The sequence below is a fragment of the Peribacillus sp. NPDC055009 genome, from assembly GCF_053608705.1.
Window position 1 is genome coordinate 1 of the sequence record NZ_JBSGVZ010000004.1, and the last position, 57,671, is coordinate 57,671.

Below are 57,671 nucleotides of genomic sequence, written 5' to 3' on the forward strand. Positions count from 1 at the left end.
CAGTTGCAATGGGTATTGTTAATGATAATAGATTTCTAAATTATGAAATTCAATTATATCCATTTTTAATTATTAAAATTTGTGCATTTATCGGATGGATAAAAACATTTAAGATTGGTATGAGTACACTAATTCATGGTTTCGTGCTAAGTTCCTTGTGCTATTCGATTTTCACTATACTACTTTATTTTTTTGGTCAAAATATATTAAATGATATTTATGGTAGTTTTTATGGTGACATTTGGAATTCATCTGGAAGAGTCGGTTTTAAAAATACTACGGTACTTTTGATTATTAACTTATTTAGTATCTATATGATTTATTCCCAAAAAAGAATAGTGCTAAATTTGGTAAATATTATTCTTGGAAGTACATCAATTTTAATTTCACAGACAAGAAGTATTATTATATTATATCTTCTTATTTTACTCGTACTTTTTGTATCATTTATCATTAAAAGTGCTTTATCAAATCTTAATCCTAGAACGTATTTAATATTTAGTATCGCGAGCTTTACAATACCATTTGTATTTATAATAGGTTTCATTGTTTTTAATACAGATACTTTATTAATTGATAGTGTGAAAAGTAGAATGTTTGAATCCAATGGTGGTTCTTTAGATTCAAGGAAGTATACTAACCAATATAATATTGGAATGATAGAAAATAACATAATTGGTGATGGTTTGGGAAAGGAGATGTATTTTTTAGGGTCTAATTCTCAATTAAATAGTATTGACACGTGGATAGATAATTTATTTATATATATCTTAGTAAAATTTGGATTAATTGGGTTAATTCTTTTCATTCTAATGGTGATAATTGGGTTATTTAAATACATAAAAGAAGCGTTAATTAAAAAAAATGTGCTTTCTTTTATAATATTAATTGCTTATGTTCCTTTTATAATTATAACAACCTTTATGACATCTCAATTACTTCATTCACAACAAGTATATATTACCTTTGCATTTTTGTATTTCATTTGTTGTAAAGAAAAGTATTTTAAAAATATTAATAAAAATGTAGTTTGAATTGCTTACCTATATAAATATTAAATCTAATTGAGGAAGAAAAAGATGAAACATTTACACTTATTTCAGAATGAGAAATTCACAGAGCCTTATATTGAATTTATAAACAAAAATTACAATCCCAATGATCATTTGTTTTTGATTATTGGAGGAATAAACGAAAAAATTACTCCCCGGGAAAATGTCATTAAACTAAATAGAAGTATTAAAAGTATATATATTCTTATAAAGAAAATGTATACAAGTGAAAAGATTTTATTGCACAGTATATTTATTAAACAACTAGTTTTGTTACTTTTCATACAACCATGGCTACTAAAAAAGAGTAATTGGATAGTGTGGGGCGGAGATTTATATTCATATAAAAAGAGAAAGCGAAGTTTAAAGAGTAAACTATATGAATTTTTAAGGAGCATAGTAATTAAACATATTGGTGAAATATCTACCCTTGTAAAGGGAGATTTCGAATTGGTGAAAAAATGGTATCTCACTAACGCGACATATTATAATGCGGTATATATGAATAATGAGCAAAATGAATATATGGATAAGATTTATAATAGAAAATGCGAATCAAAAAGTTCAATTTCAATTCAGATCGGAAACTCTGCAGATCCTAGTAACCATCATATAGAAGTCATTGAATTATTAAAGAAATATGATAATGAGAACATAAAAATATATTGCCCCCTTTCTTATGGAGATATGGAATATGCTAAGGATGTAATAGATATTGGTAAAAAGGTCTTCGGTGAAAAATTTATACCATTAGAACATTTTATGAAGATGAATGAATATATGAGTATTATGGAAAAAGTAGATATTGGAATTTTTAATAACGATAGACAACAGGCGCTTGGGAATATATTGCCTCTTTTATATTTAGGTAAAAAAGTTTATATGAGAAATAATACAACCATGTGGCATGAGTTCAATGGCGATTTAAAATTATTTGATATAAATAATATAAAAACTGAAAAATTTAATGATTTTATAAAGTTGGATAGAGAGTTAAAAGAATTAAATAGGAAAAGCCTTGAATCAAGATTTGATAATAATGCAATAAAGAAGATTTGGGATGATATTTTTAACTCCAGTAATCGCTCGCTGAATTAGGAGAATTTCTATGACACAACAAAGTTCACTAAAACGAAAAACATTATCTGGTTTAATTTGGAGCTTTGCTGATTTGATAGCAAATCAAGGTATTCAATTTATTATACAAATTATACTTGCTAGATTATTATTACCTGAACATTTCGGCCTGGTCGGTATGATTTTGGTGTTTATTGCTATTTCTAATTCTATTATTGACAGTGGATTTTCTCAAGCGTTAATTCGACAGAAGAATGTTAGCCAAGAGGATTATTCTACAGTCTTTTACTTTAATTTAGTAATGGGGTTGGTATTATACGGAATATTATTTATTATTGCTGATCCAATTAGCATATTTTTTGGGGAACCGCAACTTATCACAATACTTAGGGTGCTATCCTTAGTACTAATTATTAACTCGTTTGGAATTATTCAAAGAGTGTTCCTAGTAAAAAATGTTGATTTTAGAACCCAAACAAAAATCAATATGATTGCAGGTATTATATCTGGTATTTTAGCTGTTTTTTTTGCCGTAATGGGCTTTGGGGTTTGGGCTCTTGTTATTAAAACAGTATCTATGCAAATAATTCAAACTTTATTGTTATGGATACTTAATAAATGGGTACCTTCATTAGTATTTAATCGCCAATCATTTAAACGTTATTTTGGTTTTGGTTCTAAGCTACTAGTTTCAGGGCTAATTGATACTTTTTACAATAATATCTATTATGTAATTATAGGGCGTTTCTTTTCCGCTTCGCAATTAGGATATTATACAAACGCCATAAAATTGAGAGATATTGCTTCTCAGTCTATTACAACTTCTGTTCAGCGTGTTACATATCCTATTCTAAGTAACATACAGGAAGATGAGAAAAGACTGAAAAATGGATACAGGAAAGTTATTAAAACATCATCTTTTATTATTTTTCCTATTATGGTTGGTTTAGCAGCAGTGGCTGAGCCCCTTATTTATATATTATTTGGAGAAAAGTGGATGGATTCTGTAATATATCTTCAGTTACTCTGTTTTGCTGGTATGTTGTATCCACTTCATTCGATAAATTTAAATATTCTTCAAGTAAAAGGAAGATCTGATTTATTTTTACTATTAGAGATCATTAAGAAGTTTATTTTAACAGTATTAATAATAATATCTCTTTTGTTAAAATTAGGGATTATCGGATTGATTAGTGCAGCAGTTTTACATTCATATATAGCACTTTTTATTAACACATATTTTTCTGCTAGAGAGATATCCTATTCTGCTAAAGAACAAGTGAAAGATCTTTTACCTATATTTATAGTTGCAATGGTGATGGGAATAATTGTGTACTTCTGTGGAATGAAAATGAATGAAGGAAATATTACAAAATTAATAATTCAAATTTGTATTGGAATTGGAATATATATTCTACTTTGTCGTTTGGCCAAAATAAAAGAATTAACTACTATATATGGTTTAATGTTACCTTTAATTAAGAAAATAAAAAGCTAAAAGCGTATATTAGACAGAAGTAATACTTCAATTCTAATCTTATGAAAAAAATAACAAAGTAAGAATACGAAGTTTAAAAAAGAAAGTATTAAAGAAGGAATTTTGATATGGAAAAAGTTGTTGTTTTTGGATCTGGCGGTCACTCTAAAGTGGTAATTGATATAATAGAAAAGTCTAATGAATATTCTATTCTTGGATTAATCGACAGTCATAGAAAAAAAGGTAGTATAGTACATGGGTATAAGGTCTTGGGTGATGAATCAAAGTTAATAGAGTATGAAAATCAAATTCATGGTGGTATTGTAGCTATTGGTGATAATTTTGTTCGTAGTAAAGTCGTTTCAGCAATCATTAAAAAAAGCCCTGAATTTAATTTTATTATAGCCATCCACCCTAACTCTGTAATAGGTAATGGTGTGAAAATAGGGGCGGGTACTGTTATTATGGCAGGAACTGTAATTAATAGTGAGAGTTCAATAGGTAAACATTGTATTATTAATACAAAGTCTTCTATGGATCATGATTGTCAAATAGGTGATTTTGCATCTATAGCACCAGGAGTGACCATGGGGGGAACTGTTAAAGTAGGTAATTACTCTACTGTATCATTAGGTGCTAATGTATCTCATAAAAGAATAATTGGAGATCATACAGTTGTAGGTGCAGGGTCAACTGTAATTACTGATATAGACTCTTTTGTAATAGCATATGGAACACCTGCAAAGACAATTAGAAAAAGATCTATCGGAGAAAAATATCTTTAATATAATTAAAAAATATCTACTTGTATGGTAAAAAGATTATTAATATTTGAAAAGAGGAGAATACATGCTTAGCCCTTTTAAAGATCCTATTTACGTTACTAGACCACTCTTACCAGATGCTCAAAAAGTTAATCGGAAGATTAATGAGATATGGAAAAGTAAGTGGATAACTAACAATGGACAACAGCATAAAGAGTTAGAAATGCAATTGCAGGAATTTTTAAATGTTGATTATATCTCACTTTTTAATAACGGGACTTTAGCACTATTGTTAGGTTTAAAAGCATTAAATCTTAAAGGGGAAGTTATAACTACTCCTTTTACGTTCCCAGCAACAGTTCAAGCTCTTGACTGGAATGGATTAACTCCTGTTTTCTGTGATATTGATTCAAATACACTAAACATAGATGCTAATAAAATTGAGGCCCTGATTACTGAAAATACAAGTGCTATTCTCGGAGTGCATGTTTTCGGTAACCCGTGTGATGTTTATAAAATAAATGAGATTGCTGAAAAATATAATTTGAAAGTAATTTATGATGGTGCACACGTTTTTGGAGCAACTGTAGATGGTAAACCAATTGGTAGTTTTGGAGATATGACCATGTTCAGCTTCCACGCAACCAAACTTTTTAATACAGTAGAAGGTGGGGCTCTTACTGTTAATGATGAAAATTTGCATCAAAAATTAAATCTCTTAAAGAACTTTGGTCTTGCGAGTCCTGAGGAAGTAGTATTATCTGGACTAAATGCGAAAATGAATGAAGTTCAAGCAGGTATAGGATTAGAAGTATTAAAATTAGTGGACGAAGAAAGATTAAAGCGAGATAAGATTAAACAAACATATGAAAGAAAGCTAGCAGGTATTCCCGGTATTAGGGTATTAACAACTTTGCAAAACGAGTGTAGCAGTTATCAGTATTTTGTGATTGAAATTGAAAGGGAAAAGTATGGTAGGTCAAGAGATTGGGTACACGAAGAGCTTAAAAAATACAATGTGTTTACAAGAAAATACTTTTATCCATTATGTAGTGATTTTGAATGGTATAAACATCTTGAATCTGCCCGCCCTGAGAATCTGCCAAAAGCTCAAGTATCTGTTAAACAAGTTCTTTCAATTCCATTTTATGGCGAACTGGAGCTGGAGTCAGCAGAAAAAATTTGTGCAATTCTTAAGGAAATTCATGTAGGGTTTATAGAAGAGACAGAATATCAACTAGGTGGTGATATTTAATGAAAGGAATCATACTAGCAGGTGGGTCGGGTACTCGACTATATCCTTTGACTAAAGCAATTTCAAAGCAGATGCTACCAGTTTATGATAAACCAATGATTTATTATCCCTTATCTGTATTATTACTTGCAGGAATAAGAGAAATCTTAATCATTTCTACACCAAGGGATGTTGAAGGATTTAAAGAACTATTGGGGGATGGTGTAAAACTTGGTTTGAATATTCAATATGCAGTTCAAGAAAATCCTAATGGTCTTGCAGATGCTTTTATAATTGGTGAAGAGTTTATCGGTAATTCATCTGTTGCACTAGTTCTAGGAGACAATATTTTCTATGGTTCTGATTTTGGAAATCGATTAAAAAGAGCTGCATCTTTGACTAATGGAGGTATCATATTTGGTTGTTATGTTAATGATCCGAGAGCTTATGGTGTAGTAGAAGTCGATGAAAATATGAATGCAATTTCAATTGAAGAAAAACCGGAACAACCGAAATCATCCTATGCGGTCCCTGGATTATATTTCTTTGATAATAAAGTTGTTGGAATTGCAAAAAAAGTAAGACCTTCTGAGCGGGGAGAAGTGGAAATTACTTCAGTTATTGAGCAGTACCTTTTAAAAAATGAGTTAAAAGTAGAACTAACTGGTCGTGGATTAGCTTGGCTAGATACAGGTACACATGAATCTCTACTTGAAGCTTCAAATTTTGTTGAAGCTATTCAGAAGCGTCAAGGTTTATACATTGCATGTATTGAAGAAATTGCTTTTAGAATGGGCTATATTACAAAAAACGAGTTATTAGAGCTTGCTCAACCTTTGTTGAAGACAGCGTATGGTCGTTATTTGGTGGAAGTTTCAAATTCGAAAGAAAATATTTTAATAACTACTTTGTAAAGATGAAATATAGATAATTTAGAAAATAACGATTTAAATATTGGGGTGAATTTGTTGATTCGTAAGAAAGTACTTGTTACTGGTGGTGCAGGTTTTATTGGAGGAAATTTTGTTCAATATTTTGTTAATAAATATCCCGATTATGATATTTATAATTTAGATTTATTGACTTATGCTGGTGACTTAACCAAACATCGAGATATTGAAGCAAAGAATAATTACTTTTTTATCAAAGCAGATATTGCAGATCGTGCTGAAATTAATGCTCTTTTTGAAAGAGAGAAATTTGATTATGTTGTTCATTTTGCAGCAGAAAGCCATGTAGACCGCTCAATTTCCGATCCGGGAATTTTCGTTAGAACAAATGTATTGGGCACTCAAATTTTATTAGAAGCAGCAAAACAAATTAATATTACAAAATTTGTTCATGTTTCGACAGATGAGGTATATGGAGAATTAGACTTTGATTTAACAACATTCTTTACAGAGAAAACTCCATTACAACCAAATAGCCCTTATAGTGCGAGTAAAGCTTCGTCAGACTTGTTAGTTCGAGCTTATCATGAAACATTTGGATTGCCAGTGAATATTACTCGCTGTTCGAATAACTACGGACCATATCATTTTCCTGAAAAACTGATTCCGTTAACAATCTCTCGTGCCTTAAGCAATCAAAAGATACCAGTTTACGGTAATGGTAAGAATATTCGTGATTGGTTACATGTATTCGACCATTGTGCAGCAATTGATTTAGTATTTCATGAAGGATTAAATGGTGAAGTATATAATGTAGGGGGGCATAATGAACGGACTAACATAGAGGTTGTTAAGACGATTATTAATCTATTAGGGAAATCTGAGGATTTAATAGACTTTGTTACAGATCGACTAGGACATGATAAACGCTATGCCATCGATCCTACAAAACTAGAAAAATTGGGTTGGAAACCTACTTATACGTTTGAGACAGGAATATTTCAAACCGTTCAATGGTACCTAAATAATGAACAATGGTGGGAACAAATAATAACTGGAGAGTATAAAAAATATTTTGAACAGCAGTATGGTTTATAAAAATAGTAGGGTTTAAGAGAAATTAGGCTTGATAAATTAGTTCTATTTAATTTGAGAGATAATTCAACAAAACTCTAAATAGTTACTCTTGCCACATTTGAAAAAAAATTCAAATGTGGCATTTTGAAAAATGTTATAGATAAATTCTTAAATTCTGATTATTAAAGGTGAAAAATATTACTTAGGATGTGACATCTAATGAAAATTGCTGTAGCCGGTACTGGTTATGTGGGTCTAGTTACTGCCGTTTGTCTTGCGGAAAATGGTAATACAGTGACTTGTGTTGACATAAATGAAGAAAAAGTGGAACTGTTAAAAAATGGGGTATCTCCAATTTACGAACCAAAATTGGAAGAATTAATGTGGAAAAATAGTGATAAAATTACGTTTGTAACTGAATATAGTGAGGCTTATAAAGATGCAGATGTAATAATAATTGCTGTTGGGACTCCTGAAAGAAAAGATGGCTCAGCTAATCTACAGTATATTAATGAAGTTGCTAAACAGATTGCAAATACAGTAATTAAAGATTGTGTAGTAGCAATTAAATCTACAGTTCCTATAGGAACTAATGACAAAATTGAGAAAATAATAAAAGAAAATTTACAATATGACGTTAATATTGATGTAGTTTCTAATCCAGAATTTCTTGCTCAAGGATCTGCTGTAAAAGATACTCTAGAAGCAACAAGGATTGTACTTGGTGTAGAGTCAGAAAATGCAGAGAAGATAATGAGAGAAGTATATAAAAATTTCGATATTCCTTTTGTAGTTACTAACCGAAACAGCGCAGAAATGATAAAATATGCTGCTAATGATTTTTTAGCTTTAAAGGTATCTTATATTAATGAAATTGCAAATTTATGTGAGATTGTTGGAGCTAATATAGAAGATGTCTCTAAAGGAATGGGTATGGATCCTAGAATAGGGGACAAGTTTTTAAATGCAGGAATCGGTTATGGTGGGTCTTGCTTCCCAAAAGACACCAAAGCCTTACATTGGCTTGCCAATTATAATGATTATGAAATCAAAACAATTAAAGCAACAATTGACGTAAATGAAAACCAAAAAATAAAATTAATTAAAAAGGCAAGAAAGTATTTTAATAGTTTTAATGGACTGACGGTAGCTGTTCTAGGGTTAACGTTTAAACCAGGAACTGATGATTTAAGGGAAGCACCTTCCCTCACAAACATTCCAATACTGCTTGAAGACGGGGCAAAGATTAATGTTTGGGACCCAGTTGGAATGGATAATTTTAAAAAAGTATTTACGGATAGTGTAACCTACAGCTCTTCAATTGAAGAAGCTATAACAAATGCTGATGTTTGCTTTATTTTTACTGAATGGTCCGATATCAAAGAATTTGAAATTGAAAAATATGAGAAATTAATGAACAGGCCTTTAGTTATTGATGGTAGGAACTGTTATGATGTTGAAAAAGTAATGAATACAGAGATAATTTATGAGTCTATAGGTAGAAAAGCTACGATAGGTATTAAAGAAACTGAAAAGGTTCAACTGAAAATATAATATTTTTCCCAAACTAAGAAATGCTCTGTAGAAAATACGGAGCGTTTTTTTTACAATAAATTAATATTAAGTGTATTTTTAAAAGGTGTAACAGCAAATATGAAAACAACTATAGTTTAGAAGAGCAATTAATATAATATAAAAAAATAGGTGGATTACAAATCAGCGGGAAATTTTGAACAATAACCAATAAAATAGTTTAGCAAGACAATATACTCCTGTTAATATTCTTGTATGCTCCAATTGTAAAACTATAACGAAAAAAGGATGAATTTCATGAAAAAAATCATAGGTTTTTCCTTCTGTTTTTTGCTAATTATTTTCTTCATTTTTCAGCAGAAACATTCTCTATCTAACCATACAGAAAAAATATTCGTGGAAGATTTTAAAGGGGCCAATGATTCTGCGAAGATTCAGGCTGCCATTGATCATGCAAAGGCCAATAAGTTAAAGACGGTTATGCTGGATGATAGGGAGTATTCGATTTCATCACCTATCATCATTAAGAAAGGCGTTAAGCTGCTATTTGGATACGGAACGAAGTTCATTGTAGAGGGGAACTTCAGGGTGCTTGAGCTTGAGCAGAATGCTTCCCTTGAAGGTGCTTATGTAGTGATAAATGATGCAGAATATAATTCAGAGGTCATTTACTTAGATGGTAAGTATAAATATTATAATACCTGGAACAAAACGCAAGTGAAGGATGTAAATATTATTAATTGGTCCGAGAGTAATAAGGGTACAGGGTTATCTTTATATGCAGGCGGTAAGGAACATGAGATTTCTTTCGTGAACTTTGAAAATGTCAAGGTTGCAGGAATGGAGACTGGAGTAAAGCTAATAGCTGAAGAACCGTCTTCTGGCAAGACCTGGATCAATGCTAATCGTTTTTCGAATCTATCATTGGAAGATTGTGTGAATATGATTTACATAGATAGTAACTCTAGCGTACCGAATGAGGTTAGTGGTAATCAATTTACCAACTTACAGATACAGCCTTCAGGCAAAACAAAGAGCATTTTAAAGGTAAATGGGCAATACAATAAGTTTGAAGGGATGGCTTGGGATTTGGACAAAATCACACTTCAAAACGATGTTATTGAACTTAAGGATAATAGCATGGGCACTATCATTGATATCCCATCCCTGCCTATAAGTCGAATCGCTGACAGAGGTCAAGCCAATATCTTGAATCAATAATAAAAGCGAAAAGGGTGATTAGCTAATAGATAGGCACACACCCTGTAATATAAATTGGAGATAACATTTATGACGATTAATTAACTGGTACTATTGATCCTTATCCATGGGGAATAATCCTTTCCTCTTTGGATAAAGAGAATATAGTCCAGTTTTTTTAAATTTAATAGTCAAAGCTTTGTAGTGATAATTTGGCCTTGGTCATTAATAGTCACTTTCCACTTTGTTCCGTTTGGTGAAGCCATTGTCACAGCTTTCCCTTTTTGAAGTTCTAAATCTCCATATAGTGTTCCGCCTGTAGTCGGCAGCCAAGCTGCACCTTGCTGTAACGATGATCTTGCGAAGATCCGATTAATTCGGAATCGTTTGTGCTCTTGTGTATACCCGCTTAACGTCAGTCTAATTTTATACAGTGTTTCTGCTCTTGCTTCTGAGATTACAGTGTTACCGGCATTAAATGGGAGATTCTTAGCTGTAATCCATGGTCCATTTAAGTTTTGTTGATATTCAATCAATACTCGGCTGGGACTTTCATTCCATCCAAAATAAATACCAAAGCAATTTAGCATTTTAAGAGGCTGTTTGGTAAAATCCAATTCAATCACAACCGGTTGGGAACTAGGAACATCGAGGTAATTTACACTCTGCTCATCGAGTAAATTGAAGCAGTTATTGATATTTCCTCCATAAGGAGCCTTTCCAGAAAGCTGACGTACAGCGTAGCGGACGTTTGCATTTACTAGGACATCGTCTTGATTTCCGACCAGTTGGGCTTTTCCTAAGGCAAGAGGTGGATATACTTGGAGCGATTCTTCATGAGGAGATGTACATCGATTATATTGGCCGCGATCAAGGATGGATGTGGATACCTGATTCGAGCTTAGGTAGTTGTGATGGGAAGTGGAGGAGAATTCAATAACGAGCGGGGGATCATCCATACGGTAGGTATCCCATATGATGCCTTCAAATATATTATAAGCACCTGAGCATCGAATGACTTTTTTCGTTTGTTTTCGGCTTTGAACTTGAATTCCAGTAAAGGTGTTGCCGGAAATTTCGTAAGGTAAATCACTGCTTCCGACAATCTCGATTCCATACTGGCAGCCATCTATAAAGATGGACTCGAAGGAGTTGGCATTAATCCAGCATGGGGTATCTACATTTACTAGTTTTTCAGTTTTTAAATAGAGTGCTGTATGGAAGTTTGTGATTTGGAGGGAGCTTGCCTTAAAGAAACTGATGAAATCCCATGCTTTGTTGCAGTATAGATGGATGGCTATACCTTGATATGTTGTAGTACGGTTAATAATATTGATATTGGATATAGCTGTATGATTATGGATTTCTATTTGTTGCGCCCCGGAAAGAAAAATGACGGATGAATTGAAGCTACTATCGATTATTTCAATCGTCCCGCCGGAGAGGGAAGCATCTTTTTGTAGCTCAAAAACCTGGAAATTACCTTTAACGATTAATGTTATCGTCGGATCAATTTCAAGATGGACATTTTGCTTAATGACAATGGGGGAGGAGAGGGTATATTGTTTCTTCCCTGTAATGACAACTTTAGAGTAGTTATTATCTACACAATAATCAATCGCTGCTTGAATGGCTGGTGAATTGTCCGCTAGATTCGGATCGGCGCCAAAACAATCAATATTAGCGACATTCCTATTCTGGCAATCCTCAGGGAGGTTGAGTGGGTCTTCCATATATAACACTCCTTTTATGGTGATGTTATATAGCTTATGCTTGTCCAAAAAAGTATGTATAGGTATAAAAAACAAAAACAAACGAGGGCATCGTTTGTTTTTTGTTCATTGATAGGTTTTCAGTGTAGAATGAATCATATTTGAGAGGGAGAAGGATTCTTCTACTTTTTGTCTTGCTTTGCTTCCCAAGCGTTGCCTTAAATCCACATTATCTTGAAGCGTTTTAATTTGTTTGGCAAATTCCTGTTCTGAATGTTGTGATATGAGAATCCCTGTTTCATGGTCCACAATCGCTTCTTTAATGCCGCCTACATCGACTGACATAATTGGAGTTCCTGCGGCCATCGCTTCCAGGACGACCATTGGAAAAACTTCTCTAAGTGATGTTAAAAGAAGTAAGTCCATATTGCATATAAATTCATACGGATTGGAGGCATTGCCTAGTAGCATCACTTTATGGCGTAACTTTAAGTCTTTAATCATTTTTTCTACAAATTCCCGCTCCGGTCCATCTCCAGCAATATAAAACATCACATTAGGTACGTCTTTTAACTCATTAACGATTTTCAAGAAAAGTTCATGATTTTTCTCTTTTGATAAGCGGGCTAAAATTCCCACATTAAAGGTTTCTTTAGGCTGTAATTGTTTAAAAGAAAAGTGTTCAATATCCACGCCGTTGTAAATCGTTCTAATAAGCTCATTCCTTACACCCAGTTGAAGTAAGTTATCTTTTTCAAAATTACTGACCGCAATGATTTGCTCAACATGCTTATTCAGCACCCTTTTAAATAGAAAGGGCACCTTTTTTTCAAGGATGGTTACATTATGCTTGGTATACACCAGCTTGATATTTCTTCTGGTCAGTTTCTTGATTGCGATCGAGTATAGCAGCATTCGTAAACTATTGGCATGAATGACATCGATGTGTTTTAAGCTGACTTGTTTAGTCAGTATTTTAAGATTGGCAAGGTGATTCTTTAAGCTTAAAGGGATGAATTGTTGTTTATTATGAATTTGCTTGTACAATTCCCCTGTCGCAGCAGCAGAGTAAAACGTCATGTTTTCATCCTGAAGATGGTTTTCCAATTTGCAAAAATACATCTCAGCTCCGCCAATTATGAGTTTATCTGTAAGTAGCAGGACATTGTTCATAAACCTTATTTCCCTCCATTTAGTACAGAGGCAGGCTGTGAACCTCTGTTTTTGTTGTATGCGTTATAGGCGTATTTGCTAAAATAGAAGTTAGCTTTTACGAAATTTAATTTTTCCTGGCTTCGTAACAGCTTCCAATATCGGTAAGCAGCCTTAAATTTATTTCTTGAAGTGGAGTTACTTACAATCCGATATTTGGATAAGACTTTTGGTAAGCCATGCGCTTTATATCCTTGTCGTAAAAGTAACAGCCATAATGCAGTATCTTCAGGCTGAATATCGGGCATTTCGATATTCTTGATTTGCAGCCTATCCAGCATCACGGTTAAACAGCCAATTGTTGTATTTCCAATCAGATGCTTATAATCCACCTCTTTAGGTGCCTTTACTTCAACATCAAGAGACTTACCTTCTTCATCTATTAAAGAATAGGAGGTGAAAGAGAAAGCGAGATTTCCCTTTTGCATGAATGCGACTTGTTCTTCCAATTTAGTTGGGAGCCATAAATCATCACTATCAAGAAACGCGATATATTTTCCGTTGGCTTCTTTAATGGCTATATTCCTAGCCTGGGCAGCACCGACATTCTTAGATAAAGGAATAAGTCTGATCCGTGGATCATTCTCTGCATAGGATTTAATGATAGAAACCGAGTCATCCTTTGATTGATCATCTACAATGATCATCTCCCAGTTAAAATAGGTTTGATCTTGCACAGTTTTTATCGTTTCAGGGATAAAAGACGAGCAGTTATACGAGGGAGTTATCACGGAAACTAAAGGTCTGTCATCCTTTTTGCTGTAGGTCATTACATTCCACCTCTTTTTTCTCATATACCGAAATATATTTTAAAGTTAGTGCTAAAAAGGAAAAAAATGCTTCATTAATCATGAGTGAAAGGGACATCATCTGTATTAAGAAAGCAAAAAGAGTAAGCACAATGAAGGGTTTTTCTTTATGTAATTTAGTCTTGAATAAAGTGATGATAAGCATTAATAAAAAGGAAAGGTAAAAAAGAAAACCAATGATTCCAGACTCTACTAAAACCTCAAGATATGTATTGTGAACATATAGCTTTTCATTATGCTCAAAAGCGTAATAATCGGAAAAATTAAAAGCGCCAATCCCAAAAAGGGGATTTGACATAAAGTAGTTAATCGCCTGCCCCCATAATTCAAACCTTCCGCTTCCCCCGTCAGTTGAAAAGTCAGAAATGCGGCTCGTGACGATTTCATTGAGATCTATATTGATAAGAGATCCAGCAACATATATCACCGCTAAAAATAATAAGGAAACAGCTAACATTTTGATTTTTTTTGAGAAATTAGCTAACAGCATGTACAAAAAGACCACCAGTACAAGCGCTAAAACACCGCCTCTAGAAAATGTAAGAAGGGAAGTAATCATACATAGGAGGAATCCAATAGAATGCTTTAATCCCTTTAAATTGGTTAAATAATAGGAAAAAAAGATTGTGTTAAAAAAAATGAAGATGTTGGGGTCATCCAGCAAACCGATTAATCTTGGATAATCCCGGTCCAATAATAATCCATATGAAGTAATCTCAACACCTGTCGGAAATCTTCCTGTCACCTGTATGCCTATGATGTATAATACTAGGCTGCTAACGTTAAAGATGATTCCGACATTTGCAATCGATTTCTCAATCGCACTTAGCTTTGTAAGCTCCAATACATATCTCATGATGAAATAACAGCCAAGTACGAGTATCACTCCTAGAATGACCCGAATGCTCGATTCAGGATACTGAGAAAAAGCGCCGCTCAGACAATAGGTGAAATAAAATAAGAGCAAAAGGATTTCATAATGATAAAGGGTATGGAAATAAAAATCCCGAAAATGAATGCAAAAGAAAATGGCTAGAAATATCATATAAATTTTTAAAGAAAAACCGATGGAGATATTATATTTACTGAGCGTAATAAAAAATAACAAGAGAAAGACTGACCATATAGAGGTGTTTTTATTAATTAGCAATCTTTCCATTCTCTTTTTGTCTCCCATCTTGTAAATGTTCGGTAGCAGGTTTCTTTTTAATAAAGCCAACGATTAATTGCTTGATGCTCTTATCGAGCAGCAAAATTAGAGCAGTGACGAAAATGATGGTAGAAATCATGGCTATAAAAGGATACTTGGATAATAAGTTTTGCATCAGGATGAAACTAATGAAAAAGAAGGTACCATACGGCAGGATGACCTTGAAAAGTACCGCTCTTTTTTCTGGATTGGCAGCGACATAGCCAATGAATGAGACGATTTCCATGGTAAGGACGGCAAAAGCTGAGCCAGCCACTGCATAGTTAACGCTCATAAAATAGAAGGAAACCAAACCAACGGTGATTGTTATAAACTGGACAAATGTACGCCGGTTCTGTAATCCCCTTGTTGTGAGACCGTCAGCAATGGCAATGTTAAAGCCTTGCAGAACGATTATAAAAGCCAATATTTTTAAAGGCTGAACCGCAGATCCCCACTCGGGTCCAAATAAAATGGTGACGAGATAAGTGGCCAAGTAGAATAAGGTTATAGTCATGCACATGCCGATATAGGACATGATTTTCATTTGCAGGATATTCAATCTTGTATGTTCTGCAAGCTCACCTTGGTTGTATCGCTTAAATAAAAGCGGAAAAAAGGCTCCTGCAATGACTCCTGGTATTTGGTATAAAGCAGAAGGAATCCGATAGGCTACTGCAAAGAGACCGACAAGCGCTAAAGGCAGTGTTTTTTCCAGCACCAATGGACCCAATTGTGGGGTTAGCATGATAAATAACCCACTGATTAAAAACGGACTAAGATTCGTTAATAATTGTTTTTCAAAAGGAGACTTCCATTTTATTTCCGCTTTTTTCAGCAGTAAATAAAGGCTGTAAAATCCACCGGCTAAATAAGAGAATCCATATAAAAAGGCTGCCAGATGAACATCAACTTTCAAGCCCATACTCACCGTGGTTGAAAGTATCAACGCAAAAGAAGAGAAGATTTTTATCCACGCGATGAATTGCATTCTTTCAGTTAATTGAAAATAGGTTATTCCAATACTTTGCATCGCCAGGCCAATGACCATCGGGATCATTAAGCTATAGATCATATAAAGAATTTGTTGTTCTTGATAAAGAATATGAATGCCAGCAAAAAAAACAAAAAAGGTCAAAAGGGAGCAAACAATCCGAATCTTAATATAGGAAGAAAATGTTCTTCCTAAGTTTTCCTTTTTTGATCCTTCCCTTAGAAAAGTATTACTTGTCCCGAGGTCCGTAAGAAAATTCATGACCATGGCAAGAGCCAATGCCACACTGAAAATCCCGTAGTTCTTTGAGTTAAAATAATTTGCTAATAGAATGAGCGTGGCCGCATTAAGAACATTGGATAGAATGGTACTGTAAAATAAGTGGACAATATTTTTTAAAATAGAGTTTTTCTTTGTATTCACTTTATTCGCTCCCGATTTTATGACGATAAAGTCGTTGGGTTGAGTAGTGGTGCAGGTGATTGAATTGTCTTTCTGGTTAAAGAAGGCTGAGTTTGGTTTAAATAATATTCATATGTGCTGGCAAGACCCTGTTCAAGTGAATGAGCGGGATGCCAACCCAATTTTTGAAGTGTCGTTTTATTACAGAGTAAGCTGTCTTTGATATCCCCATTTTTAGCTGGCTGATAAATAGGAGATAAATCATGGTTGCCAAAGGATTGAATAATCGAGAATAATTGATTGATGCTTGTACTGGTGGTTGATGAGACATTGAAGGTGCCGCTTTCTTCATATTCCAACGCCTTCAGATTGGCATCGGCTACATCCTTTACATAGATGAAATCCCTTGTTTGAGTGCCGTCTCCATAAATGACGGGCCGCTCATTTTTTATGACAAGATTAGTGAAGATCGATATAACACCGCCTTCGCCGCTAGCTGTCTGTCTTGGCCCATATACATTACTGTATCGAAGATTCACATAATTTAAATCGTATAATTCTTTAGCGAGCTTTAGATAATCCTCTGCCGTTTTTTTTGATGCACCATAGGGTGATAATGGAGAGGTAAGATGTGATAATGTGATTGGCATGACATCAGCATCTCCATATACAGCCGCAGATGAAGCAAACACGATTTTTTTTACGGCATACTTGTGAGAAAGCTTAGCGATGTTTATCGTTCCCATGATATTGATTCGTGCATCATTCGTAATATCCGAAATGGATTGTTGGACACTTACTTGTGCAGCTTGATGAATGACATAGTCAGGCCTAAATGTCTCCATCGCATTTTCAAGCAGGACCTCATCTTCAACATTTCCAAAGAAGGGAGTGACTTTGGCCTGGACATTTCCGATAGATCCGGTAGAGAGGTTATCATATATAGCCACTTCATAATTATTACGGATTAATGTATCAACAATATGAGAACCAATAAATCCAAAGCCCCCAGTTACTAGTACTTTTTTCATTTTTCACTACCCCTTTTTTGATTATCTAGCTCCATTACCAGTAAAGACTATGGTCAAAGTTCGAAACAAAATCTTGATTTCCATAGCAAATGTGCGGTGTTGAATATAATATAGGTCGTAATGCAGCTTTTCTTTTGGTGATAAATCATAACCCCCATTTACTTGTGCCCATCCAGTAATTCCAGGTTTTACATATAAACGGTTTTTAAAGCCAGGCAAAAACTTTTCAAATTCTTTATAGAAATATTCCCTTTCAGGTCTTGGCCCGATGAGCGACATATCTCCTTTTAAAACATTAATAAGCTGAGGGATTTCATCAATCCGTGTTTTTCGTATAAAGGCTCCTATTCTAGTCACCCTGGAATCATTTGCACTTGCCCACTTAGGCCCATTTTTTTCGGCATCGATGCCCATGGAACGCAGTTTAATCATATTGAAGGGTTTCCCATCCAGACCTAGTCTTTGCTGATAAAAAAAAGGGGAGCCAGTTGAATCAATAGGGATAAGAATGCAGAATAAAAGTAAAATAGGTGCTGTAAGTATCAGCATAAAAAACGAGATGATTAAATCCATAGTGCGCTTTATATTAAAATAAGATGATGTCGATAGTGGTTTTGTCAGGTTTGCTTCCTGCCTATCGACTCTGACTTTCGAATCCACTGGTTATCCTCCCTGAATTAAGAAATGATCATTGATCCTGAAATTTCAAGATTTGCCCTTTCGAATTGCATTTTCACACCGGCAATTTTCTCTAACTTGTCTCTGCCTTCTTGTATCGCTAATATTATGCCATCACAATATTTAGCAATGATATTTGCATCAGGTTTATTTAAACTGTCTGATGTATGAAATAAAATGATGTCAAAATCCTTCTTCCATTCCTCAATCAGAGTTGGAAGGGTCTCTAATGTTAATAAAGTTGCTGGCTCATAAATGGCTTCGCTTGTAGGTATACAAAATAGATGACCCTTTATATGTATAGCATGTTCGTTAATATTGGGCTTCTCGTTTAAAAGCAAGTTGGTCAAACCGAATGAATTATCGATATTAAACACTTGATGCAGCGAAGGCTGGCGCAGATTAGCATCCACTACAAGGACTCGTTTACGCTGTTCAGAAAAGGCAAGTGCTAAGTACGCTGATGCATTTACAATATTCTGTGTTTGTGAAAGAGATGTAATCATTAATATTGGATCGTCTTTATGAAGGTTGGACTCGATATTGTTACATATCGAATAAAATTGCTCTTTATTGATTTCATTTAGGTAAAAGGATTGTTTCCTTGTGAATTTAATACTCACTATATTCACCCCGTTTTGTGGAAGGTAAGGTTTTATATGTTGTTTTACGTTTTCTGTTTATTCTTTTGGTATTCAAATCCAGCCTCCCTAATAATGGAATTCCAAGAAGTTCAAGCTCCCTATCGGAGTAGGTTGAATCATCAAAGTGCTCTCTAAGAAGTGCTAAGCCTATTCCAGCAAAAAAGCCTATTACGATCGAAATGGCTATGATGAATTTCGGCTTTGGGAAAAGCAGTTCTGCTTGTCCCATTTCATTATCATTGAGAATACTAATCTGTTTAACGTTTGTAATGTCTTTAAAATTAGATATCGAATGCCTCGCGACAGTTTGGGCGATGTCCTTAGCGGATTCAGGATTTGAATCCTTGACTGTAATCGTGATGATTTGTGAATTATCTCGATTAGTAATGGAAACTTGCTTAAGTAAGTCATAGCTAGAAGTCTTAAGATTCAATTCCTCTTTAACTCCTATCATGATTTGCGGACTTTTAATGATGTCCATATATGAAAGGGCAAGCTGTCTGTTCTCTTGAACCTTGTTTATCGAGGCTTCCTTTTCATCCATGCTTAATGATCCTGCCAGAACTTGCGTGGAATACTGATAGGTTGGTTTCATAAGGTACATGGACGAAAAAATAATAAAACCAGTAATACAAAGGGTAGATAGAATAATGATAAATATTCGCTTTTTTAAGATTCGTATAAAATCTTTAATTTTTACTTTTTCATTCATCGATTTCACCACTTTTTTAGAGATAGTAAGAATACGTTCACAACTTGCAAAGAATTTTTATATAATAGTAAGCAATTATCCTATTTTGCGTTTTAAAGCTATGTGGTCTTTGGAAATTACTTTTTCTTGTTTGTTTCTTGTGAAATACGATCCGAGCCTCATGCATGGTTTTTCCACGAGTAGATAGGACGCTGAAGAGAGTAAAAAAGATAAGAAAAAGGAAAATATCAATATTAAACCGGTAGGCAGCTTGTTATAAAATAGGTACATCAAAGAGAATAAGGATATAAGATGGTACAAATACAAGCTATATGAAATTTTCCCGAGAAGAGTTAGCAATCTAGACCTTAAGACCGCCGAAATTTTTTGGGAACATACGCTCATGATGATAAAAATGCAAACACCGAATGAGACAACGTAATCCCTAAAAATATAATTGTTTAAAAAATCCACTTCGCCAATGATGCCTTCGTACATAAAACAGGTAATTGCCCCCAACAACAATGCAATTTTTACAGTTTTTTTCTTTTTCAAGGTATAGGAAAAAAGTTCGTGTCGATATTTCGCTATTATTGCTCCCATCAAAAAAAGGGTACTGTAGTGGAAACTTAGAAGAATGCTGGTTATATCTCCACCAGAACCAAACAAAAACAAAAAAATAGTCGACGAAAAAATTAAAACAAAAAGCCATAATAAAGAGTATTTAAGCTTTTTTCGCACAAATAAAAAAATCAGAACAGGAAATATAATCGAAATTCTCATTTCGTGGACAAGGGACCATATAACGTTGTTATAGGCATCTGTATTGTACTGCCCTATAAACAAAAGATGTTCTATTAATAAGGAAGGAGTATCCGGGCCTGTCCAAGATTTATTAAACCAGTCAGTGATATAGGGAAAATCAATTTGGCTTAAAAGCATTTTAGCCAATATAGCTATGCCTATTGCTACTAGATATGGTATATAAATTCGAAACACTCGTTTTATTAAGTATGTAGAATAGTGGAATTTAGCACTATTAACTGATAAATACAAAACAAAACCACTTAATACAAAGAATAGAATGACAGACTCATTTCCACTACTGAAAAAAAGGCGTAAAGGAGTTTCCTTAAACAAATAAATCATGTAGGAGCTGTTTGAACCATACTGATAATTAGCATATGAAGGGTATACCATCAAATAATGCCCGAATAACACAATGAGAGCGGCTAACCCCCTTAATGAGTCGAATTCCTCATATCTAGTCATATCCTCCTCCATATGAACCTTTTTTTTTATAATATAGCACTTGTTCTTAATAAAGTATAGCTAGTTCTTTAAAACAGACAAAAATAGACAATTAAGTACAAAATTAACCATAATATACCAATTTATAAGCTCGATTAGGTAATGTTTAATCGACTAATAAATACTTCTGGAGAACAGTTGAAAGACCGAACACATCATGCTCTTATAAGAGATTTGTGGCCTTTGGCCAATGGATAAATCCTGTTCCCACTACCCTAAATTTCCTTAAGATATGGAAGTTTGGGGAACAGCTAGCCAGTTAAGGATTAGACATACAGGCGATGTTTATTATTCCTGTAATGAGGGAAACGAATTACAAGATATGCAAATAGAATTAAACCAATTGACATAATAATGTAAAGATGGTAAGTTCAATTTGGTTATTCTTTATAAAGAACAGTTTGTTCGTTAAGGGTGATGGTGTAAACTGTTAATTCTATCGAAAGATAAAAAATAAGTAAAAAAAAATAATAGATTTTACTATTTAATATAAACCTGTCATTTTTATTAAAAGCAAAAGATCCATTAATAAATTATATAAGAAAGGATGATTTTAATGCCTTTATACCAAATGAGAGAAATATGGACACCTCTAAAATTAGTTGGGGTTAAGTTTTTTAAAACAGAAGAAGGAAGTATTTTTATGAAAGTATTTAATAAACGTCGAAGAAAGTTAAAGTAAAATATTATTGTGCGTTAAGCTTTTTGTGATGAATCAAAAATCACCAATACCTAGTTGTTTTATTGAAGAATATTGTAGAATGATGGCGGAAAATAACGAAAAGTATTTTAATAAATTCGTCAGATTTTTAAGTATAATTAACATGAATATAGTATTAAATACTTAGTGAAAAAAAATTCATGGGCTATTACGATTTCTTAAAAAGATAGAATGACAAAATTAACTCCATGAACCAAAATAGGAAGATCATAATGTGAAATATTCTTGAGAAAGGCAAACCTATTGAAAAGTAGGGGCGCAAAATTACAGGTCTAAGGCTTTGCTAAGACGGCTGTGTTACCACAAGTTGGGTGGGATTTGTCATGGAAGCTAACAATGAACGGGAAGAATGGGTTTATCTAATTTTAGATGCTAAAAATGTAGGATTAACTATTGAAGAAGTGCGGGAGTTCATAATAGGAAAATGAACGGGAAAAAGAAGATATTAAGGGTTAAAAAAATTTCGTTAGGGAAGGCTGTTATACAGTCTTCTTTTTTTATTTCATTATCGGAAACCACCGTAAAAGGTATCCAGAATAAAGAACATGGGGACAATAATAAAAATGCAACCAGTGAGGGGGACTTTTTATTATGGATGTACCTATTGCCTTTTTGAAGGGATTAATATGGGGAACTTTATTCAGTGTACCGTTATGGTTATCATTTTGCGGTTGGATAAAAATAATAATGAATGCTTTAGAATAGAACCTTAATAAATTCAGATTATTTAAATGAATATAGCAGGATTTAATATATTGATAATTGAATTTAATTTATATACATAATGTGTTTTAATTTGTCTTACCCTTCAAAAAAATTGTTAATAATAACTTAATTATTTTTAGCCGTAAGCCGATACTACATATAGAGATCAAGCAAAGGGACTTCGCAACAGGCGATGTCAGATAGCTGCCATCGAAATATAAGGAGATTATTTGATGACAAAAAACAAATACATTACGTTCGAGGAAGTATATGAAAAGAAACAGAGAAGCAAGAAAATTTTTATTGGGACTTATATTACCATTACATTAATATTGATTTCTTTAATGACTTATTTAATGGGACAAGTATAATATGGAGTATCGAAGGGGCTGAGGAATCGGTCCTTTTTTGTTTTTATCCATATAATATTGACTAGTACTAAATATTAAGAAAATGTTAATATTCAGTCATTTTTCTGTTAGTAAACTAGTTTCCGCTTGCCAATCCCTATTATATATGTGATTATCAGATAAAAGAGCTATATTCCTTATTATTGAAAAAAGATTTGGGACAACTTATGAAATGGTGGAGTGGAAATTTCGCATGGATTTTTTTGATATTTTAAAAGACACTTTTGCCAAGGGTGAGTCTGGACAAAATGTTTCTGTAAATGAACTTGTGGAAGAGATTAAGGAGAAATTAAGCGGGATCATTGAACATCCTGATAGAATATGATTCGTAGATACTTCTTCCCGGGCTTATTGACGTTGGGTGTTATTTGGTGCAGTTTTGTATAGAACGTTATTCTATCGTTTTCAGTGGCTCTTATATGTATCCTTTTTAGTGCAGATGAACTGCATCAAAAACTAACCGGTGGCCGTGTCCCTTTGTGGATGTTATCACGGACACGTTTGGCGGTTTGCAAGGAATCTTCTGTTTTCTTTTATTTATCGATGGAGAAAGCGACATCGAATCTGAATAACTCATTTTGATACATATAATGTAGGAATGACGGAGCATGTCTTAAACATGCTTCTTTTTTTTGCGTTTATGGATGCTACGCTTTGAGGGTGAGGACTCTGGTGCATAAGCTTGTATCATTTTTCATTGGCCGCTCGGTTGAAAAAGCGTTTCGAAGCTGCGAATTAATCCGGCATATTATGTGCAACATCGTTGCCTTGTACTTTTACAATATGGAAGTAGAGACCTTTAAGTATGATGCAGGCCGATACTTAAGAAAGTGAAGAACTGGATTCTGGTTAGGGTTGGAGGGCAGTATAAAACGGCCTATGAAATTCCAGTTACACAGGTTCTTCAATTCTCACTATGGGTGCTTACTTTGGAACAAAATTGTTATGTCTTAAAAGAAAAAGGCGAATGCTGTTTGTTATGGGATTATCGGTTTAAATAGATTCCTCTCCTTTTTCAGGCTCGAGTTCGTTTTATTGAAAAGGGAGAGGCATGCTCTCATGTATTGCCGAAAAGAGCTACTTCTCATGAAACATATTTCATTCTTGAACGATCACTGATGGCTTTCAGAATAAACATTTTGTCCTGTTTGCTTAGCATAGCCCAGCTGCCTGCTTTGATTTTCATACAAATCCACTCCTTTGGTTTAGGATTATTTATTATAGTTGATGAATGACGGTTGATGGAATTCCGGGTCCAGTGAATGATAGAGTCAATTGATAATAGGGGCAAGGGGAAGATGGAATTGTCAGCTCATATTAGATTATACCGTCTTTTAGTGCCTAATAAACAACAAAAATTCCAACAAATCTCTACAATTGGTGTTCGTTTTTTGTCAGATTATTGGACGGGGAAAATGAAAAAGCTGTCGGGATGCGGGTCCGGACAGCTCTTTCATTTTTTCTTATTTGATGGATAATTGTTCTTTTAATTCGGATTGAACCTTTTCTTTTTCTTCATCCGACACGATATTATAGTAGACTCCGTCGATTTTCGTTCCATTTCCTGGAATGGTTGCTTGCGTTATGCTTTTGCTTGCGTCCCTGTAGTTCTTTTGGATGTCCATCATGTCATCAAACGTCAAATTCGTCTGGATATTTTTACTTAATGCATCGAATACATCATCGTATTTCGTCAGTGATGAAAGGCTAGCGCCTTCCTTGATGACAGCCTCGATGATGGAACGTTGTCTGGATTGTCGGCCATAATCACCATTCGGATCATCATATCTCATTCGCGAATATTTAAGCGCATCTTCTCCATTTAGATTAATGCTTCCCTTTGCGAAATGGACGCCTTCATAAGTGAAGTCCAGATCGTTTTGTACGGTCACGCCGCCGACTGCGTCAACGATATCCTTAAAGCCTTCCATATTGATTTTCATATAATAGTCGATTGGGATATCAAGGAAGTTTTCAACGGTATCCATGGACATTTTCGCGCCGCCGAAGGCAAATGCATGGTTGATTTTATCCTGTGTTCCATGACCGACGATTTCGGTCCGTGTATCACGTGGAATGCTTAGCATTTTGACCGATTTCTTTTGTGGATTGACCGTCAAGACGATCATAGTATCTGAACGGCCTTTGTCGCCATCACGTTCATCGACACCGAGCATGAGCATCGAAAATGGCTCCTGATCTGATAGTGCAAGGTCCTTAGTTCGTTTATCGGTGGTACGGTCTATTGGTGTATGCATCGTGTCAACGGTCTTTGTCAGTGAATTCCATACGGAGTAGGCAAAGGCTCCCCCAGCTAATATGAATAGCAGGACAATTACCCCGACTACCTTCAGCCATGTCCGCTTCTTTTTCTTCTTTTTTTCATGTCTCATATTTTACTTCCTTCCTCTTTTTGTAACCACTTCATCTATTATATTTAATTTCATAATAAAAGAATAGTATATTTTGCTACTTTATAATACCTTTGACATATTTGGAAGCTAATAAAAGGTTTTTGTTATGACTTGAAAGTTTAATAGCTTTTTATAATTAGTTAGAATTTTTTTGAATTGAATGCTGATATAGCAGCGGTTTTAAGCTATGACCTTGTAGGAGCACGCTTATAAAGCCTGGGTTTCATCTAGGTAAATAGTCGTGGGGTTTTTCAAGGCTTCAAGGGAAGCTCGTATTGAAAACGGGGCTTCCATCCAAAGGGTAACGAATTTCAAAAGGACGATATCTGCCGCTGATGATATTTATTGAAATCATACATAATAATATGCTTAGACAAGATAAAGATGTAGATGTATACACTATGGTAAACGGCTGGTGACACTAAAATTTAAAAAACTGGAAGTTTGGGTACTAATATAAGAAGGACGTTAATATTTAAAGCAATAGGGCTCATAGAAACGTCATATCTAATTAAAGGAGTGAAACTAACTGACCTAAGTATGGATTACTCAAACAACAGGATCAGGCGAGTTGTTGCATTGATTTAACAGGTGTTGTTCAGTTCCGTGGTCGGAAATAGGCGGTGTCTTAATATAGCGGATATGATAGCTGAAAGTATAGCTAATGAGGGCTAACAATAACGTCAAGAGAATACCGCGCAGTTGGCGGATATTGCGATAAACGTAAAAGATGAAAAGTTTGGTGTTAAAGGAGACTTTAACCCAATTACCAAAACAGGTACTGATGATTCGGATGCAATTTATAACGCTATTCTATACGCTAAACAAATCAAGGCGAGAAAGATTATTTTCCCAACAGGACACTATCAAGTCAAAATTAAATACGATATCGATTTTGGTAACTTAGAGATTGACCTTCAAGGGAGCACCATACTTTACACTGGCACAAATACATGGGTTGGCAATGGTGAAAACAGATTAGTCGGTATTTTCACACTTAAAGGAGATGCTACCACTTATCCAGTCCATAATATAAGTGGCTATACACCGATTAATTATCTTAACAGTAGGAGATATATCAAGTGTTCAGCAGTTCAATTAGGTGCTGGTGTTATTGCAAAAGATTTATATAATATTGGAGACTTTGTTTTTATTGACATCAATACAGGAATAGGTGCAACAGTTTACTCTGTTGCTAATCCCGAAGCAAGAGTATTGACAAGGGTAATAGAAAATGACGGTCCAGCTGCTAATGCAATTTACGTTGAATACTATAGTCCTTTTAATTGGACTGGGTTCACCCCTACAGGAACAGTACAAAAAATAGTACCACTTGAAAATATGTATATCCATAACGGATTTTTCAAAGAGGAAAATCCTGTATCTGCAGATAGTGTATCAGGAACTGCTAGGGATGGATTTTTAAGTTTTATTAATAACTTACATGTGGTAAACAGTCGATTTGAAGATCTTCGGGGTGAAGGTCAGAAATTCCCTTTAATACTAAGCAAAAGATGTTATGGACTTTCGTATGAGAATATAGACGCTAAAGACTCTAAGTATCGTGGTGATGGTGGAGGATATTGCATTCAAAATATTTATTCAATGAAAGTGTATTTAAATGAGATTACAGGTCATAGAGTTCGTCATATTATCGACTTTTCAGGAAGTTCGTTTTCAAGTGCTATTAACTGTTTTGGTACAGGAGATCAAGCTGAATGTTGGCACATATTTGGAATCTATGTTCGACTTGCATGGAATGTGCGAACATAACATCGTTTGGGAAAATTGTTACGGCGGTTTCTTACTTGGCAATAATATTTTGTATTTCCCTATGCTCATAACAGATATAGAATACAAAAAACTGTAAGGGAGCAATTAGAGGAACTGGCGAAAAAATCAAATTCAATAATTCCAATTTATTAGTTGGTTATCATAGTGGTGGAACACGAATAAACAAACTAGACGCCTTTCAATCTTATATTAGATTCGAAGCAGCCACAACAAGACCTATATATGCTCATGATAGGGGAGGGAAATATTTAAATAATTATCTAATTCACTGATTGTGAAGTGGAATGGGATGCAGGAACAGATTCAGACCATATTATACAAAATTACAGCTTAGTTAGTTTTGTAAACTGTAATTCAGGTAATTTTCAGCCGTCAATTAGGACAAACGTATATGTAAGAAATTGCGAATCTTTAGTTCATGAAGGTGGGACAAATAAAGATGTAGCTTTTATTTTGTCATCGGGTTCTCCTTTATCCACAGAAACTCCTTTAAGTTGAGACTTTGGAACGGTTCATATAAAAGCCAAAAAGTTATTGAATAAACAAGGATTATCTAATCTTACAGCCGTTTCAGCTGCTAATGATTTAGGTGCTGTTAAGGTATTTATCTATATGGATAAAGCAATTTTTGATTCACCAACAGGGAATATGAGGTGGTGGTGGAGAGAGGATACTATAGGAACAATGCAACATAAAATATATTTCTTTTTAACTAATAATGTTTTAGCGAGAAATATAGTTGATAATTTTACTACTGCTAATGCTCCAAACTACTTCATTAATGATTATGGAAATATACTATTAGGATATACCACATCGGCATTTAAACCATTTGCAGAGGGAATAACTATGTATGCGGACAGCACTGGTACGATGGTAACCAAACAAGTTTCTGTTAATTCAAGTAACGCTGTTATTATTAAAAATCCAACTTTACTTTAAAAATAACTAAAATGTGTAAATAATATGCTACAATATCCTCATATGATATATGGGGGAGTAGTAACAGTGAATAATAAAGTGTATTTATTAAAAATGATTTATTACAGGTTGAGAAAAAATAAAAATAAATCAATGCAATTGAAAATAAACCGGTTAAGAGGTCAAGGTGCTTCAATAGGAAATGATGTAAGAATATTTTCTAAAATTGACACCCCCGAACCATATTTATTGCAGATTGGTAATAATGTGACTATCTCAACCAGCGTGTCTTTTATAACTCATGACAACTCGATAACAAAAATATTGCCTAATAAATCTGATGTATTTGGCAAAATTATCATCGGTGATAACAGTTTCATTGGGTTAGGAAGTATTTTAATGCCAGGGGTAGAACTAGGTGCCAATACTATTGTCGGTTCAGGAAGTGTTGTGACAAAAAGCTTCAAAGAAGGAAATGTCATCATAGCCGGAAACCCAGCAAGAGTAGTTAAGGCTGTCTCTAGTTATGCAGAGAGTATTGCAGAAAATGCATTTGATTTTAAAGGAGTTAGCAACTCCCAAAGAAAAGAAGTTATTTTAAAAAATTCAGATAAGCTATTGGCTAAATAATTAATTTGGTATAAGTGTCGTTACTTTGACGACGCTTTTTTTGTATTGGTACTTTATTTAAAATTATGGTTTGTATTAAATCATAAAGAATGCAGGGACTCTCTTTCCGATTATAGAATTAACTTATAAAGGAATGGAGGACAAACTGAATGTTAGAAAATTTCCAACTGAATTATCCAGCTAGTAGATTAGATGAGAAAAAGTATTTAGATATGACATATTCTATTGGCACATTATTAAGGAGTATCGAAAGTGAGTTTTATTGTTTTTGCTATGGCATTCATTTTACATGAAAAATTGGAATACCCACATTCAAGTACAAATAAGCTTTCAAGTGAAGACCAGCTTGAGGAACTAAAAGTCAGAAAATAAAAAGAGATGAGTTTATTAAATCTCGTTTAATCTACAAAAAATCGTATCTACATTCTGCGATATGATTTTAAAATTAATTAACCAACTTAAAAAGTTAAAAATTAGCCAGGAACTAAAGGATCACATCACCAATATAAAAGAGCCCTTAAATGATTTCTTTCCATTTTTAAGAGATTTAAGAAATTCGCAAGCCCATTTAGATGAACGTGTATTAAAAATGCAACATGGTAAGGAAATCCTAACTCCGGTATTTGTGATATCAAGTACATTAGAGGAGGAATTCAAATACACTCTTGGAGACGGGTCACTGGGTAGTATTACTTTTTCTTACGAAAGGGTAAAGATTATCCAAAGTGTAATTCAAGCATTAATTAACACTCTAAGTTGGGTTAGTCCGATAGAAAACTTTAATAATAAATAACTTATAGAAATCCAAAGAAGTCTTTTTTTTTTTATGTGTCAAAGTAGGAACAAACTGCACGGTAAAATGTTACACATCCTTATTTCCTTAAGAAAATACCCGTATATATCATCTATCATTTGTATTAAATGGTATATTTAGTATGTTGATGATATATGAGATTAAGGGGATGTTGATTTTGTTAGAGGAAAAATTAGGAACAGCCATGCATTGGTGGAGATTTGAAAATAAGGTATCTGATTCAATGCTCATAAACGTTGATTGGGTTTTTAAAGCTGGAGTAGCGCTTTACCAGTCAATCGGAGTTTTGGCATCAGAAAAAAATGAAATAAGTAAAAGAATAATGCGGGGTACTTCCGGTGGAACTAAACAAGTAGTTATACAATTACCTCTCAATCCAGCTGAATATTTTCATTTAAGAGGTATATTGGCAATGACGGCTGACATGTATAGAATCACTTCAGCTATAGTTAAAAATTCAGAAACAGGTGACTTAAAGTCGCACCTTAATAAAATAAAACGAAGCTCTAATAAATTTAGAGACTTAAGAAACTTTTTTGAACATATTGATGATCGATTAACAGACTTTAATAAGCACGGTATATCTGGAGAAACAGAAACTAATTGTGGAATATCCTATACAGAAAGTGCAAAGGATTGTTTTCATTTAGTGTTTGATGGATTCAGTTTTCATTTCAGTGATGAAAAAAAGTCAAAAGAAAGATCTTTTACTGTAAATGATTTTATCCCCATCTTCGAAGGATTAGAGGGACTTTATGATGTTTTAACTAGCCACAAAATACAAGCTCAAAATTACCCTCATTTTAGCAGTTACTGTAATTATAAAGCGTTAATTAAGTAAAAGTATGGGGGATTTAGCTATCTAACACCTTCCTCAATAGAAAGAAGTTGGTTTGTAGCTTTTGTAGCGTAGTAGGAACCAACAGTGTACCTATTGAAAAAGTCATTATCAATAATAAACTCCTCCAATAAGGCAAGCAAATTAAACAAACTGTAACATAGAAAATTAATTCACAATAACAATATCGGTCAAACATTATAACTTCAGTTGATATATTTTGTTTGGATATTTAGTATGCAGTTAATGAGATTGAGGTTAATAAGGATACAAGGAAATGATTAAACTAACGGATACAATGATTGAAATTGAACATAAGGGTATTGGTTCAGGTTAGTGAAAAATAAAATACTAAAATTCGGGCATCGCAAATTGCGGTGCTTATTTTATTGGAGGAAAACACTTTGGTGATCCTTCAAGTAAACAACTTTCATAAATTATTTGAATGGCTTCCAATTTAAATGATATATGAAAGTTGTAAACAGCAACATCCATCCCTTAAATAAAAAGGAACTGCCTCAATTATTTTTCTGTCTGGAAATGCTAAGTCTAAAGTTTTAGTAGCTTTGCAAACGCTCCTCCAGGGAAACAATTCTAAACTTTAACTCTTGATAGAGGCTCTCATTAAGGGACTTTGTGAAGACGAATCTTGGAAAGAACTAGTCGGTGCAACATTTGGTAATACAGATATTCGTGATGTGGATCTGGAACAAGTCAATTCAAAACTCAAATGCTGAAATTTACTAACTGAGCATTCGAACGAATTGCTAGCTGTTTTAAGCGTTTTTGATCCCAATGTTTAATAGGTCAAATTTTAGATGACGTACTTAAACTTTACGATATGATTCTAGAGGAAAATGAAATCGATGGATTAATCAAACGTGTAAAAAAGTTTTTGGCTTGAACTCAAGGGGAAATGAAGTTCTTGGGTCTTGTCAAGAAGGCAACAGTAACACCAGCTCCAGAGACGTAAGGTAAATCGAAACCCTGTGTTGGCTCTTTCTATTCGTTTATGAGGGCGTACTAATTTTAAAAAGCTCCAGTTAGAGAAAGCCTCGGGTATTTGTTGATTTTCGTGAAAAGAACGATGCCAAATTCTAAAAGAAGATGGTGACAAATACATTTCTAACTTGTCAGCTGTTTTGGCCATTTCATTCTATATAGAAATATGTTGATGTAACTCAGGAAAAAATTCCCGAGTTTTTTTATTAAAAAGTAAGGCCCTTTATTAAAAGTTGAATAGAATGGAAAAAGTGATTTTTCAAAAGGGAATTTCTAGGCGTACGACGATTTCCCACAAAATGGGTGATAAGCAGAGTCCGTATTGGAAAGCAGGCGCATATATATGCAGTACGGATATCATTAAAGTATAAATAACTATTGGAGGCTAAAGGAAAAATGGCAGAGACTGTTGGTTTACCGTACCTTGATGCTTTAACAGGAAAATCGGTGAGGGTGTTTAAAGGCGGGCCTGATTCTAGAGAAGGCAGGCTTATAGGAGTATTAAGCGATTATATCGTTTTACAAACAGGGAAAGATGAACAAACTCAACTTGTGTATTACGCAAGGGATCATTTGAAAATAGTTGTCGCGAATTCGAAAAAGTCACAAGTCGATTTATTGGCCGAGGAAGAAGAAACAGTATATCCGACCAGTTTTTTAGGAGTGCTGTCAACACTTCAAACTAGCTGCATTCAAGTGAATGGCGGCGGTCCGGGATCTAAAGTTGGCCGGGTTGTAGATGTGAAAGATGAATTTTTAGTTTTATCCACGGAGAAGGATGGGCTTGTTTTATACCCGATTTCCCATATTAAAAGTGTAACAGTGATCGAACAATCAGACGAACAATTATTGCCTGAATTTGTTTATAACGGAACCGATACACTTAATGGCCTTCTGACTCGCGTAGTCCACAACTGGGTATCCGTTTTCGCTGGTGGACCTGAGAGGGTTGAGGGCATCCTGATGGAAGTGGCTGATACGTACCTTATCGTTGTGCATAATCAAGAATTATTTTATGTGCCAACTGATCATGTCCAATTCGTTGCCTTAACTGTGAGGGTAGAGGAAGAAGCTGAAGAGGAGACAGATGAAAATTCCGAAGATGGAGGTTCGTCGGACGGAGGTGCATCAAACGCGAATTCAGCAAATGGAAATTCAGCAAACGGAAGTAGAAAGGATGAAAGCAGTTCATTAGAAGAGAGCAGTTCTTCATATGAAAGCTCTTCAAGCTCAAGCTCATATGAAAGCTCTTCAAGCTCAAGCTCAAGCTCAGATGAAAGATTAGGAAGACGCAGAAGTCCTCGTGCAAATGCATTCAAGCAAATTTGGATTGAGAACTTAATCAAAGCTTCAAATCAAAATATTCGGTAAAGAAATACCACACAGGTACAGCAACCAAAATCGAGTTGTTGTGCCTTCTTATGGAAGGTGGACATGCCGTTATTGCCTAAGATGGATTCATTGGGATTCAATACACCTTTGATTTATTTTTTCATTTGCAAAAGTTTATGTTCAAATGCTTTTAAAATGGCCAAGCAACCATTTTGTTTGGTTGATCTTAATATAAAGGGGGAAGCGCCGCTTGTTAGCAAAACATATAGGCCAGTATATGGAACTGGAGCTCTCAGGGAATATACATGAAGCGGGGATTTTAATTGAAGTAAGTTCTGACATCATCGTTTTGTATACTGGAAAAGCCTACCGTTACGTTCCATTCCGGCACATTAAGAATTTTTCCTTTCCTATAATCGATGAGGAGATTGGTTCGGGAGGAGAGCCGGAGATTGACGAGACCTCGTTCCGAAAATTACTGATGAATGCGAAGGGGATGTTTGTTGAAATCCTGCTCACGAAAAAAAACTCGGTTCATGGTTATATCGTGGGCATCATGAATAACTATTTCGTCTTTTATTCGCCAGTATTTAAAACGATGTTCATTTCGATGGATCATTTAAAGTGGCTTTCGGTTTGTAATGATGAAAAGGGTCCATACGGTTTGAATAAAGGGGAACAATTGGCACAGGTTTCATCTTTAAGCTGGGCCAGGACATTGGAGGAACAGGTAAAAAAGTTAACCAATAAACTGGTGGTGCTCGACTTGGGGATGCATCCGCAGAATATCGGGATGATTAGTGCAGTGAAAGATGGCATCATTGAGATGGTGAATGCTCAAGGGGAGGCGATTTTTGTCAACATGAGGCATGTTAAAAGTTTTCATTTCCCACAATAAAGAAACTCCGGGTCTGAAGCGATCCGGAGTTATTTCTTTTTCTCGATATTTTCATAGACCGAGGCAAGGGCTTGTTCGAATTTCCCGCTCTTTTTCGGTTTGTAGTATTTTTTTCTGCGCAGTTTGTCGGGTAAGTATTGCTGCTTCACCCAGCCATTCTCGTAGTCATGCGGATAAAGGTAGCCGATGCCGCGTCCGAGTTCAGTGGCCCCTTTGTAATGGGCATCCTTAAGATGATCCGGTACATCTCCACTATGGCCGCTGCGAATATCGGAAAGAGCCGCATCAATTGCGGTAATGGCCGTATTCGATTTAGGTGATAGGCATAACTCGATCACGGAGTTGGCAAGTGGAATCCGGGCTTCGGGAAACCCGAGCCGTTCAGCGGCTTCGACTGCAGCGAGGGCCCTGGGACCAGCCTGCGGATTGGCGAGACCAATGTCTTCGTAGGCAATGACCACCATGCGGCGGGCAATGCTGACAAGATCGCCGGCTTCGACCAAGCGCCCCAAATAATGAAGGGCTGCATTCACATCACTGCCGCGAATAGATTTTTGGAAAGCCGACAGAACATCATAATGGGCATCTCCATCCTTGTCATGTGAGAAGCTTTTTTTCTGCATGCATTCCTCGGCAATTTGCAGATCTATATGTATCGTTCCGGACTCATCGGGTTCGGTGGAAATGACGGCGAGCTCAAGAGCGTTAAGCGCACTGCGGACATCTCCGTTCGAAGCCGTCGCGAAATGGGTAAGGGCATCAAGGCTGACATCCGTTATATACGCACCAAGCCCGCGCTCTTCATCATGAAGTGCCCGTTCCAGAGCTTTGGTAATATCATTGGTTTCCAATGATTTGAGCTCGAAAATCTGGCACCTGCTTCGGATAGCCGGATTGATTGCATGATAGGGATTGCTGGTCGTTGCACCAATCAAGGTGATCATCCCGTTTTCAAGATAAGGCAAAAGGAAATCCTGCTTCGCCTTATCGAGCCGGTGAACCTCATCAAGCAGCAGAATCACTTTCCCGGACATCTTAGCCTCTGCTGCCACGATTTCCATATCCTTTTTATTATTGGTCACCGCGTTCAGTGTCCTGAAAGCAAACTTCGTGCTTCCGGCAATCGCACTTGCAATCGAAGTCTTGCCAATTCCCGGCGGACCATACAGTATCATGGAAGAAAGCTGCTTGGCTTTCACCATCCTTGCGATAATTTTCCCTTCACCGACCAGATGCTCCTGCCCGATGATCTCATCTATCGACCGAGGCCGCATCCGGAAAGCAAGCGGTTTAATATTCATTGCGCACCTCTCCTTTTTATATAAGGTATCACAACTGATGGGGGAAATGCGCTGATTATGCTGTAAAAGAGGGTGAATTCCTATTATAGTAGTCGTTTCGGGATTTAATTTATGCTGTGAGATCGATAATTCGATCTAGCAGTGGACTAATTCGACCTACCAGCGGAAAAATCCGACCTAGCAGTGGATTAATCCGACCTATCAGCGGAAAAATCCGACCTAGCGGGGGATTAATTCGACCTACCGGCGGAAAAATCCGACCTAGCGGGGGATTAATTCGACCTACCGGCAGAAAAATCCGACCTAGCGGTTGACTAATTCGACCTACCAGCGGAAAATCCGACCTAGCAGTGGACTAATTCGACCTACCAGCGGAAAAATCCGACCTAGCGGTTGACTAATTCGACCTACCGGCAGAAAAATCCGACCTACTGACGTAATAATCCGACCTCTCCTTCTATGAGAGAATTTAATAGATAAAATCTGCCTCTAGTATGGCCGGAATGATTCAGTTTTAGTGAAAGTAATAGTTTTTTTGCACTGGATGGGGATTGGAGTTGTAGGAAGTTTCGAAATTCCCTGTTGGTAATGGTAGGTTTGACGAGGTATAGATAATCATATAGTGCCGAAATGTGTGCATCGAGGGAAATATCCAAACAGGTACGGCAAATCCACTTTCTTGATTTCCGCTCCATCGAAAATGCATGACACTTATCGCAGAATACTCCGGTTTGGAGGGCGGTAATCGGAATTCTATAATTCTCGAGCGGTTTAGGAATATAAGGGATGTGACTATCAAGCAATAAATTCGATAATCGTTTCATTGCTCTAGTAGAAAGGACCGCTTCGTTATACTTGTTTTTTAATTCCTCAATTTTAAGTAGAATCCGATCCTTACGTGTCACTATTCTATTAATATCCGTATTCCCGGCCCGAATGATCGTTGAAGAATTGGCACTGACTACGAGAGTTTCAACTGGAAGGTTGTTCGTTCTTTTTGTTTTTAACCAGTCTAACAAGTGCTGGCGCTGCCGGCTCACTTGCAATATGGGATCATCAAAAGCTTCGGTTTTTCCATCTGTATTTGTACGGATAAGTTGATTGAATGCATTATCGAAAAAAATTTCACCAGCCATGTTTTTGACTTCAAGGATTAAAAGGAAAGAGGATGTGAGAATGAGGATGTCCATTTGGAAGGGGAAAGGTGATCCAATAAGTCGGAGGTCATGAAAGAGTAGATACTCTTTTTCAGGAAGGGATTTAAGAGATTGAAAGACTCTGTTTTCACCGTTGTATCCAGCCTTGATTTTTTTAATATCTTCAATAATTGCCGGGTGCTTCGCATGCCCAGGAGGTAAGCGTCTCATCAGAGCTTCGAGCATGTCTATTTTTAAAGGCCTCTTGCAGTTTTTAATGATCATGATAACCACTCCTTATAGATTTAAGTGAAGTATTCTCGGTTAATAAAGTGATTTCCTGTATTTTAGTGAAATTAAATGTGGCATGGATGGACTTTTGTATTAATTCGACCTATCCCTGCAAAAATCCGACCGTTCGGTTGAAAGATTCGACCTATCCTCACAAAAATCCGACCGTTCGAGCGAAAAATCCGACCTATCTCTGCAATAATCCGACCGTTCGAGCGAAAAATCCGACCTAGCGTAAATAATCCAGCTTCTGATCGAAAAATTCGTTCTAGCACCCAATAATCCTGCCGTCCGGGCGAAAGATTCGACCTATCCCCACAAAAATCCGACCTGGCGTAAATAATCCAGCTTCCAAGCGAAAGATTTGTTCTAGCACCCAAAAATCCGACCGTCCAGGAAAAAATTCCGTCCTAACCCAACCTTTTTTTATCTTTTCCTACCTCTCCAATTAGGATAATTTGACAAATGAAGGGCGGGTGAATGCATTTCCGGCGGGAATATGCTATAATTTCAAAAGAATTTAGAAACGGATAAATAATTTGAGGTGTATATGTATGAAGATATCTACTAAAGGCCGTTATGGTTTGACGATTATGATCGAGCTTGCTAAACATTATGGAGAAGGCCCGAAGAGTTTGAAATCGATTGCCCAGACGCATAATCTGTCCGAGCATTATTTGGAGCAGTTGATTGCGCCGCTTCGTAATGCGGGATTGGTGAAGAGTGTGCGCGGTGCGTATGGCGGGTATGTCCTGTCTAAGGATCCTCAGGAGATTACTTCGGGTGATGTGATTCGTGTATTGGAAGGGCCGATTACCCCTGTTGAAGGAATTGAGGATGAGGAGCCGGTGAAGCGCCAGCTTTGGATCCGGATTCGCGATGCTGTGAAGGATGTATTGGATAATACGACGCTTATGGATTTGGCGAGCTACAAGGATACGGGTGAAATCGATTCTTATATGTACTATATTTAAGTGATTAGCAATGCGCCTATTATGTAGGCGCTTGCGTTTTTTAATGGAGGCGACAAAAAAGTGGACAGAATATATTTAGATCATGCTGCGACTTCACCGATGCATCCGAATGTGATCGATAGGATGATGACGGTCATGAGCAATGACTTCGGGAATCCGTCGAGCATTCATGCGTTCGGGCGGGAGGCGCGCCATGTTTTGGATGAGGCGCGTTCGAGTATTGCAGCGAGCATCGGTGCGGGGCGGAATGAAATCATTTTCACGAGCGGCGGAACCGAGGCGGATAATACGGCGATCATTGGTGTTGCGAATGCTTATAAAGAACAAGGAAAGCACATCATTACTACGGAGATTGAGCATCATGCGGTTTTGCATACATGCCAATACCTTGAGAAGTCTGGCTTTGAGGTCACATATTTACCTGTGAATGAAGCGGGGCTTATTTCAATTGCCGATTTAAAGGCCGCATTGCGGGATGACACGATTTTGGTTTCGGTCATGTTCGGCAATAATGAGGTTGGAACGGTCCAGCCGATTACTGAAATTGGGCAGCTGCTCAGGGGGCATCAAGCCATTTTCCATACGGATGCGGTTCAGGCATATGGTTTGATCTCTATCGACGTCCGTGAGTTGGGTGTGGATTTACTTAGCGTATCCGCACATAAAATCAACGGTCCAAAAGGAATCGGCTTTCTTTATATACGTGAAGGCTTGAAGCTGAATCCACATTTATATGGCGGGGAACAAGAACGCAAGCGCCGTGCTGGTACGGAGAGCGTGCCTGCAATTGCCGGTTTTGCAGAAGCTGTTTTAATTGCACAAAGCACGATGGAAAAGAAAAAGGAGCAATACAAGCGTTTTAAAGACGTATTGCTTGCCGTCTTTGATGAGGCGGATGTACAATATGAAATTAACGGATCTATGGAACAGTCGCTGCCGCATTTGCTGAATGTTAGTTTTCCTGGTACGAATGTGGAATCGATGCTCGTTAATATGGACTTGGCAGGTGTTGCTGTATCGAGCGGATCCGCTTGTACTGCTGGGTCAATCGATCCGTCGCATGTGCTTGTGGCGATGTTCGGGAAAGATTCGGAGCGGACGAAGAATTCGATTCGTTACAGCTTCGGTCTGAACAACACGGAAGAGGAAGTAAGGCAGGCGGCTGAAACTACCGTTAAAATCGTTAATAGATTAGTGAGAAGATAATTCTCACTTTAAATAAATGAGGTGACAGAATGAGAAAAGCACCACAGGACACCCGCGTCGTTGTGGGTATGTCAGGAGGCGTGGATTCTTCTGTGTCAGCCCTGCTATTGAAGAATCAAGGCTATGATGTGGTCGGGATTTTCATGAAGAACTGGGATGATACAGATGAAAACGGAGTCTGTACGGCAACGGAAGATTACAATGATGTAATTGCCGTTTGTAATCAAATCGGCATCCCTTATTATGCGGTCAATTTTGAAAAGCAGTATTGGGATAAAGTTTTCACTTATTTCTTGGATGAGTATAAAGCGGGGCGCACTCCGAATCCGGATGTAATGTGCAATAAGGAAATCAAGTTCAAGGCATTTCTTGAACATGCCGTAAGCCTTGGTGCCGATTATGTGGCTACAGGTCATTACGCACAGGTTGAATATCGGGATGGCGAATACAAAATGCTTCGCGGTGTCGATAATAATAAAGATCAAACGTACTTCTTGAACCAGCTTACTCAAGAACAGTTGGAAAAAGTCATGTTTCCGCTTGGACACATTGATAAGAAGGAAGTCCGTGAAATTGCAAAAGAAGCGGGTCTTGCCACGGCAACGAAAAAAGATTCTACAGGCATCTGTTTTATCGGTGAACGCAATTTCAAAGAGTTTTTAAGCAATTACCTCCCAGCTCAGCCCGGTGATATGGTCACGATGGATGGCAAGGTCATGGGCAAGCATGACGGATTGATGTATTACACCATCGGTCAGCGTCACGGTCTAGGGATTGGCGGCAGCGGCGAACCTTGGTTTGTTGCGGGAAAAGACTTGAAGCGCAATGTTTTATATGTGTGTCAAGGCTTTGATAATGATGTACTGTATTCCAATTCCCTTCGTGCAGTTAATGTCAGCTGGGTAGCGGAACATATACCTGCGGGTGAATTTACATGTACGGCAAAGTTCAGATACCGTCAAGAGGATAGCGGTGTTAAGGTGAAGGTCTTGGACAATGGTGACGTCGAAGTCATCTTTGACGAGCCAGTCCGCGCGATCACACCTGGACAAGCAGTCGTATTCTATGAAGGTGAAGTATGCCTTGGCGGCGGTACGATTGATGAAGTATTTAAAAAAGGTGAAAAACTGACTTACGTAGGGTAAAATAAGCATGTCCCCAGCTGTGTTTGCGGTTGGGGACTTCTTTTGGATTGCGGGTATACCGCCTGAATTGGGCCACTGGCTTATGCTATACTTTTTAATATAAAAATGGAGTGTGAATGGATATGGATAAGAATCAACAAGGAATTGAATTTATGCAGCAAGGGAAATACGAAGAAGCGGCGAAGGTTTTTAATGAGGCGATCGAGGAAAATCCGAATGAGCCTGTTGCCTACATAAACTTTGGGAATGTATTGACTGCCGTTGGTGAAACGGAAAAAGCGGTCAAGTTTTACAAAAAGGCGATCGAGCTGGATGAAAATGCGGCAGCGGCTTACTATTCATTAGGAAACTTATATTATGAATCAGATTCTAAACTGGTTGAAGCGAAGGATATGTTCGAAAAGGCAATCCGATTGGGATTGGATAACAGCGATGCTTACTTCATGCTTGGATTGACTTTGATGGCATTGGATCAGCCGAAATTGGCGATGCCTTATTTACAGAGAACGGTGGAGCTGAGCCCTGAGGACGTTGATGCAAGATTCCAATATGCGTTATGTCTTGCTAATGCGGAATTATATGATGAATTGATCAACCAGCTGAATTTAGTTGTGGAACAGGATCCGGGACATGCGGATGCTTATTATAATTTAGGTGTTGCGTTTGCAGGGTATCGTGAGGATGCGCAAGCAGCGATGGCTTATTTTGACAAGGCTTTGGAAGCACAGCCAGACCATATGCTTGCTGCACACGGTAAGAAACTGTTGGAAGAAATGAATGCAGAGTAAATAAAAAGCATATGCATGGAAAGGTGGGGAGAAGCGTTGAGCCAGCAAGACTCGTTGGATTTGTTTTCAGAAGAGAAAATGTTCATGAAGGGAAGTCATTTAGTGACGATCTTTCATAATGAAGAAAATATGTACTCGGTTGTAAGAATTCGTGTGCATGAAACGAATCTGAATTATGAAGAGAAGGAAGCGGTCGTAACTGGTTATTTTCCAAGGATGCATGAGGATGAGATCTATATTTTTTATGGGGCCATGAAGGAACATCCGCGTTTTGGCCTTCAATTTCATGTAGAGCATTTTCGCAAGGATTTGCCTCAATCCAAGGAAGGCATCGTCAGTTATTTATCAGGTGACCTTTTCAAGGGCATTGGGAAGAAAACAGCTGAAAGCATTGTTGAGATACTGGGTGAAAAGGCAATTTCAAAAATTCTGGCTCAGCCCTCGCTGCTTGATGATATTCCGAAGCTATCCGGTGAAAAGGCAAAGGGCCTCTATGATACATTGGTCGAGCATCAAGGTCTGGAGCAGGTGATGATCGCCCTGAATCAATATGGCTTCGGTCCGCAGTTGTCGATGAAGATATATCAAATGTATAAACAGGATACGATAACGATGGTTCAGGGAAATCCGTATAAGCTCGTAGAGGATATCGAAGGGATTGGTTTTGGACGGGCGGATGAGCTTGGGCATCAGCTGGGCATTTCCGGCAGCCATCCCGACCGAATCAAGGCTGCGTGCTTGTATACGCTTGAATCACAATGCCTGCAGGACGGAAATATCTACATAGAAGCCGAGCAGCTTTTGGAAGCAGTCAAACGGCTGTTGGAGGAAAATAAACGGGATCGCATTGAATTCACGAACATTTCCTCGGAAATAATCGAATTGACGCAAGAGGGGAAAATAGTTGTCGAGGATCAACGAATTTATCCGCCTTCGCTATTCTATTCGGAAAAGGGAATCGTAATGAACATCAAGCGGCTGCTTGCTCAAACCGAGTATGAGGACCAGTTCCCCGAATCGGAGTTCTTGCTTGCACTTGGGGAGCTTGAAGAGCGTCTGGATGTTTCTTATGCCCCGGCCCAAAAGGAAGCGATCCAAACGGCCCTGCAATCACCCATGTTAATCTTGACGGGCGGACCGGGTACCGGTAAGACGACAGTCATCAAAGGAATCGTTGAGCTATATGCAGAGCTGCATGGCGTATCCATGGACATTAACGATTATAAAAAAGAAGGAAGCGATCCATTTCCATTCGTACTTGCGGCTCCTACTGGCCGTGCAGCGAAACGCATGGCAGAATCGACTGGGCTTCCCGCTGTTACAATCCACCGTTTGCTCGGGTGGAACGGGAGTGAAGGCTTTTCTCATGATGAGGATAATCAGCTGGATGGCCGTATTGTAATCATCGATGAGGTTTCCATGGTGGATACGTGGCTGGCCCATCAATTGTTTAAAGCTCTGCCGGAAAATGTCCAAGTGATATTGGTTGGTGATGAAGATCAGCTGCCATCTGTTGGCCCTGGGCAGGTTTTAAAGGATTTGCTTGCATCGAATTGTGTACCGACTGTCAGTCTGGAACATATTTATCGTCAAGCCGATGGCTCGTCGATCATTGAATTGGCCCATGAAATCAAAAAGGGAAGGCTTCCGGCTGATGTCACGAAACAGCAAGAAGACCGATCGTTCATTCGCTGCCAAACCGGTCAAATCGCCCAAGTAATCGAGAAAGTCGTTGCCAATGCCAGGACGAAAGGCTTCACGGCTAAGGATATACAGGTGCTGGCTCCCATGTATAGAGGGCCTGCCGGGATTGATGCACTGAATAAAATGCTTCAGGAAGTGTTCAATAGTAATGCGGATGAAAAGCGGCGGGAAATAAAATTCGGAGACGTAATATACAGAACGGGAGATAAGGTGCTTCAACTGGTGAACCAGCCAGAGGAGGGTGTCTTTAATGGCGATATGGGAGAAATCGTGTCCATATTGTTCGCTAAAGAAAATACCGATCATGTTGATAAAGTAATCATATCGTTCGAAGGCATCGAGGTGACATACACGAAGCAGGACTTGAACCAGATCACACATGCATATTGCTGCTCCATCCATAAGTCGCAGGGAAGCGAATTCCCCATTGTCATTTTACCTGTAGTGAAAAGCTATTATCGGATGCTCCGACGTAATTTATTGTATACGGCGATTACGCGCAGTAAAAATTTCTTGATCCTTTGTGGTGAAGAAGATGCATTCCGTTTAGGGATCGAGCGTAATGATGAGATGCGCCGCAAAACGACTTTGCGTGAAAAGCTACGGGAAATTTTGAGCGAAGAAGAAATGCCGGCGGAAAAGGGAGAAGTACCTCAACAATCGAGTTATCTTGATATTCTCATGCATGCTGACCCGATGATCGGGATGGATAATGTCACGCCTTATGATTTTATGTAGCGGGTTCTTTTGGATGCATTTTGTTTAAAATTCATAGTTTTGGTGGAATTATAACTAATATGTGAAAGAGTAGGGGGGATTTGATGAAAAAAGGTTGGATAATAGGAATAGTCATTGTCGTTTTACTTGTCATTTATGGGGCATCTTCATACAACGGCCTTGTAAGTGCCAGTGAAGACGTCGACAATAAATGGTCGCAAGTGGATAATCAATTAAAACGAAGAGCGGATTTGATTCCAAATCTTGTCGAAACGGTGAAGGGTTATGCTTCGCATGAAACGGAAGCCATTAAAGCGGTAAGTGATGCACGCTCGAAGCTGGCCGGTGCCAATTCCACTGAAGATGCGATTGATGCCGATCAAGAATTGAGTGGGGCCTTGAGCCGACTTTTGGTGGTTGTCGAAAACTATCCGGATTTAAAGGCCAATGAGAACTTTAAGGGTCTCATGGATAGTTTGGAAGGAACGGAAAATCGGCTGACGGTAGCACGAAAAGACTATAATGATGAAGTTACCAACTATAATAAAATGATTAAACGCTTTCCGAAGAATATGATGGCAGGAGTGTTCGGGTTCGATGCCAAACCATATTTTGAAGTGACCGATCAAGAAAAAGAAACGCCAAAGGTTGATTTCGGGAGCGATAAATAATGAAAAGACTCGCTGTGTTTGCGCTATTCTTCATTCTCACGTTCGGTTTAGCAAACGTAGCCGTAGCACAACCTAACATCCCTGAACCAGTTGGGGATATATATGTTCAGGACTTTGCTGGAGTCCTGGATGATCAGGAAAAATCCGAACTCATCGAACTTGGGAAACGCTTGGATGATGCCACAAAAGCACAAATTTCCGTTTTGACGGTTGATTCGATCGAAGGATCCGAAATCGAGGAGTACTCGGTCGAGGCATTTAGATCATTCAAGCTTGGTGATGCCGAGCTGAACAATGGAGTCCTCATTGTGCTGGCCATGGAAGAACAGAAAATCCGCATTGAAGTGGGGTACGGGTTGGAAGGGGCCATTACCGATATAAGATCTGGACAGATTTTGGATGATGTGGCTATCCCTGCGCTGAAAGAGGGTAAATATGATGTTGCCCTTACGGAGACCTATAAGGCTGTATATAACGATGTCACGAAAGAATACGACCTAGGTGACGAGTTTTATCAAGATCTCTCCGTTCAGCCCGAGTCAGAAACCTTTCAGCCATCAGGTTTACAGATTTTCCTCATTATCATCGTAGTCATCATCGTAGTCATCATCGATGCCAAGTTCTTTAAAGGATTTTTCCTTCAAACGCTAATCAATATTCTCTTGATAATCATCAGTCGCGGAGGTGGCGGCGGCCGTGGAGGCGGCAGCGGCGGTCCACGGGGCGGCGGCGGAGGAAGTTCCGGTGGCGGAGGTGCCAGCAGAGGATGGTAAAGTAAGTGTATTAGACCGGGAAACCGGTCTTTTTTTATGGCCTGGTTTCTGTATTACCGGAAAAGGGACCAACAATGGAAAACCTTTCAGCACATCTATTTACAATAGTAAAGAGATAATAAAAATGTTCGGAAAGGCGGGATGACCTTGCGGACGTTTTCTTTATTGAAAGGGATGCCGGTTTTTACAATCAAAGGAGAAAGAATCGGTACGGTCCACGATTTATCAATTTCTGAAATGGGTCAGGTAACAGGCTTGGTCGTTCATCAACATGCATTGTTCAAAAGAGCTTTTCATTTGAAACTCGACGATATTTCTTCATTCGGTCCAGATGGGATCGTCATCATGCAACAGGATTCAACCTTAAGGAAGGTGCCTGCGGATTCCATTTGCCTTTCGAAGGACGAATTATTGGGGCGCATGCTTTTTTCAGAAATGGGCGAAGAGCTTGGTTTACTGCAGGATGTATATTTCAAGGAAAAAATGGGCACGATTATAGCGTATGAAACAACGGATGGTTTTTTCTCGGAGTCGACAGTGATAGAATCAAAACAGCCGCCTGCATTAGGGAAGGATACCATCATTGTTTCAGTTTATGAACAGTGAGGTGTCCATTTTGGAAATTAAATGTCCGAATTGCCGCAGTAAAGATGTTGGGAAGATTGGCGTAAATCAATATTATTGTTGGAATTGCTTTATTGAAATGACTCTATCCGAAGGGCTCATAAATACGCATCAAGTCGAGGAAGATGGAAGTTTAAGCTCATTGGACGATTTGTTTGAGGAAAATGACCGCCGCTTCGGTATGTAAATAACGGAAGAGGTGTTTGCAATGGCTAGACGTTCACGCAATACTCTAATGAATATGGGTTCGGACTTGATGAACTCGAAGATGTTTAAACGGAACATGAAGAAAATACGCAAAAGATTAAAATCATTATTATAGCAGGAATGGGTGTCCTGATAATGAGGGCACTCTTTTTTATGTATGAAAACCTCCCGCCTTTCGAAGAATAAATGAGCGGGAGGTGTTTATTGTGAGTATTCGTCTAAAGTGGTTTTATCGCCTGGGTTTTTTATTGCTCTTATTTTTCGTTATCTATATTTTTATGAAACTTAAGCCCATGTGGGGACCTGTCGTTACTGTATGTGTGACGGTACTGCTGCCTTTTTTGATTGGTGCGTTCATCAGTTACTTGCTCCACCCAGTAGTGGAATATTTAAATGAGAAGGGGATGCGTCGTTGGCTTTCGATTACGATCATCTATTTATTGTTTTTCGGAGGGATCGGCTTTGCTGTTTATAAAGGCATTCCAGTGATCGTCAGCCAGGTCCGCGAGCTGTCGGAAAGCGTGCCGGAACTGGTTGAACAGTACCGGGGCAGCATCGATAAACTCAATCATCAAACGGCGGCCTGGCCGTTCGGAATTCATGAAAGGTTCGAAGAAGGTGTCACCCTTTTCGAAGATTGGCTGAAGCGTATACCTGAAAAGGCGATGGAGTATGCAATGAAGATGATTGATTTCATCGTCCTGATTGCGTTGATTCCATTCATCGCATTTTATATCCTGAAAGATTTCACTGTTTTAAAAAAAATGGCATGGTATATGACGCCGAAAAAATGGCGCAAGCAGGGACGGGCATTCATTCGTGATGTGGATGCATCGCTTGGCGGCTATATCCGCGGACAAATCATCGTCTGTGTCGTGATCGGTTTGATTTCCTCGCTGCTCTTCTGGATAGTCGGAATGCAATATCCGCTTCTATTGGGGGCGATAATCGGGATAACGAATGTCATTCCGTATTTCGGACCGATTATTGGGGCGATTCCTGCACTGGTCATCGCCGCGACAATGTCGGTTAAGATGGTGTTGATCATCGCGGTCATCGTGCTTGTACTTCAATTTCTTGAGGGAAATATCCTTTCGCCGCTTATAGTCGGTAAAAGCCTCCATATGCATCCGCTGTTCATCATGCTCGCATTATTGGCCGGGGGTGAAATAGGAGGTATCATGGGCATGGTCCTTTCAATTCCCATATTGGCAGTATTGAAAGTTATTGTACTTCATGCCCGCGTTCACTTTAGAAAGAAGCCGCCCCTTATTGACAAATAAAAGTCTTGTGAATATAATCCATTACATAAGATAATTCGTTGAAGGATGAAGTATGCTGAAGTCCATCTAAAAGAGAGTGGTCCCCCAGGCTGAAAGGGGCTGCAAGGTGAAGAGCAGCAGAAAGCTAGTCCTGAGAGCAGCTAATACCTGCCGTCATGCCGCGTTAAGGCTTTTATGAAGGTGATGGGCCTGGGATGAATTCCTGCGTCCATAATCAGGGTGGTACCGCGAGTCAACTCTCGTCCCTGTTTTTGGGATGGGGGTTTTTTGTGTGCTCAAAATTACATAATTTTTAAAGGAGGATATATATATGAAGTATTTAACTGGTGCTCAAATCCGCCAAATGTATTTAGATTTTTTTAGTGAAAAAGGCCATAACATCGAACCAAGTGCGTCATTGGTTCCTCATGAAGATCCATCATTGCTTTGGATCAATTCCGGGGTGGCGACGTTAAAGAAATATTTTGATGGACGGGTGATTCCTGAAAATCCAAGGATTACAAATGCTCAAAAGGCCATCCGTACAAACGATATTGAAAACGTGGGGAAAACGGCACGTCATCATACGTTCTTCGAAATGCTCGGAAACTTCTCCATTGGTGAATATTTCAAAGAAGAAGCCATCACATGGGCATGGGAATTTTTGACCGATGAAAAATGGATTGGGTTCGACAAGGACAAATTGGCTGTGACGATCCATCCTGAAGATGATGAAGCATTCGAACTCTGGAATAAGAAAATCGGTGTTCCTGCTGAAAGGATCATTCGCCTGGAGGAGAACTTCTGGGATATCGGTGAAGGTCCAAGCGGCCCGAACACAGAGATTTTCTATGACCGCGGACCAGCATATGGCGATGATCCGAATGATCCGGAATTATATCCAGGAGGGGAAAATGAACGGCATCTAGAAGTCTGGAATCTTGTGTTTTCCCAATTCAACCATAATCCGGACGGTTCTTACACACCGCTTCCAAAGAAAAATATCGATACAGGCATGGGCCTTGAACGCATGGCTTCCGTCGTTCAAGATGTGGCGACGAACTATGATACAGATTTATTCATGCCGATCATCCGGGCAGTCGAAGAGATTTCCGATGTGAAATATGGTGTTGATTCAGAAAAAGATGTTGCATTCAAGGTCATTGCAGACCATATTCGTACGGTAGCCTTTGCAGTAGGTGACGGGGCTCTTCCATCCAACGAAGGCCGCGGTTATGTATTGCGCCGTTTACTCCGCAGAGCGGTTCGGTATGCTAAGCAAATCAACATCAATCGACCATTCATGTTCGAGCTTGTGACGGTCGTCGGCGAAATCATGAAAGACTTCTACCCTGAAGTCCTTAAGAATAAAGAGTTCATTGCAAAAGTAATCAAGAATGAAGAGGAACGCTTCCATGAAACTCTAAATGATGGACTAGCCATCCTTTCTGAAGTCATTAAAAAGGAAAAGGAAAAAGGCGGTACAACCATTCCTGGCAGTGATGCATTCCGTTTATATGACACATATGGCTTCCCGATTGAGTTAACGGAAGAATATGCAGAAGAAGAAGGCATGACGGTCGATCATGCTGGATTTGAAAAGGAAATGGATGCACAGCGTGAACGTGCCCGTTCAGCGCGTCAAGATGTGGATTCCATGCAAATCCAAGGCGGGGTATTGGGAGATATTAAAGTTGAAAGTGAATTTGTCGGCTATGATCAAGTCGCTGTTGAAGCCAAAGTTGCTGCCATAGTAAAAAATGGCGAGCTTGTAACGGAGGCACAAGAAGGTGAAGAAGTTCAAGTGATACTGAACAAGACTCCTTTCTATGCGGAAAGCGGCGGACAAATAGCCGATATAGGAACGATGGCCAGTGAATCAGTGAAGGTTGATGTCCATGATGTCCAAAAGGCTCCTAATGGCCAAAATCTGCACCGTGTAACAGTTACTGCCGGCACTTTAACAGCAGATTCCGATATCGTCGCTACGGTAAATCAAGAAAATCGGATCCATATCACGAAAAATCATACAGCGACGCATCTTCTGCATCAGGCGTTGAAAGATGTGCTTGGTACACATGTCAATCAAGCAGGTTCACTCGTACAGGCTGAACGCCTTCGCTTTGACTTCTCTCATTTTGGCCAGATAACGGCTGAAGAGATTGAACAAATCGAAACGATTGTAAATGAAAAGATTTGGCAAAGCTTACAAGTAAATACGGACTATAAAAACATCGAGGAAGCTAAGGCTATGGGCGCAATGGCGTTGTTCGGCGAAAAATACGGCAAGATTGTCCGTGTCGTTCAAATCGGCGATTACAGCCTCGAGCTTTGCGGGGGTGTCCACGTGCCGAATACAGCGGTAATCGGCTTGTTCAAAATCGTATCTGAAAGCGGCATCGGTGCAGGTACTCGCCGTATTGAAGCCGTAACGGGTGCAGGGGCATACAAATTGATGACTGATCAAATCGGTGTCTTGAAAGACGCGGCTTCCAAATTGAAAACGAACTTGAAAGATGTACCTTCAAGAATTGAAACGGTACTAGCTGAAGTGAAGGAACTTCATCGTGAGAATGAAAGCCTTACTGCAAAATTAAGTAATATTGAAGCAAGCAGCCTTGTTTCTAACGTAAAAGACGTTAATGGAGTTCAAGTATTGGTGGCAAAGGTTCAAGCTACCGACATGAATAATCTGCGTGCCATGGCGGATGATTTGAAACAAAAGCTCGATTCTGTCATTATCGTATTAGGTTCGGCCCAAGGTGATAAAGTCAATTTGATTGCCGGGGTGACTAAGGATTACATCGACCGCGGCTTCCATGCTGGTAAATTGGTCAAAGAAGTTGCTTCCCGTTGCGGCGGCGGCGGTGGCGGACGTCCAGATATGGCCCAAGCCGGCGGAAAAGACCCTGAAAAATTGGATGCAGCGCTTAATTTTGTTGAAGAATGGGTCTTATCGATTTCATAATCAATGGAAAGTGTTGTACAATGTAGGTAATAGTGGATTCTGGACGCTGAGGAGAGGTGCATGTTTATGAGTTCCTTTGATAAAACGATGAAATTTAATTTTCCCGAAGAACCATTCGAAAGAGATGTACAAGAAGTATTGTCTCAAGTTTATGTTGCACTTCAGGAAAAAGGTTATAACCCGATAAACCAGATTGTCGGTTATCTATTATCTGGTGACCCGGCCTACATCCCGCGCCATATGGATGCTCGAAACATTATTCGTAAGCTTGAACGCGATGAAATCATCGAAGAATTGGTTAAGTCGTATCTTAAGAACCATCGAGAGGAATACTAATGCGCACAATGGGACTTGATTTAGGTTCAAAAACCATCGGCGTTGCCCTGAGTGACGCGATGGGTTGGACTGCACAAGGATTGGAAACGATCAAAATTAACGAAGCTGGAAATGACTTCGGCTTTAAACGCCTCAATGAAATCATAAAAGAGCATGATGTTTCTAAAATTGTCCTCGGATTACCTAAAAACATGAATGGTACCGTTGGACCGCGAGGCGAGATCAGCCAAGACTTCGCTAAACGATTAGAAAACAAATTCAAGCTGCCGGTGTTTCTCTGGGATGAACGGTTGACAACTATGGCGGCTGAACGTGTCCTTCTTGAGGCGGACGTGAGCCGAAGCAAACGCAAGAAAGTCATTGATAAAATGGCGGCTGTCATGATTCTGCAAGGATTCTTGGACAGACAAACAAATTCAATATGAGGTGAATACAAATGGAACACGGCGAAAACAACATTACAGTAGTAGATGAAAACGGAAACGAGCAGCTTTGCGAAATCCTTTTCACATTCGACTCAGATAAATTCAACAAATCTTATGTACTTTACTATCCGATGTCTGCAGAAGATGATGAGGAAGAAATCGAAATCCACGCTTCATCATTCGTACCTAGCGAAGATAATAAAGATGGTGAACTTACACCGATCGAAACAGAAGAAGAGTGGGATCTTGTCGAGGAAATGTTAAATACATTCCTTGACCAAGAAGAAGCGGAAGAAGAATAAGAGAAAAAACCGGCCCTTAAAGGTCGGTTTTTTTTTTGAAAAGAGGAAGATTTGGAACGGAAGGTGCGAGACTTCTGCGGGAAAAGCGTATCTAAGGAGACCCCGCAGGCGGAAGCCGAGGAGGCTCCCGAGACCGCCCGCGGAAAGCGAGTGCCCGGAGTGGAAATTTAAGTCCACCACCAAATAACATTTCATGGTTCGGTTGTGACCATTCTGAGCCATTTTTTTAGGTAAAAGGGTTTCAATCTGAATTTTTAATACAAAGTCGATTGGAACGGAAGGTGCGAGACGCCCGCGGAAAGCGAGTGCCTGGAGTGGAAATTTAAGTCCACCACCAAAGAACATTTCATGGTTCGGTTGTGACATTCCGAGCCACTTTTTTAGACAAAAGGGTTACTATCTGAATCGATTGGAGCGAGTGCCTGAAAACAAATAAACGTTCAACAAACCTGTAATAAACTGTGGACATGAAGGTCGTTTTTTTCATTTATGTACCAGTAACACCTTATCTTTTCTCTGCGAATAAAAGCATAAAAGTAGCGAACGGACCTAAAAATAATGATAGCAAGAACCAATTCAATGCCGTTCTATTTTTACCTTGAGCAAGTCCGGCGTTTATGAGTGCCAATGTCCCCCAACCTACAAAATAAGAATTATCCAACTCCTTCACACCTTTCTTTTTCTTCAAATTTTTATGGCATTCCTATATGAATATTCCTGCCCTTGCCTGAAATGCCTGACACATGCAGGAAACAAATTTTTAAGCTGAGTAAATAATTAAAACAAAGTTGATTGGAGAGTAAGGTGCGAGACTCCTGCGGGAAAAGCGCGTCTAGGGGAGACCCCGCAGGTGTAAGCCGAGGAGGCTCCCGGACCGCCCGCGGAAAGCGAGTGCCTGGAGCGGAAATCAATATACCCTCAAAAACACTTTAGACAAAGATATCACTATTTTCCTATTAAATCACACCTGTATATTGACAAAACTAGTGCGTTTTTGCCATAAATAGAGTATTGATGAATGTAGTTTTGCAAAAAACATGTAATTATTTGTTGATTTTAGTATAATGTTCGAAGCAAAGATTAATTAGAGAAAGCATCATCTAGAAACCATTCTGTAGTTGGTGTGAGTTTGCAGGGGGAATGAACATGGATGAAAAAGATAAAAATTTATCTAAAAAGGAACATATCCGAATGAAATTGTTAGAACAGCAAGGAGAAGCCAAGCTGGTTCGTAAAATCATCATGATTACGATAGCTTCGCTTATTGTACTAATTGGGATAGTTGGTCTTGTGGGCTTTTTATATATCAACTCAGCCATGAAACCAGTCGATCCGGATGATGATACCATCAAAAAAGTGAAAATCCCAATCGGTTCTTCCGTTAACGGAATTTCAACGCTGCTTGAAGAGCAGGGGATAATCAAGGACGCACGCGTATTCAAATATTATATTAAATTCCGCAATGAATCCGGTTTTCAGGCAGGAGAGTATAAATTATCACCTTCCATGCCAATTGAAGATATCGTCACAAGCATCAAAACCGGAAAACTCATGAAGGAAGCTGCAATGAAGATAACGATTCCTGAAGGAAAGCAGCTTGTTCAAATTGCCGATATCATCGCAGTGAAGACGGGTGAAGATCCGAAAAAGGTCTTTAAGAAATTGAATGATAAGAAATTCGTTAATTCCATGCAAGAGAAATTTCCGCAGCTCTTGACCTCTGAAATTGAAAATGAAAAGGTTTTATATCCGCTTGAAGGATACCTTTTCCCAGCTACTTATGACTTTTATGAGGAAAAGCCGACACTGGAATCGATCGTCATCGAGATGCTGAAGAAAACCGAAGAGACATTGCAGGCATACGAGACCCAGATGGGCAAAAACGATTATTCCGTACATGAGATGCTGACCTTCGCTTCGCTTGTTGAAGAAGAGGCGACGGCACAGGTCGATCGCGGAAAAATAGCTTCCGTCTTTTACAATCGTATCGAGGAAGATATGCCGCTTCAAACGGATCCGACCGTTTTGTATGCAAAAGGTTCACATAAGAGCAGGGTGTATTATAAAGACCTTGAGGTGAAATCGCCTTATAATACGTATAAGAATAAGGGGCTGCCTCCAGGGCCGATTGCAAATGCCGGAACGACATCGATCGATGCGGTACTGAAGCCTGAGAAAACGGATTACCTATACTTTTTGGCAACACCTGAAGGGGAAGTCCTTTACTCGAAGACCTTGGATGACCACAATATCAAAAAGGCAGAGCATATTTCCAATAAATAAATAAAAAAATGCAATGAGACTGAGGGGGGAGAGATATTACTTTCCCCTTGTTTTTATGATAGAATAGTACAAGTGAATTTTAGATCCGATTCCTATCGGTGACGTAACTCGGCGAATGCCGGGTTTTATTTTGAAAGATAAGGAAATGTAGATCGTCAAGCATACTTGTTTCAGCTGCTCCTTGTGAGGAAATTGACCTATAAATTTCTTCATGTTACTGACCAAGCGCTTTTGTTTTCCTTATAATTGGAGGAAACGTTTTGAACGGAAAAATAGAACAATATCTTCATTCCTTAATTCCGGAGCGTACGGGTTTGCTTAAGGAGTTGGAAGATTTTGCGATGGAAAATAATGTGCCGATCATGGAGCCCGAAGGCATTGAGGTGCTGCTTCAGATTTTAAGGCTTCATCAGCCTAAGGCGATATTGGAGGTTGGTTCGGCGATTGGCTATTCGGCAATAAGGATGGCTGAGACCCTTCCGGAAGCTCGAATCGTCACACTTGAACGGAATGAAGCCCGTATTGAGCAGGCAAGAGCTAACTTCAAGAAGGCGGGACTGTCGGAAAGGATCACCCTCATTGAAGGGGATGCCCTTGAAGCTGGACCGAAAGTCATGGAACATGGTCCGTTTGATATCATCTTCGTTGATGCAGCTAAAGGGCAGTACAAGCGATTCTTTGAGCTGTTTGAACCATTCCTGGCTGGTGCTGGCATAATCATTACTGATAATGTTTTATTCAAAGGCCTGGTTGCCGAAAACATTGAAGAAATGGAAATGACGAGAAGAAAGCGTGCTCTCATTAAAAAAATCAGAGACTTTAACATCTGGTTACAAGACCATCCCAATTTCGATACCGTAATTTTGCCGATTGGTGATGGTGTGGCCATAAGTAAACATAGAGGTGACAAAAATGAAAAAGCCTGAATTACTCGTGACTCCGACAAGTGTCGATCATATAACAGAACTCATCGATGCAGGCGCTGACGCCTTCGTCATTGGCGAACAACGCTATGCACTAAGGCTGGCAGGAGAGTTCAAACGTGAAGATGTCGAGAAGGCGATTGAGCTTGCACATGCCGCGGGCAAGAAAGTGTATGTATCCATGAACGCCATATTTCATAATGAAAAAGTGGACGAGCTTGAAGGGTATGTCACTTTCCTTAAAGAAGCTGGTGCCGACCGGATCATATTCGGTGATCCCGCAGTCTTGATGGCTGTCCGTGCAGTGGCACCTGATATGCCCCTGCACTGGAATACAGAGATGACGGTAACGAACTGGTACACCTGTAATTACTGGGGGAAACGCGGTGCTGTCCGTGCAGTGGCTGCCCGTGAGATAAGTCTGGACGAGATAGTGGAAATGAAGGAAAATGCCGAAGTGGAGATTGAAGTGCAAGTGCACGGCATGACATGCATGTTCCAATCGAAGCGTACGCTTCTAGGTAATTACTTTGAATACCAAGGCAAGGCAATGGAAGTGGAAAATCGGAAGGAAAATAGAAGTATGTTCTTGCATGATAAGGAACGTGAAAATAAATATCCGATTTATGAAGATGAAAATGGCACACATATCATGAGTCCGAATGATATGTGCATGATTGATGAACTTCAGGAATTGGTTGAAGCGGAAATCGATTCATTGAAAATCGAAGGGGTATTGCAAACACCGGAGTATATCATTGAAATGACAAAGCTATATCGGGAAGCGATTGACGTATGTGCTGAAGACCCTGACCGCTATGATGATATGAAATCTGAGCTCTTTGAAAAGGTCAAAGCGGTTCAGCCGGATAACCGCGAGTTGGATACCGGGTTCTTCTTTAAAGAATCGGTTTATTAAAGAAAAGGGTAAGAGAAAGAGGAGGAATAGCCTTGAATGCTATTGCTGATAAAATTTCCAAGATCGTTGATGGAAAGAGAGTCATTGTAAAAAAACCTGAATTGCTGGCTCCGGCCGGCAACCTTGAAAAATTAAAAATTGCCGTCCATTACGGTGCGGATGCCGTGTTCATTGGCGGTCAGGAATATGGTCTTCGTTCCAATGCCGGCAACTTCACGTTTGAGGAAATGAAGGAAGGCGTCGAATTCGCTAAAAAGTATGGCGCTAAAGTATATGTAACGACAAATATCTTCGCCCATAATGAAAATATCGATGGCCTGGATGAATACCTGGAAGGACTTCAGGAGGCTGGGGTTCATGGTATCATCGTAGCCGATCCATTAATCATCGAAACCTGTAAACGGGTCGCTCCGAACGTCGAGATCCATTTAAGCACACAGCAATCGCTATCGAACTGGAAGGCTGTTCAGTATTGGAAAGAGGAAGGCTTGGAGCGGGTTGTTTTGGCACGTGAGACGAGTGCTGATGAAATCCGTGAAATGAAGGAGAAGGTCGATATCGAAATCGAGGCTTTCGTTCATGGAGCCATGTGCATTGCCTATTCTGGACGATGCACCCTTTCGAACCATATGACGGCGCGTGATTCGAACCGCGGCGGCTGCTGTCAGTCTTGCCGTTGGGATTATGATTTATATGAGTTGGATCAAGACGGGGAAAAGGCTTTATTCGATAAAGAAGATGCTCCATTCGCAATGAGTCCAAAAGACTTGAAGCTGATTGAATCACTGCCAGGCATGATTGAAATTGGCATAGACAGCTTAAAAGTCGAAGGAAGAATGAAGTCCATTCATTATATAGCAACAGTTGTCAGCGTCTATCGTAAAGTGATTGATGCGTATTGTGCCGATCCGGACAATTTCAAGATTGAACAAGAATGGCTGGAAGAGCTTGATAAGTGTGCGAATCGTGAGACGGCATCATCGTTCATGGAAGGTGAAATTCCTGGGTATAAACAGCAAATGTTCGGGAATCATACCGTAAAGACTCGCTTCGACTTCGCAGGGTTGGTGCTTGATTACGACGAGGAAACTAAAATCGTTACCATGCAGCAACGTAACTTCTTCAAGCCTGGAGATGAAGTGGAGTTTTTTGGACCGGAAATCGAAAACTTCACTCAAAAAATCGGTACGATCTGGGATGAGTCAGGTAAGGAGCTGGAGGCAGCCCGCCATCCGCTTCAAATTGTCCGCATTCAAGTAGATAATAGAGTTTATGTGAACAATATGATGCGGAAGGAGAATTGACATGACAAGAAAGAAACCAGTGGTCATCGGAGTTACCGGAGGGTCTGGATCAGGTAAAACAAGTGTTACCCGTTCCATTTTTGAATTCTTTCAAGGACATTCCATCCTGATGATCGAACAAGATTATTACTATAAAGATCAAAGTCATCTGCCTTTTGAAGAGCGCTTGAAAACGAACTATGATCATCCGCTTGCCTTTGATAATGATTTGCTAATCGATCACATTAACGCATTGCTGCGCTATGAAACGATAGAAAAACCGGTTTATGATTATTCGATCCATACGCGTTCGGAAGAAGTCATCACAGTTGAGCCCCAGGATGTCATCATCCTTGAAGGGATTCTTGTGCTTGAGGACGAGCGCCTCCGGGACCTGATGGATATGAAGCTATATGTTGATACGGATGCAGACTTGCGGATCCTTCGTCGGATGACCCGTGATATTAAAGAACGCGGCCGTTCCATAGATTCCGTCATCGAACAATATATCAGTGTCGTTCGGCCGATGCATAATCAATTCATAGAACCGACGAAGCGTTATGCCGACATCATCATTCCTGAAGGCGGTCAAAACCATGTGGCAATTGACCTCATGGTGACAAAAATTCAAACAATCCTTGAACAAAAGTCTTTTTTGTAATAACATAGCATAAATAATGATAGGTGCCATTTTCCTCCGTTTATTTAAATAATCCCAACTATTTATTGGGAAAGACTGGACAAATGTTGGAAAACGCAATACTCTATTCTTGATACAGAACGAACCGGCTGCACACCGCAGTCGGTTTATATACTAAGGAACGGATGTTTCTTAGTATCGAAGCGCGTACTTTTTAAGTCGCGCAATTATATATTCTGACTCGATTTCAGGGTTAAGCACTATATAGTACATAAACTTGTCACAGCGAATGCTTGCTGTAAAGAATTTGAAGGAGTGAAGGGTTTTGGCAATTGAAAAAGAATATCCAATGACTATTGAAGGTAAGTTAAAGCTTGAACAGGAACTTGAACAGTTAAAAACGGTTAAACGTAAAGAAGTGGTGGAAAGAATCAAAATCGCCCGCAGTTTTGGAGACCTTTCCGAGAACTCAGAGTACGATTCCGCAAAAGAAGAGCAGGCTTTCGTTGAAGGACGTATTACAACTATCGAAAACATGATCCGTAATGCAAAAATCATTGAAGGCAATGATTCGAATACAGATACAGTTTCACTTGGAAAGTCGGTAACATTCGTTGAACTTCCAAATGGTGACGAAGAAACATATTCCATCGTAGGAAGCGTTGAAGCGGATCCATTCGAAGGGAAAATCTCCAATGATTCCCCGATCGCGAAAAGCCTGATAGGGAAAAGGGTCGGCGACAAGGTATCTATCATGACACCTGGCGGCGAAATGAGCGTCAAGATTGTTTCCATCGACTAATTAAATGCAAAAGGGATGTCCATTGGGCATCCTCTTTTTTATGGAAAAATGCCCCGTAAATTTGTTCAAAATTGTTTAAAAATTCGCACCTCGTCAACAATGGTTACGAGGTGTATTTTATGAAAAAGAAACGAATGAGGTTGCTGGCTCTTTTTTTGACCGCTTTCATGCTGATGCTCATAGGCAGGCTTGCCTACATCCAACTTGTATCGACAGAATCTTTTTCAAAGCATAATGTGAACCTGTTAGAGGCAAGCGTGAATCAGCGTTCACAGATATTAAAGATTGATGATGGACGCGGAAAGTTTTATGACAGAAATGGAGAACCGCTTGCACATGAAGAAATCCCGACGCTCGTCCTATTTCCATTTTTAAAGAAAATGACATGGCCTATAGATGAAGTGGCCTCGATAATAGGCAAATCGGAAGCGGAGTTAAACCGGGCGATAGAACAAGCGGAAGAACCATTCGTATTTGGCGGGGATGAACCGATAGAGTTGTCATCCAGCCAATCGAAGGCAATCAATGAACTGAA

The 57,671-nt window shown here is 38.4% G+C and carries 55 protein-coding genes and 1 riboswitch (1 of these 56 running past the window's edge); of the genes, 40 read left to right on the plus strand and 15 right to left on the minus strand.

Translation table 11 applies throughout. The features are described 5' to 3' along the window. From ACWF5P_RS08220 to ACWF5P_RS08260, 9 genes are all read left to right on the plus strand, one after another. A partial coding sequence (locus tag ACWF5P_RS08220) for an O-antigen ligase family protein (protein ID WP_452444768.1) occupies positions 1–1,034 on the plus strand: 1,034 nt, incomplete at its 5' end. A 45-nt stretch (positions 1,035–1,079) separates the two neighbouring features. Next, entirely contained in the window at positions 1,080–2,150 is a 1,071-nt protein-coding gene (locus tag ACWF5P_RS08225) for a TDP-N-acetylfucosamine:lipid II N-acetylfucosaminyltransferase (protein WP_452444769.1), read from the plus strand. A gap of 10 nt (positions 2,151–2,160) precedes the next feature. Continuing rightward, positions 2,161–3,627 (plus strand): MOP flippase family protein, encoded by a 1,467-nt coding sequence (locus ACWF5P_RS08230; RefSeq protein WP_452444770.1) that lies wholly within the window; start codon positions 2,161–2,163, stop codon positions 3,625–3,627. Positions 3,628–3,734: 107 nt separating this feature from the next. Beyond that, a complete protein-coding gene (locus tag ACWF5P_RS08235; RefSeq protein ID WP_452444771.1) occupies positions 3,735–4,391 on the plus strand; it encodes an acetyltransferase in 657 nt (218 codons plus the stop codon). Positions 4,392–4,455: 64 nt separating this feature from the next. Next, positions 4,456–5,625, plus strand: coding sequence for a DegT/DnrJ/EryC1/StrS family aminotransferase (locus tag ACWF5P_RS08240; protein WP_452444772.1), 1,170 nt, complete (start codon positions 4,456–4,458; stop codon positions 5,623–5,625). Further along, complete coding sequence (gene rfbA, locus ACWF5P_RS08245; RefSeq protein ID WP_452444773.1) at positions 5,625–6,518, plus strand: glucose-1-phosphate thymidylyltransferase RfbA; 894 nt, start codon at positions 5,625–5,627, stop codon at positions 6,516–6,518. Before ACWF5P_RS08240 ends, rfbA begins: the two co-directional genes overlap by 1 nt. 54 nt (positions 6,519–6,572) lie before the next feature. Beyond that, positions 6,573–7,592 (plus strand): dTDP-glucose 4,6-dehydratase, encoded by a 1,020-nt coding sequence (rfbB, locus tag ACWF5P_RS08250; protein WP_452444774.1) that lies wholly within the window; start codon positions 6,573–6,575, stop codon positions 7,590–7,592. A 198-nt stretch (positions 7,593–7,790) separates the two neighbouring features. Then, positions 7,791–9,125: a UDP-glucose dehydrogenase family protein gene (locus ACWF5P_RS08255; protein WP_452444775.1), complete on the plus strand. Its 1,335-nt coding sequence runs from the start codon at positions 7,791–7,793 to the stop codon at positions 9,123–9,125. A 276-nt stretch (positions 9,126–9,401) separates the two neighbouring features. Beyond that, positions 9,402–10,325, plus strand: coding sequence for a hypothetical protein (locus ACWF5P_RS08260; RefSeq protein WP_452444776.1), 924 nt, complete (start codon positions 9,402–9,404; stop codon positions 10,323–10,325). 170 nt (positions 10,326–10,495) lie between these two features. On the opposite strand, the gene ACWF5P_RS08265 is transcribed toward ACWF5P_RS08260, so the two are convergent. The 10 genes from ACWF5P_RS08265 to ACWF5P_RS08310 all read right to left on the minus strand — a co-directional run bounded on the left by ACWF5P_RS08265 (position 10,496) and on the right by ACWF5P_RS08310 (position 20,938). Further along, positions 10,496–12,037, minus strand: a complete 1,542-nt coding sequence (locus ACWF5P_RS08265) for a hypothetical protein (protein WP_452444777.1) — start codon at positions 12,035–12,037, stop codon at positions 10,496–10,498. Between the two features lie 105 nt (positions 12,038–12,142). Then, positions 12,143–13,189 (minus strand): glycosyltransferase family 4 protein, encoded by a 1,047-nt coding sequence (locus tag ACWF5P_RS08270; protein ID WP_452444778.1) that lies wholly within the window; start codon positions 13,187–13,189, stop codon positions 12,143–12,145. 5 nt (positions 13,190–13,194) lie between these two features. Next, positions 13,195–13,998 carry a glycosyltransferase family 2 protein gene (locus ACWF5P_RS08275; RefSeq protein WP_452444779.1) on the minus strand — a complete coding sequence of 268 codons (804 nt, stop codon included), beginning with the start codon at positions 13,996–13,998 and terminating at the stop codon, positions 13,195–13,197. Continuing rightward, the gene (locus tag ACWF5P_RS08280; protein WP_452444780.1) at positions 13,976–15,196 is read right to left on the minus strand and encodes an O-antigen ligase family protein; all 1,221 of its coding nucleotides are present in this window, start codon (positions 15,194–15,196) and stop codon (positions 13,976–13,978) included. The genes ACWF5P_RS08275 and ACWF5P_RS08280 overlap by 23 nt, the downstream gene beginning before the upstream one ends. Next, positions 15,177–16,643: an oligosaccharide flippase family protein gene (locus ACWF5P_RS08285; protein WP_452444781.1), complete on the minus strand. Its 1,467-nt coding sequence runs from the start codon at positions 16,641–16,643 to the stop codon at positions 15,177–15,179. Before ACWF5P_RS08285 ends, ACWF5P_RS08280 begins: the two co-directional genes overlap by 20 nt. A gap of 17 nt (positions 16,644–16,660) precedes the next feature. After that, entirely contained in the window at positions 16,661–17,653 is a 993-nt protein-coding gene (locus ACWF5P_RS08290; RefSeq protein ID WP_452444782.1) for an NAD-dependent epimerase/dehydratase family protein, read from the minus strand. Between the two features lie 21 nt (positions 17,654–17,674). Beyond that, positions 17,675–18,226 carry a sugar transferase gene (locus ACWF5P_RS08295; RefSeq protein ID WP_260358621.1) on the minus strand — a complete coding sequence of 184 codons (552 nt, stop codon included), beginning with the start codon at positions 18,224–18,226 and terminating at the stop codon, positions 17,675–17,677. Positions 18,227–18,330: 104 nt separating this feature from the next. Beyond that, positions 18,331–18,954, minus strand: coding sequence for a CpsD/CapB family tyrosine-protein kinase (locus ACWF5P_RS08300; protein ID WP_452444783.1), 624 nt, complete (start codon positions 18,952–18,954; stop codon positions 18,331–18,333). Next, positions 18,944–19,687, minus strand: coding sequence for a YveK family protein (locus ACWF5P_RS08305; RefSeq protein ID WP_072273271.1), 744 nt, complete (start codon positions 19,685–19,687; stop codon positions 18,944–18,946). The genes ACWF5P_RS08300 and ACWF5P_RS08305 overlap by 11 nt, the downstream gene beginning before the upstream one ends. Positions 19,688–19,762: 75 nt before the next feature. Next, on the minus strand, positions 19,763–20,938 hold the full coding sequence (locus tag ACWF5P_RS08310) for an acyltransferase family protein (RefSeq protein ID WP_452444819.1): 1,176 nt from the start codon (positions 20,936–20,938) through the stop codon (positions 19,763–19,765). Positions 20,939–21,921: 983 nt separating this feature from the next. After that, a riboswitch (cyclic di-GMP riboswitch) is annotated at positions 21,922–22,003 on the plus strand. Positions 22,004–22,021: 18 nt separating this feature from the next. Here ACWF5P_RS08310 and ACWF5P_RS08315 point away from each other — a divergent pair. The 3 genes from ACWF5P_RS08315 to ACWF5P_RS08325 all read left to right on the plus strand — a co-directional run bounded on the left by ACWF5P_RS08315 (position 22,022) and on the right by ACWF5P_RS08325 (position 23,138). Next, a complete protein-coding gene (locus tag ACWF5P_RS08315) occupies positions 22,022–22,126 on the plus strand; it encodes an anti-repressor SinI family protein (RefSeq protein WP_434167444.1) in 105 nt (34 codons plus the stop codon). Positions 22,127–22,636: 510 nt separating this feature from the next. Beyond that, positions 22,637–22,774, plus strand: a complete 138-nt coding sequence (locus ACWF5P_RS08320; RefSeq protein ID WP_452444784.1) for a hypothetical protein — start codon at positions 22,637–22,639, stop codon at positions 22,772–22,774. 232 nt (positions 22,775–23,006) lie between these two features. Then, positions 23,007–23,138 (plus strand): hypothetical protein, encoded by a 132-nt coding sequence (locus ACWF5P_RS08325; RefSeq protein ID WP_452444785.1) that lies wholly within the window; start codon positions 23,007–23,009, stop codon positions 23,136–23,138. 1,138 nt (positions 23,139–24,276) lie between these two features. On the opposite strand, the gene tagU is transcribed toward ACWF5P_RS08325, so the two are convergent. Next, on the minus strand, positions 24,277–25,206 hold the full coding sequence (gene tagU / locus ACWF5P_RS08330) for a polyisoprenyl-teichoic acid--peptidoglycan teichoic acid transferase TagU (RefSeq protein WP_352919681.1): 930 nt from the start codon (positions 25,204–25,206) through the stop codon (positions 24,277–24,279). Between the two features lie 723 nt (positions 25,207–25,929). Here tagU and ACWF5P_RS08335 point away from each other — a divergent pair. From ACWF5P_RS08335 to ACWF5P_RS08365, 7 genes are all read left to right on the plus strand, one after another. Further along, a complete protein-coding gene (locus tag ACWF5P_RS08335; protein ID WP_452444786.1) occupies positions 25,930–27,000 on the plus strand; it encodes a hypothetical protein in 1,071 nt (356 codons plus the stop codon). A 555-nt stretch (positions 27,001–27,555) separates the two neighbouring features. Beyond that, positions 27,556–27,963 (plus strand): hypothetical protein, encoded by a 408-nt coding sequence (locus tag ACWF5P_RS08340; RefSeq protein ID WP_452444787.1) that lies wholly within the window; start codon positions 27,556–27,558, stop codon positions 27,961–27,963. A gap of 66 nt (positions 27,964–28,029) precedes the next feature. Further along, positions 28,030–28,572, plus strand: coding sequence for an acyltransferase (locus ACWF5P_RS08345; RefSeq protein WP_452444788.1), 543 nt, complete (start codon positions 28,030–28,032; stop codon positions 28,570–28,572). Positions 28,573–29,005: 433 nt separating this feature from the next. Beyond that, complete coding sequence (locus ACWF5P_RS08350) at positions 29,006–29,365, plus strand: hypothetical protein (RefSeq protein ID WP_452444789.1); 360 nt, start codon at positions 29,006–29,008, stop codon at positions 29,363–29,365. 178 nt (positions 29,366–29,543) lie between these two features. Beyond that, entirely contained in the window at positions 29,544–30,227 is a 684-nt protein-coding gene (locus tag ACWF5P_RS08355; RefSeq protein WP_452444790.1) for a hypothetical protein, read from the plus strand. A gap of 1,395 nt (positions 30,228–31,622) precedes the next feature. Beyond that, positions 31,623–32,597: a hypothetical protein gene (locus ACWF5P_RS08360; protein ID WP_452444791.1), complete on the plus strand. Its 975-nt coding sequence runs from the start codon at positions 31,623–31,625 to the stop codon at positions 32,595–32,597. Positions 32,598–32,808: 211 nt separating this feature from the next. Next, positions 32,809–33,456, plus strand: a complete 648-nt coding sequence (locus ACWF5P_RS08365; RefSeq protein WP_101222705.1) for a DUF2642 domain-containing protein — start codon at positions 32,809–32,811, stop codon at positions 33,454–33,456. 29 nt (positions 33,457–33,485) lie between these two features. Here the strand turns inward: ACWF5P_RS08365 and ACWF5P_RS08370 are convergent, their stop codons facing one another. Together ACWF5P_RS08370 and ACWF5P_RS08375 are read right to left on the minus strand one after the other, a co-directional pair. Next, positions 33,486–34,757, minus strand: a complete 1,272-nt coding sequence (locus ACWF5P_RS08370; RefSeq protein WP_260358142.1) for a replication-associated recombination protein A — start codon at positions 34,755–34,757, stop codon at positions 33,486–33,488. Between the two features lie 428 nt (positions 34,758–35,185). Then, a complete protein-coding gene (locus ACWF5P_RS08375; protein WP_452444792.1) occupies positions 35,186–36,178 on the minus strand; it encodes a nuclease-related domain-containing protein in 993 nt (330 codons plus the stop codon). A gap of 560 nt (positions 36,179–36,738) precedes the next feature. On the opposite strand from ACWF5P_RS08375, the gene cymR reads away from it, so the two are divergent. From cymR to ACWF5P_RS08445, 14 genes are all read left to right on the plus strand, one after another. Continuing rightward, complete coding sequence (gene cymR, locus ACWF5P_RS08380) at positions 36,739–37,158, plus strand: cysteine metabolism transcriptional regulator CymR (RefSeq protein ID WP_034308657.1); 420 nt, start codon at positions 36,739–36,741, stop codon at positions 37,156–37,158. Between the two features lie 60 nt (positions 37,159–37,218). Then, positions 37,219–38,364 carry a cysteine desulfurase family protein gene (locus ACWF5P_RS08385; RefSeq protein WP_452444793.1) on the plus strand — a complete coding sequence of 382 codons (1,146 nt, stop codon included), beginning with the start codon at positions 37,219–37,221 and terminating at the stop codon, positions 38,362–38,364. Positions 38,365–38,393: 29 nt separating this feature from the next. Further along, positions 38,394–39,509 (plus strand): tRNA 2-thiouridine(34) synthase MnmA, encoded by a 1,116-nt coding sequence (mnmA, locus tag ACWF5P_RS08390; RefSeq protein WP_101222649.1) that lies wholly within the window; start codon positions 38,394–38,396, stop codon positions 39,507–39,509. A gap of 122 nt (positions 39,510–39,631) precedes the next feature. Continuing rightward, positions 39,632–40,297 (plus strand): tetratricopeptide repeat protein, encoded by a 666-nt coding sequence (locus ACWF5P_RS08395; protein WP_434167436.1) that lies wholly within the window; start codon positions 39,632–39,634, stop codon positions 40,295–40,297. A 36-nt stretch (positions 40,298–40,333) separates the two neighbouring features. Then, positions 40,334–42,739, plus strand: coding sequence for an SF1B family DNA helicase RecD2 (recD2, locus tag ACWF5P_RS08400; RefSeq protein WP_452444794.1), 2,406 nt, complete (start codon positions 40,334–40,336; stop codon positions 42,737–42,739). A gap of 80 nt (positions 42,740–42,819) precedes the next feature. Then, positions 42,820–43,389, plus strand: a complete 570-nt coding sequence (locus tag ACWF5P_RS08405; RefSeq protein WP_397315188.1) for a LemA family protein — start codon at positions 42,820–42,822, stop codon at positions 43,387–43,389. Then, the gene (locus ACWF5P_RS08410; RefSeq protein ID WP_452444795.1) at positions 43,389–44,162 is read left to right on the plus strand and encodes a TPM domain-containing protein; all 774 of its coding nucleotides are present in this window, start codon (positions 43,389–43,391) and stop codon (positions 44,160–44,162) included. Before ACWF5P_RS08405 ends, ACWF5P_RS08410 begins: the two co-directional genes overlap by 1 nt. Before the next feature lie 147 nt (positions 44,163–44,309). Beyond that, complete coding sequence (locus ACWF5P_RS08415; RefSeq protein ID WP_230177053.1) at positions 44,310–44,768, plus strand: PRC-barrel domain-containing protein; 459 nt, start codon at positions 44,310–44,312, stop codon at positions 44,766–44,768. Further along, positions 44,758–44,973 carry a hypothetical protein gene (locus tag ACWF5P_RS08420; RefSeq protein WP_034311361.1) on the plus strand — a complete coding sequence of 72 codons (216 nt, stop codon included), beginning with the start codon at positions 44,758–44,760 and terminating at the stop codon, positions 44,971–44,973. The genes ACWF5P_RS08415 and ACWF5P_RS08420 overlap by 11 nt, the downstream gene beginning before the upstream one ends. 226 nt (positions 44,974–45,199) lie before the next feature. Next, the gene (locus ACWF5P_RS08425; RefSeq protein ID WP_452444796.1) at positions 45,200–46,276 is read left to right on the plus strand and encodes an AI-2E family transporter; all 1,077 of its coding nucleotides are present in this window, start codon (positions 45,200–45,202) and stop codon (positions 46,274–46,276) included. A 310-nt stretch (positions 46,277–46,586) separates the two neighbouring features. Then, positions 46,587–49,223 carry an alanine--tRNA ligase gene (gene alaS, locus ACWF5P_RS08430; RefSeq protein ID WP_452444797.1) on the plus strand — a complete coding sequence of 879 codons (2,637 nt, stop codon included), beginning with the start codon at positions 46,587–46,589 and terminating at the stop codon, positions 49,221–49,223. Positions 49,224–49,289: 66 nt separating this feature from the next. Beyond that, complete coding sequence (locus ACWF5P_RS08435) at positions 49,290–49,559, plus strand: IreB family regulatory phosphoprotein (protein WP_034311358.1); 270 nt, start codon at positions 49,290–49,292, stop codon at positions 49,557–49,559. Next, complete coding sequence (gene ruvX / locus ACWF5P_RS08440) at positions 49,559–49,984, plus strand: Holliday junction resolvase RuvX (RefSeq protein WP_034308633.1); 426 nt, start codon at positions 49,559–49,561, stop codon at positions 49,982–49,984. The genes ACWF5P_RS08435 and ruvX overlap by 1 nt, the downstream gene beginning before the upstream one ends. Positions 49,985–49,995: 11 nt before the next feature. Beyond that, complete coding sequence (locus ACWF5P_RS08445) at positions 49,996–50,286, plus strand: DUF1292 domain-containing protein (RefSeq protein ID WP_063232962.1); 291 nt, start codon at positions 49,996–49,998, stop codon at positions 50,284–50,286. On the opposite strand, the gene ACWF5P_RS08450 is transcribed toward ACWF5P_RS08445, so the two are convergent. After that, positions 50,245–50,652 carry a hypothetical protein gene (locus ACWF5P_RS08450; RefSeq protein ID WP_434167432.1) on the minus strand — a complete coding sequence of 136 codons (408 nt, stop codon included), beginning with the start codon at positions 50,650–50,652 and terminating at the stop codon, positions 50,245–50,247. The two genes, ACWF5P_RS08445 and ACWF5P_RS08450, sit on opposite strands and share 42 nt — an antisense overlap. Before the next feature lie 139 nt (positions 50,653–50,791). Further along, on the minus strand, positions 50,792–50,974 hold the full coding sequence (locus ACWF5P_RS08455) for a hypothetical protein (protein WP_230177103.1): 183 nt from the start codon (positions 50,972–50,974) through the stop codon (positions 50,792–50,794). Positions 50,975–51,432: 458 nt separating this feature from the next. Here ACWF5P_RS08455 and mltG point away from each other — a divergent pair, with 458 nt between their 5' ends. The 7 genes from mltG to ACWF5P_RS08490 form a co-directional block, all read left to right on the plus strand. Then, positions 51,433–52,569, plus strand: a complete 1,137-nt coding sequence (mltG, locus tag ACWF5P_RS08460; protein ID WP_434167431.1) for an endolytic transglycosylase MltG — start codon at positions 51,433–51,435, stop codon at positions 52,567–52,569. Between the two features lie 260 nt (positions 52,570–52,829). Continuing rightward, a complete protein-coding gene (locus ACWF5P_RS08465) occupies positions 52,830–53,495 on the plus strand; it encodes an O-methyltransferase (protein WP_101222641.1) in 666 nt (221 codons plus the stop codon). Next, positions 53,482–54,411: a peptidase U32 family protein gene (locus ACWF5P_RS08470; RefSeq protein ID WP_434167430.1), complete on the plus strand. Its 930-nt coding sequence runs from the start codon at positions 53,482–53,484 to the stop codon at positions 54,409–54,411. The genes ACWF5P_RS08465 and ACWF5P_RS08470 overlap by 14 nt, the downstream gene beginning before the upstream one ends. Before the next feature lie 32 nt (positions 54,412–54,443). After that, on the plus strand, positions 54,444–55,715 hold the full coding sequence (locus tag ACWF5P_RS08475) for a peptidase U32 family protein (protein ID WP_260358131.1): 1,272 nt from the start codon (positions 54,444–54,446) through the stop codon (positions 55,713–55,715). A 1-nt stretch (position 55,716) separates the two neighbouring features. After that, positions 55,717–56,355, plus strand: a complete 639-nt coding sequence (gene udk, locus ACWF5P_RS08480; RefSeq protein WP_034308619.1) for a uridine kinase — start codon at positions 55,717–55,719, stop codon at positions 56,353–56,355. 304 nt (positions 56,356–56,659) lie between these two features. Continuing rightward, complete coding sequence (gene greA, locus ACWF5P_RS08485) at positions 56,660–57,136, plus strand: transcription elongation factor GreA (RefSeq protein ID WP_101222638.1); 477 nt, start codon at positions 56,660–56,662, stop codon at positions 57,134–57,136. 119 nt (positions 57,137–57,255) lie between these two features. Continuing rightward, on the plus strand, positions 57,256–57,671 hold the 5' portion of the coding sequence (locus ACWF5P_RS08490; protein WP_434167429.1) for a penicillin-binding transpeptidase domain-containing protein. 1,336 nt of this gene lie beyond the right edge of the window; only the first 416 of its 1,752 coding nucleotides appear in the window; the start codon lies at positions 57,256–57,258; its stop codon lies beyond the right edge, outside the window.

Excerpts from the sequence above, each read along its gene's own strand:
- ACWF5P_RS08225 (WP_452444769.1), top strand. The coding sequence starts at position 1,080 with ATGAAACATTTACACTTATTTCAGAATGAGAAATTCACAGAGCCTTAT.
- ACWF5P_RS08230 (WP_452444770.1), top strand. The coding sequence starts at position 2,161 with ATGACACAACAAAGTTCACTAAAACGAAAAACATTATCTGGTTTAATT.
- ACWF5P_RS08235 (WP_452444771.1), top strand. The coding sequence starts at position 3,735 with ATGGAAAAAGTTGTTGTTTTTGGATCTGGCGGTCACTCTAAAGTGGTA.
- ACWF5P_RS08240 (WP_452444772.1), top strand. The coding sequence starts at position 4,456 with ATGCTTAGCCCTTTTAAAGATCCTATTTACGTTACTAGACCACTCTTA.
- rfbA (WP_452444773.1), top strand. The coding sequence starts at position 5,625 with ATGAAAGGAATCATACTAGCAGGTGGGTCGGGTACTCGACTATATCCT.
- ACWF5P_RS08255 (WP_452444775.1), top strand. The coding sequence starts at position 7,791 with ATGAAAATTGCTGTAGCCGGTACTGGTTATGTGGGTCTAGTTACTGCC.
- ACWF5P_RS08260 (WP_452444776.1), top strand. The coding sequence starts at position 9,402 with ATGAAAAAAATCATAGGTTTTTCCTTCTGTTTTTTGCTAATTATTTTC.
- ACWF5P_RS08265 (WP_452444777.1), bottom strand. The coding sequence starts at position 12,037 with ATGGAAGACCCACTCAACCTCCCTGAGGATTGCCAGAATAGGAATGTC.
- ACWF5P_RS08270 (WP_452444778.1), bottom strand. The coding sequence starts at position 13,189 with ATGAACAATGTCCTGCTACTTACAGATAAACTCATAATTGGCGGAGCT.
- ACWF5P_RS08275 (WP_452444779.1), bottom strand. The coding sequence starts at position 13,998 with ATGACCTACAGCAAAAAGGATGACAGACCTTTAGTTTCCGTGATAACT.
- ACWF5P_RS08280 (WP_452444780.1), bottom strand. The coding sequence starts at position 15,196 with ATGGAAAGATTGCTAATTAATAAAAACACCTCTATATGGTCAGTCTTT.
- ACWF5P_RS08290 (WP_452444782.1), bottom strand. The coding sequence starts at position 17,653 with ATGAAAAAAGTACTAGTAACTGGGGGCTTTGGATTTATTGGTTCTCAT.
- ACWF5P_RS08295 (WP_260358621.1), bottom strand. The coding sequence starts at position 18,226 with ATGGATTTAATCATCTCGTTTTTTATGCTGATACTTACAGCACCTATT.
- ACWF5P_RS08305 (WP_072273271.1), bottom strand. The coding sequence starts at position 19,687 with ATGAATGAAAAAGTAAAAATTAAAGATTTTATACGAATCTTAAAAAAG.
- ACWF5P_RS08310 (WP_452444819.1), bottom strand. The coding sequence starts at position 20,938 with ATGACTAGATATGAGGAATTCGACTCATTAAGGGGGTTAGCCGCTCTC.
- ACWF5P_RS08315 (WP_434167444.1), top strand. The coding sequence starts at position 22,022 with ATGGAAGCTAACAATGAACGGGAAGAATGGGTTTATCTAATTTTAGAT.
- ACWF5P_RS08320 (WP_452444784.1), top strand. The coding sequence starts at position 22,637 with ATGACAAAAAACAAATACATTACGTTCGAGGAAGTATATGAAAAGAAA.
- ACWF5P_RS08325 (WP_452444785.1), top strand. The coding sequence starts at position 23,007 with ATGGATTTTTTTGATATTTTAAAAGACACTTTTGCCAAGGGTGAGTCT.
- tagU (WP_352919681.1), bottom strand. The coding sequence starts at position 25,206 with ATGAGACATGAAAAAAAGAAGAAAAAGAAGCGGACATGGCTGAAGGTA.
- ACWF5P_RS08350 (WP_452444789.1), top strand. The coding sequence starts at position 29,006 with ATGATTTTAAAATTAATTAACCAACTTAAAAAGTTAAAAATTAGCCAG.
- ACWF5P_RS08360 (WP_452444791.1), top strand. The coding sequence starts at position 31,623 with ATGGCAGAGACTGTTGGTTTACCGTACCTTGATGCTTTAACAGGAAAA.
- ACWF5P_RS08370 (WP_260358142.1), bottom strand. The coding sequence starts at position 34,757 with ATGAATATTAAACCGCTTGCTTTCCGGATGCGGCCTCGGTCGATAGAT.
- ACWF5P_RS08375 (WP_452444792.1), bottom strand. The coding sequence starts at position 36,178 with ATGATCATTAAAAACTGCAAGAGGCCTTTAAAAATAGACATGCTCGAA.
- cymR (WP_034308657.1), top strand. The coding sequence starts at position 36,739 with ATGAAGATATCTACTAAAGGCCGTTATGGTTTGACGATTATGATCGAG.
- mnmA (WP_101222649.1), top strand. The coding sequence starts at position 38,394 with ATGAGAAAAGCACCACAGGACACCCGCGTCGTTGTGGGTATGTCAGGA.
- ACWF5P_RS08395 (WP_434167436.1), top strand. The coding sequence starts at position 39,632 with ATGGATAAGAATCAACAAGGAATTGAATTTATGCAGCAAGGGAAATAC.
- ACWF5P_RS08410 (WP_452444795.1), top strand. The coding sequence starts at position 43,389 with ATGAAAAGACTCGCTGTGTTTGCGCTATTCTTCATTCTCACGTTCGGT.
- ACWF5P_RS08420 (WP_034311361.1), top strand. The coding sequence starts at position 44,758 with ATGAACAGTGAGGTGTCCATTTTGGAAATTAAATGTCCGAATTGCCGC.
- alaS (WP_452444797.1), top strand. The coding sequence starts at position 46,587 with ATGAAGTATTTAACTGGTGCTCAAATCCGCCAAATGTATTTAGATTTT.
- ACWF5P_RS08435 (WP_034311358.1), top strand. The coding sequence starts at position 49,290 with ATGAGTTCCTTTGATAAAACGATGAAATTTAATTTTCCCGAAGAACCA.
- ruvX (WP_034308633.1), top strand. The coding sequence starts at position 49,559 with ATGCGCACAATGGGACTTGATTTAGGTTCAAAAACCATCGGCGTTGCC.
- ACWF5P_RS08445 (WP_063232962.1), top strand. The coding sequence starts at position 49,996 with ATGGAACACGGCGAAAACAACATTACAGTAGTAGATGAAAACGGAAAC.
- ACWF5P_RS08450 (WP_434167432.1), bottom strand. The coding sequence starts at position 50,652 with ATGTCACAACCGAACCATGAAATGTTCTTTGGTGGTGGACTTAAATTT.
- mltG (WP_434167431.1), top strand. The coding sequence starts at position 51,433 with ATGGATGAAAAAGATAAAAATTTATCTAAAAAGGAACATATCCGAATG.
- ACWF5P_RS08470 (WP_434167430.1), top strand. The coding sequence starts at position 53,482 with ATGAAAAAGCCTGAATTACTCGTGACTCCGACAAGTGTCGATCATATA.
- udk (WP_034308619.1), top strand. The coding sequence starts at position 55,717 with ATGACAAGAAAGAAACCAGTGGTCATCGGAGTTACCGGAGGGTCTGGA.